The organism is Pseudomonas sp. MN1F, from assembly GCF_009391885.1.
In the GTDB taxonomy this organism is placed as follows: Bacteria; Pseudomonadota; Gammaproteobacteria; order Pseudomonadales; family Pseudomonadaceae; genus Aquipseudomonas.
In genome coordinates this window covers 1-55499 of record NZ_VZII01000034.1, presented here as the reverse complement: position 1 = coordinate 55499, position 55499 = coordinate 1, and the positions used below count along the sequence as shown (strand labels likewise).

Genomic DNA, 55499 nt, shown 5'->3' with positions numbered 1-55499 from the left:
TGTTGGCCGTGGTGGCCGCGCGCACCGATTGCTTGTTATCCAGCTTGCTGATTTCCTCGGTGAGCCGGCTGTCGACATATTCGCGCGTTGCCAGCACCACCGACGGGTCAATTTTCAGCTGCACGTTACTGGCATTGCTGATGACCAGATTGAGGCGCACCACCTGGGTGCGACCAGAGCCCTGACTGAGCAGCGGCTTGAAGGTCGGCGGGCAGTTGGCCACCGCCACCAGGTCGCCAGCGGCATCATACAAGCCGATTTCACGAATCCACTTGCCACCCACGTCGGCCGGGATGATCTGCTCGGCGATGATGATCGCCGCATTGCTCGGGTCGACCTTCAACTGGTTGAGCGGTGCACGGCGCCACTCGTTGAGCAGCGCGGTTTGCGTGGCCACCGGCATCGGGTGCGGTGGATTCTCCAGGCCGGCCGGATTGCCATCGCCGACCGCCATCTGACTAAAGGTCCAGGGAACGCCCAGCGCATCCGCGTTAGCCTGCTTGGCGGCCCCGACATTGGTCAAGATCGCGTAAAACTGTGAAGTCTGGTCAACCATAGTTAACGTCCAGATAGTCAATAGTGTGGTCGCGGCCGCCACCGCCAATCTCGCCGGTGACCTCCAGGTCAACCGCTTGCGGCGGGTACACGGTGAGTTCGTCGCCGTCGTACACCGACGGGGCGAGATACAGGCGGCCGGTGGTTTCCAGGCTGATGGCCAAGCCGGTCATGTGCCGGCTGACCGGGCGGGCGTCATCAATCAGCCACGTCAGCTCCTGATAGGTCTCTTCACTGATGCCCTCCTCGGCCACGCCGACCTTGAGCGCGAAGGTGCCCGGCACGCCCTGGGGCACGGTCTGCCACCACTCGGTGACCTCGATCAGGTAGCCGAACGGCTCGACCACCCGGCGCAGCGCGCCGATGGTGCCCTTGTGCGCATGGATGTAGAACGACGAGCGAATCACCGAGCGCTTGACCGCCTCTGACCACCGGTCGTCCCAACGGTCGACCGACCACGCCCAGGCCAGCAGAAACAGCAGCTCGGTCGGGCAGGTGTCGGGGTTGTAGAGGCGGCGCAGCATGATCGCCAGGTCTTCGTCGGCAGCGCCCTCCAGGGCGCTCTCCAGCGGCGTGCGGTTGATCGGTAACAAGCTACTCATCAATCACCCCGCACGACCGTAAACCCCTCGCACCAAGCCGCTTGCGACTTGCTCGGGCGGATATCAGACCACCCGGCCAACTCCACGCGACTGACCCCGTCGATATGCAACTGGGCGTCGACCGCCGAACGGGCGACCTCCACCCCCAGCCGACGGCGCGGGTTGATCCATTCGGCTAGGCGCGCGTTGCACAGGGCCAGCACACCCTCGCTTTCCGGCCCAGTGCTCGCCATGTACAGCTTGGCGTTGATCTGATACGGCAGAATCTCGGCGCTCTGCACCACCACCCGGTCCGCCACCGGCCGCACATCGTCGTCGTTCAGATAGTCGCCCACCGTGGCCAGCAGCTCGGCCGAGGCCGTGCCGTTACCCTCCAAGGCCAGTACCGTGACATGCACCACGGCCGGCGTCGGGCTTTCGGCGGTGGCGTCGGCCACCAGGCCCGAGGCGTTGCGCGCATGCAGGATGTAGCTGTTACGCGGGCCGGCCGTGGTCAGCCCCTCATACACCAGCTGCACCCGCTCACGTAGGGCGTCGTCGACTTCCATCACCTTGGCCACCGGTGGCACCGCCGCCAGGTCCTCGGCCTGAACCACCAGGCGAGACAAGCTGACGTTGGCGGCCAGCTGGTCGAGGTCGGAGCCCTTGGCGTAGGCCAGCATCAGCGCCTTGGCGGCATCGTTGATCCGCGAGCGGTTGAGCAGCTTGCGGTAGGCCCCGACCTCCAGCAGCTTGGTGACCGGGTCGCTCTCAAGGTTCGCGCTCCAGTTGTCGCCCATCAGGGCACGGAACGCGGTCAGGTCGTCCTGATACAGCTGCTCATAATCCAAGTCTTCCAGCACCTGCGGCGCCGGCAGCTGGGACAGGTCAATGGTACTCATGCGCTTACCTCGATCACCACGCTGTCACCCACATAGGTGCCGGTCAGCGACAGGGTGACCTGCCCGCCCAGCACCGCCACCACGCGCACGCGCTCCAGCTGCAAACGCGGCTCCCAGCGCCCCAGGGCGCGCGCCACCTCGGCCTGTACCGCGCTTTTCCAGCCTTCGTTAACGGGCAGGTCGATGTAGCGCCGCAGGCTGCTGCCGTACTCCGGGCGCATGCGCCGACTTCCGACGGGCGTGGTCAAAATGTCCTCAATGGACTGTTTCAGGTGGGCGACGCCGGAAAGCGGCTGCCCGGTGCGGCGATCCAGTCCGATCATTGGCTATCCCTGCTGCTCGAAGTCAGGACGCTTGCGGAGGTAAGCGATAGCCGCCGAGTCATCACCCATCACCACCACCCGAGCACCCGTGACGCGCAATTCTCGGAAGCTCGGCATGAGCAGTACGCGTTCCGTGTACTCCTTGTCCCGGAAAGTGATCGGCTTAGCCGGTTCCGGTGCTGCGACGATCACCTGCCCCTCCACCTCAGCGGTCACCTCTTTTTCTGCTTTGGCCATGCTTCCTCCAGATACGAAAAAGCCCGCGTTTGCGGGCTCGATTCAGTGTTTGTGGTTGGCCGTGTTGCCGGCCGTATCAATGATCCGGCCGCCACCGTTGATGTCGCCTGTGACCTGCAGAGGCCCCACAATCTTTACGTTACCGGTCAAGGTGATGCTCGCTGACTCGGCCGTGATGGCGTCGTCGGTGAGGACCGCCTTGGTGCTCCCAACTTCAATGGTCACCGTGCCGGACGGCACCTTGATGGTGTAACTGCTGGCCGCCCAGTCGTAGACCAGGGAGCCACCATCATCGAAACGCCAGACTTCGACATGGTCGCGGTTGTCCGGCTGGTCACCGGCGTTGCCGTACAAGCCCGGAACGAAGGTGCCCTGCGCCGGCTCGCCGCTCGGGCTGACCAGCACGCCTTGCTCTCCCAGACTGGGCGACCGCCAGTGACGGGCCTTGCCAGCGGCCTGGGCGTGCCAGCGAACCCAGGCGCTCGTCCAGTTGCCGCCATCCGTAACGCGTACACGCGCCGCCGCGAGATCTACGCCGACCACTGTGCAGGGGATCAGCATGCTGGCCAACATGCGGTCATGCTGAGCTGAGACGTAACTCATGCCAAATCCTCCGGCGCTTGGTACTGATGTTCGCTGCCGGGACCAGTATCCGGGCTGAAGCCAAACACCAGGCTGCCGGACGGCTGGTTAGGCCAAGGCCACTCCTCGAAGCCCAGGTAGATGACCTGCGTCCACTCCACGACCCACACCGCGCAGTTGTCCAGCTCGGGCCGCGACCAGTCACGCTCGGCGCGCATGAACTGGGCGAACTCCACCGGCAATCCCCAGGACTGCATACGCAGCAAAACCGTCAGTTGAGCTGCGACGAAAGCGGCGATATGCAGGCAGTTAGGCTCTTCCTGGCCCACAATCACCCGTGCTTCAAAGCGAGCATCCACGGCAACCTCACCCGTGCCAGGATCCTTTTCAGCATCCTCGAAGCCCGCCAGCTCAAGCACGACAGCAGGCAGGTCGACCTGCTGAACCCCTTCGGGCATGGTACCGACGTAACACAAGGCGGGAACGGTCTGCCGGATGTGCTCCTCCATCGCCGTGTACACCCGGCCAAGGGGAATCGGATCGTCATCCATTGCCTGTTCTCCGCAAATGCTTTTGCAGTTCAAAGTTCAGTTCCTGGGCCATCACCACCAGCAAGCGCTCGTGGGCTCGATTGGTCCAAGACTCGAAATGCGGTCGGACTTCCTCCAGCGAGATCTTCGCTTTGGCCAGCGGAAAGCGACTGTCGTTCTCCCCGATCCAACCGGAGCGGCGACCACCCCGACCAGACACCTCGCTGTCGGGGTAATCGCTCGCGTCGAAGTGCTTGCTCGCCGTGCGAATCCAGATGTCCGGGTTGCTACCGTAAACGCGCTTAAAAAACGCGCCTTGATAGCGGCGACCGGCCACGGATACTCCAGAGCGTCCCTGCCGAGGTCGGCCTGCCCGGCTGGCCTCAATCGGGTTGATACCGAACCACAATCGACCCTGGCCATTGCTCGACACCGGAAAGATTTTGAGCCGTTGCCTGACCGCTGCAATGGCGATCCGCTCCTGGCGGCCCACATCCCGCGAGATGTGGGTGCGGAGCCACCTGAGCGTCTTGCTGATAGCCCGACGCTGAGCTGCGGCAATGGCCTTGGGCACCAGGCTGGCGAACTTCTCGAAACCCCGCACGTCGTGCGGATCGGCCTGTAGCGTGATCAACCCGCTGCTGGCCGATGGCTTGTGGTAGCTGCCAACACTCATGCCCGCACCTCCCTCAACGTCAAATTGATCCAGCCCGTACCATCGGGCTTGCGGCTAGCGATGACATACCGGCCGCCGCCATCCTCGGGCGCCAGCTTCACCACCAGGTGCAAGCCCTCCTTGATGCCATTCGCGTGCATGATCCGCACAGCGAATACGGGCTCCCGCAGCCCAGTATTGATCTGGCCGAGCTTGGGCTGCAGCCAGGGCGCCGAGAAAAATCCCGGTACCGGGTCTGCTATGCCCTCGATCTCGGCCTCGTCGCCCAGGACGTCCAACAGCGCCCCATCCATGAACGCTGTTTGTTCACGGAAGGCCATGATCAATCTCCGCTGTCATCATCATCGTCGCCATCGTCATCGTCGCTCCCGTCAGGATCGGCGATCAACGGGGTTGGTTGACCTGTAGGCGGTGCAGTGCCTGGAGCGTTCGACGCTGGAGCGCGGTTGGCACGGCCGGTGTTGATCTTTCCGCGCGCAACGATTTTGCCCTCGGCCAGCAGAAGCTCCCTGATTTCCGCAGAAGGCGGCACGTAGACCTCATTCTTGCGAATGATCTTGGAGCCGCACTGTATGCAGCCATCAACGACCACGTACTCGATTTTCGCCATGTCACACCACCTTGCCGTAGAGGAAGGCGTTGGGCTCCAGCATGCCTGCCAGCACAGCCGATTGGACTTTGAGCCAGCGTACGCTCGGCTCCTGAGTGACCCAGGTTTTAGGGAAGCGGGCCGCTTCTACCAGGCCGCTCTCGATGGCCTCAAGGTCCTGAATCGCGGCGTACAACATGGCGTTGCGTGTCGAAGTGGCCCCCATGATGACGCCGCCAGCAGGGATAACCGGTTGCTCGTCGCCTTCGTCGTCCAGGTACCACTCGTCGTAGGCGTAAATGTCGATGCCTGGGTCGTTGAGGTAACCGAGGTAGGTCACCCCATCGGGCAGTTCCTCAGGCTTGATGAGGCCCATGTCTACGCGCCGGCTATTGAGTTGCTTGAGCACAGCTTCGTTGCCCTGGAAGGCGTCCTGCGCTTCGCCGCTGAAGACGGCCACGTTGGCGGAGCGGCCAGAGTCCTTGGCGATCAAGCGGCGCCACTGCCGAAGGTTGGCGATAGGGTCAGATTCGCTGGTGTTCCAGCGACCGGTGGTGAGGGTGACCTTATGGGTGTCTTCCATCAGAAAGTCGATGGTGTCGTCCACACCATCACCCACAACCCGAACTCGGCCGGTGGTCAGGGCCTGGGCGCACATCCATTCCTCACGACGGATGATCTGCTCATCCAGGTCCAGCAGGTCTCTACCCAACTGCTCGCCAGCTCGTTCGAGCGGGGTACGGGTCGAGTAAGGCGTTTCACCGGGGCTTCGCTTCAAGATCAGATCAGCAGTGGTGGCAAGCTTTGGCTGGATGTATGGAGGCTCGTAGGTGGACTTTTGGAAGCCGGTGCGCGACGAGACACTGCCAGGCAATGTGGGATGGACGAACGGGGCCATTTTGCGTTGGCCCTTGTAAATGTCGATATCCACCGTCTTGGTGCCGAACGTCACAGGGCGCCCGCCATTGAAGAAGGTGTTCATCAGGAAGCGTCGAGGCGTCGCCATCTGCTCAACGGCTTCCAGCATGGTCAGGGTGTCAAAGATATCCATAGGGGCTCCGTTAGCGGATGAAGATGCAGAGAGGGCGCAGTGCTGCTTTCGCAGCCGCGAGGGTCAGGCCATCGCCGAGGGTGAGCTGGCTACCGAGCACTTGACCGGTCAGACGAATCGGCGCGTTCTGGGCGCTTTCGGTGGTGTTAACGTCCTTGTCGAGGATCGCCACCGGAGTTTGCGACCCGTCCGCGGCATCAGCCTTGCACAGGAGGTACTCGCCGGATGCAGTCACCTGGCCCAGCACCGCGCCACGCGACAGTTGCTGACCGGCTGCAATGACGCCGGACTCCATGACGACGGGGAAATCACCCGCCGAAAGCTGGCTGGGGATGTAGGAACTACGTTCTGGGTTTGCCATGGTTGCCTCCTATTAACGGCGCGATGCGCCTGCAACGATTGCGCTGACAGCGGCTTTGCGCTCGCCTTCCTTGCCGCCTGCGGGTGGGGTGACGCCGCTCACGCCCTGAGCATCGCTTTTGATGCCGGCCAGCGAGATGCCACGATCTTGGGAAGCCTTGAACAACACCAGGGCGGTCGCTTCAACGGAGGTGCCGTCATCGATGGCGGCACCGATTTCCTTCTCGAAGCCCTTGGCGGCGAGTTCATTGATGCCCTTGATCCGCGCGCGCTCGGCAGCCGTGGCCTCAGCGCGGATCGCGGAGGTATCAGGCGCATCGGCCTGGGCGATTTCAATGGTGTTCGGGTCGGTACCAGCCGCGATTGCTGTCCGCAGTTCAGCCGTGGTTTTGACGGTAGTCATGGTGTGTATCCTTGGAGAGTTGATGGCCGGCTTGGCCAGTTCGGTGATCAGGGATTCCAGCGAGCCCACGCGATTGGCCAGGCCGTGCTTGACGGCGTCGGCGCCGACGCGGATGCCGCCGTGGTCGCCCATCGCGGGCACCTTTTCGGCAGACACTCCGAGGTTGCGAGCAACCTTGCTCACGAAAACGTCGGCCATGGCGTCGATGGTTTCGCCCATCTTGGCGCGGCCCTCCTCGGTACCGAGGTCAGGCCGTTTGTTCGGCGCATTGCGGCTGACAATCTGGTAACGGGTGCGACCGGTCTTCTTTTCGTCCTCGACCACCGCCTCGACAACGACGCCGATGCTGCCGGCCAAACTGGCCTCATCGATGACGATCTCGCCCGCCGCCGAGGCGATCCAGTAGGCCGCGCTGGCTCCGATGCCGCCTATATAGGCGACGATCTTCTTGCGTGACCGGCCCGCGTAAATCATCTCGGCCAGCTCGTTGATGCCTGACGCGACACCACCTGGGCTGTCGATGTTGAGCACGATGGATTTGACCTTGGGGTCGTCCAGTGCGCGCTGTATGTCAGTCGCCAAGACCTGGGTGCTGGTAGCACCGCTGATCTCGGTGAAGAGGTTGGCGTAACGGAAGATCGGACCAACGACCGGGATCACCGCCACGTTGCCGCGCATGGTGACTCGTCGGGTATCTTCCAACCGCTCGCCGCGCTTGGTCGCCAGCGCCACCGGATCGCCCATGCGGTCGGAGATGGTCAGCAGGTTGTCCAGGGCGTCGGGCAGCATCAGCCAGGGCTGCGAGGCAGCCAGCTCAAGTGCGCGAGGCATGGTTATTCCTCTTGGGGATTAGGTTCAGGCGGGGTTTCCAGCCCGCTCTTGGGCAGGGGCTGCATGCTGTTGGCTCGACGGAACTCGACCTCTCGGACGCGCTGTCGAATGACCTGTTGCCAGGGCTCACCCGTCATGGATGCGGTCTCAAGCGTTTCGTTGCTCACCCCAATGTCGATGCGCTCGCGGGCGGCCTTCGCTTCCTTGAGTTCATCAATGGCACCACGCGCAGGACCGATCCAGATGGCCTGGCAGTAAGCCTTTCGTTTGGCCGGCTCGCTGTAACCGGGCAGATTGATCAATCCTCTGGCCACCGCCTCGTCGATGATCAGCTCGCGGCTGGGCTGGCAAAAATCGCAGGCCAGCCACCACCGCCGCAGACTGTAGAAGCGCCAAGCTTGGAGCATGGCAGCACGTGCAGCGCTGTAGCTGCTGCTGTAGTGCAATAGCAGCTCGTCCAGCGGCAGTTCCAACGCAGCACCGATCTCCTTGACGACCGCAGTGAAGAACGGGTCGAACTGGGCGTTGGGCCGGCTAGGGTTCGCCACCATTGGCTCTTCCCCTGGACCAAGGTCCACGATAGCTCCCTCGCCCAGCGAGATGGCACCGTCCGAAGTGTCGTCGCCTTCCGGTCGCTCATCAGCCAGCGCCGACATCGGCAGGTTGCCACGGTCGAACTCGCTGCCCTTCTTGATAAACACGGTGAACATCGCCGAGATCACGGCGGCCATCAGTTCGGCGCTGCTGTAGCGCTCAAGCTTCTGCAGTGGCTCCAGCACTGGCGAAAGGTACGGCGCGCCACGCTTCTGGCCTGGCCGCTCCTTGTCAGCCATTACATGCAAGACCCGGCGGCGGCCTGTTTCAGCACCGAATACGCTCAAGCGCTCCCAGGTCAGCGCCTTGCCCGCCAGGTGCTCGCCGGGGTAGCCAGCGCACACGTGGTATGCGACCGGCGCTCCCACCGCATCGAATTCAACCCCCTCGACCATATCAACGCGGTCCATGCCGCTGTTCGGGTTGCCGACACGGTCGGACTCGATCAGTTGCAATCGCGTGCTGAAGATGCAGCCGGGGCGCTCTTGATCGGGACTGGCCACGAACACATCACCGGCGACGAGGGAGGAAACGAGCACCAGGGCTTGCAGTTGGTAGTGGTTGAGCGTCGCTTCGGCGTCGCATTCGCGGGGGTCGTCAGCGTACATCGACCACAAACGGTCCAGCTGGGCGTTGAGCTGTTCGGCCTCATCTTCGGTGATACCCACTGCCTCGAAGTCGACCTGGGCGCGACAGACCAGGCCGGTGCCCACAACGTTGGTACGCAGCCGCATGATCGCCGCACGTGCGATCAGGTGATTGCGCATGGCGTCGCGGGAGCGCGCCACCAGCATACGGCGCTCGCTCTTGTTGAAGTCGCGCCGAGGACTGCCCAAGCCCGGAATCCAGCTGGCCATGCTGCGGAGCACCCGCGAGGCACCGCGCCAGCGAGTTTCAACACCGCCACCTCCACCCTGCGCGACGATTTTCCGGTCATCTGCTGTAGCCCTGGCTACCCGGATCGCTTCGGCCATCAACTGTTCGGCCGCAGCTTCCTGTTTACGAAAGGGCCACATGCTCAAAGCCCCACATAAGAAATGCGGTTGCGGCCACGCCCTTTGGTGGCGGCTTGTTCAGCCGCTACCTGGTCGGCGTACTGTTTCTCCAACAGCCGCAGGCTATTGAGTTCGGCCAGTTGCAGCTCGCGATCCGAACGGCGCAAGCGCTGGCCGTTCTTCAGGACGGCCGATATCGCCGCCCTCACTTCCGCAAGGCGTTGCTGTGCTTCTGTCATGGTGAACCTCGGTTAGCCGACGCGGCTCCGGGTGCCACGGCCGCGTGACACCACGCGACGAGGCATCGGCGCCACCGCCTGCTCAGTAGTGAAGAGAGTGGGCTGCAGCAGCTGCTGCTCCAGCTGGTCCCATTCGTGATCGCGCAGCAGGTGGGTCTTGAGGCTGCGGGCTGCATGCAAGGCGTACACCTCACAGTCCAGCGCCTCGTTGCGCCGGCCCGCTTTCTTTTGCCAAACCATCTTGCTGGGGTTGCGCGGGTGCGGCGCCAGCACCTCGTTGGTCACCTGCTCGTAATAGTCCGAGCGAATTTCGCTGTACCAGTGCATGCGGCCCGGCCCTGCGCCCTTGAGCTTCATCCGGCCATCGATCAGCGTTTTGGCCTTGTGGGTGCCGACGATGAATACGCGCAGGCCATACTTGGCTGCCTTTGTGTTGTCCTGGCTGGTGTCCGCCGACAGCGCCGGCTTGGTGAAGATTTCCCGATCCCGGCTGTCGATGGACGCGCCCTTGATCGCCATGATGTTGAAGCGCTGGCGATCTCGAACGTAGGTGTACACCGCATCGCTGGTGTTACCGTCAGAGCTGTCGATGCTAACTGCCGACACGGCGAGTTGCGCACCGCTTTCGGTGGGTATCGGCGTTGCGATGATCTTGTCCAACGCAGTCCATACGGGGTCGTGTGGATCGATGGGATTGCCTGGCAACTCGCCCCAGTACAGCCTCCAAGACTCCTCGCCTCTTCCCCAGCCAACAATGATAAGGGCGAGGCGGTCGCCCTGAACGTCGACGCCGACCGTAACCAGCAACGTGCCTTTAGGGGCAGTCAGCTCGGCATAGGGCTCGGCGCGCTTCTCCAGTTCGTCCGTCTTTGGCGCATCGCTTTTGTACTCGTAGCTCTCACCCATCGAGCTGTTGGTAAAGGCAATCATCGGCCCGATGTTGCCCAGCCGCATGGCGTGTTCCGCCTGCAGCTTCTTTTCCATCAGCACCTCGAAGCGAGAGCCGTGGAAGGTCGCATACAATTCGTTGAGGATGTATCCGGCGATGCCCCGAAACTCGGCAGTAGCCTCCCAGCGCCCGTGCTTGAGGTTGGCGTTCTTCTGGTGGTCGTCCCAGATTTCACCGCAGTGCGGACAGGCGTAATACGCGGTTTCTGGACGCCGCTTGCCATACACCTCATGGTAGTAGTGCGGGTCTTCGTCGCAGTGCAGATGCTCGAAGCTCAAAGCATGCGATTCCCCGCAGCCGTGGCAAGGCACCAAGCCCACGCGCTTGTCCGACAGTTCCAGCTCGGCATCGATAGCCGACAGTCCCTTAATGGTGGGGGTGCCGCCGATGATGATCTTCGAGCGCCGAAACGTCTTAAGACGCTCTTTGGCCAGCTTGATACTGTCCCCCTGCCCCCGCAGGTTGAGGTTGCAGTCATCGGGTTCTTCGATGGCCACCTTTGGAACCGGCGTGGACTTCACGCTGGCCGGGCTGTTGGAGCCCACCATTTTCAGGAAGCCGCCAGGGAACCGTTTGAAGTCCTGCCGTTGCTGCAGCTTGCGGCTGCGAAGGTCCACTTTCTTCCGCAGCCGCTTGGTGGCCTCGATCATCGGCTCCAGCTTTTCCGCGACGTACTGTTTCGCCGCTTCGGCCTTGGGGAACAAAATCAAGATGGGGGATGGCTCAAGGTCGATCCACTTGCCGATGGCATTGCCCAGCACACCCGACGTCCAGGCCACCTGTGCCGACTTTCGCCCGACGATCTCGGAGACGTTCGGATCATCCAATGCTTCAAGCGGACCACCCGGCCAGATCAAGTGCGGGGTAATATCGAAGCGATACTTACCTGGTGCAGCCGACTCTTCCGGCGCAAGCCAGCGAAATCTGTCGGCCCACTCGATGATGGTCATTTTAGGCGGGGGCGCCCATTTGCGGCAGACCCGGCTCATCGCTTTACTCGCCGACTTCTTCAGAGCCCTCCTCGTCGTCCGACTCGTCAGGATCCCCAGCGAGATCGTCGTCCTCGTCATACGCGGACAACCTCCTCAGTATTGATTCGATGGGCTCGCGGATTAGCTGGTCATCGACCTGCACTCCGTACTTCGCCGACAAGGTCGCCGCCAGCTCATCTGGGAAGGTGTTGAGCAATTCGATTTTCGCGGCAGTGATCACGGCCTCGAAGCGCTCGACCATTTCGGCCTCAATCACCACCTCGCCCAGCTCACGGGCCAACGCGATTTCCTCGCGATCACCGCGCAGACGGTCGAGGCGATCTCGCGTCGATTCCTTCTTGCCGTTCAAGGCGGCTTGGCGCATCAACCATTCGATCACCACCTGAGTGTCGTACTGGTTTTCGTTGCCACGGCCCACGCCAAACTCGATCACGGGCATGCCGTCCTTCTGCCAACGGCTTAGGGTCCGCTCATCACGACCGATGATCTCGCCCAGCTCGCCCTTGCTGACTGTCTTACCCATCACTAAGTCCTTGAAAAGACGGACATCCCTGCAGGAATTTCAGCTGCAGAGAAACCGCGAGTCTGCGTACCCGTGTAGGGGGCGGCCCGGGGGGAGGACCCAAAAATCGGCAAATGCCTACAGCCCCCCACCCCCACCCCCGGGGCGGTCACTGCCCCGCCTCGCCACTGGCCGGCGGCACCTGCTCGACGCCCAGCCGCTTGGCGGCCCAGCGCTCGTACAGGCCAATCGCAACATCAGCACCGGCAGTTGCAGTCAAGCAACCAAAGGCAGCGGCAGCCCAGATCGACGCCCCGGCCGAGTAAAGCAGCATGATGGTTGCCATACCGCAAACCACACATGCGCCGGACCGTAGAGCAATCCGCCGGACCAACGCCCAGCCGCGAGCACCCGCTCGATCCGCACGCCACATTTCACCCGACACCCCGCCGACCAGGGATAGCACGATCACCATCCAGATCGGCATCTCGACTAACGCTTGTTGCTCGCTGTTCATGTAAGCCTCATTGGCAAAGCACGGCACCGGAAAAAGAAAACCCCGCCGGTTGGCAGGGTTCTCGATGCACCGACAGGTCGGGGCGGGTTGCACAGCACAGTGCTTGTTGGGTCAGCGCCTAAGCGCACTTTTCACATCGTGGTGACTTTTTACAGGTCACCGGAAAAACCGAAAAGGGGGTGTTTTCGGTTATCCGCTTCGGCGCTACTTCGGCGCACCTTCAGCGCACGCTCGGCGCATAGTGACCCGACGAACGGTTTGCTGCCGGACGCGACCAGCGCGGGCCGCAAGAATGGCAAACACCTGCAGATGCAGGGCTTTTACCCAGTTGCGATAGGTGCGATCTGCATCTTCCGCCAGCCCAACTACCCTCATTTGCTCCCGAATAGTGAAGCCCAGTACGTAGCGCATCTCTGCCAGCTTGGCCAAAGTTTCCCCCCGCTTGTCCCGCCGTTCCAGCTGGATGACAGCAGCATCTACTTCTGCCGATGAGTGATCCATACCAGCACCGGCAACCAGAATGCGATGACCCGATACGCCACCGCGCGGTGCAGCCCCCTTCCATTCCATGATCGTCCCCATCTGGCTACCCAGACTCGCCTTAAGCCCAACCAAGCGGCGCTGCTCCCCCCAGTGGCGCATCAGTTCGCCCACCAGCCGCAGGCGCTCGGCGGGATCGATAAGCTCTGCCGTATCGACCTGGTGCTGCGTGACGCGCAGTAGGAGACCCACTTCCTGATCCATACTCATCGCCATTCCCCCCAAACCAGCACCCAACACACATTTCCACAACCCGACACAAACCCAACACAAGCGAAACCCAATAAAATCAATTGATTAGCTGAATGTGTGTTGAGTGTGTTGGGTTTGTTGGGTTTATTGGTTCTCGCATAGAGTTTTTTTTCTTCGGTGATGGCATTCCAAAAAAATACGCGCACGCGCGCGTGCGTGGACAAACCCAACACACCCAACACACCACCCGTGCAAGCCAATGATTTCGGGCAATCCGAATGTGTTGGGTAGACCAATCCAACCCGACACAAACCCAACACACCCAACACACAAATAGAGGTAGTCATGCCGCAAGCACCCTCTTCACGTGGTCCCAGCCATCAACGTTCCAGCCAGCCAACTTCGCCCTGGCGCGCCACTCGACGACGTTCTTGCCCAGCTCGGCCGACTTCATGGATGGGGGCAGGGAAGGATCACCATCGTCAGGAAAGAAGAACGCGGCAAATCGCCGGTTATTGCCATCGGTCCAGGGGATCGCGCGGGTCTTCTCAACCTTCGCGCTGAGCATCAACGAGAACTTCGTCTGGCTCATCACGCCTTCCCGGTTGTGCGAGCACCACTCGGCGAACATGGCGTACACATCGCTTGTCAGCGCACAGCCCCACAGGCCGCGCCCCAGCTCACCGGCACGCCAGAGATAGAAGAAGGTCTGCCAAGCAGTGCGGCTCAACTCAACCAAGCGCTGGCGAGCCTCGGTTTTGGGCGGCCGCGTGCGCTGGTTGAATTCCCCCAGCTCGACATCAAGCAGCCAGCCGTACAAGGCAGCCACTCCACCGTTCGCTAGCTCCCGGCTGATCGCCTTCTGGCGCTCTGGTGGCAGCGTCTCAAGAGGCCACATCACCAGCATCCGTCGGTCATCTTCGCTGATTGGCCACGGCATGATCTCGTTGCTGAGGAACGCCGAGTTCATATGGTTGGCCTCTTCCCAGCCGTTGATGAACTTCGACTCCATGCGCACCGTCTTGCCAGTGATCATGTGTTTGATCTTGCCTACCTGGTTGTAACGCTGGTCGCGGCTAACAACCTCTTCAAACACCGCCCACAGCTTGCGGCTCTGCCAGGCGTTGAAACTGCCTTCCAACTGGGTCTGCCCGACCGTCGCGCCATACTGGCCATATAGCTCGCCCATAACGTCTGCGAACATGAGGCTTTTGCCTGAGCCCTCCATGGTGGAGTGGAACAGGATTGCCGTGTCCATCTTCGCGCCCATGTGCTGCAGCGGGTAAGCCAGCCACTTGACGAGCCATTCCAGCGCCTCCTCGTCGTGGTTGCACAGGAAAGAGATCAGCCAGCGCAGGTTCTCGCAGGCCGCGTCATCACGCACGGGCTCGAGCGGCAAACCCTCGAAGGTGTTGATGTAGATAGCCGGATCTTTGGTCATGGTCGGGTCGAACACAATGTGATCCACGTCGACGACACGGCGGTCCGGGCTGTTCAGCCACCACTTGTATTCATCACCCAAAGCCATCTTGACCGCGCCTTCAGGGATACGGCGCTTCTTCTCCCGGTCCCAGACATCCTTGGTGCCGTCGATGTAGACGTACCGCTCAATGGGATCCAGCTTCAGGGCTCCGCCCTTCTTAGCCGCCAACCTTTTAACCTGCTCCAGCTCCTTCACTTGGTCGAGCGACATCAGCTTTTTATCTGTCCGCTCCATCCACTGCTTGGCGAGCGGCTTGCCTACCAGCGCCTCGAACCCGACACGCTTCATCGACTGACCTTTGTCTAGATCCCATACGTTAGTGGAGCCCTCAACCAGGGCGAATCGGCGCATAGCGCTCTTCAGCACCAGACCATCCGCCCCCTCCCCCCCGGAGGCCGAGGAGGCGGCCGAGCTGGGCGCTTCAACGTCCGATGGGGCGCGGGGAAGCTGCTCGGTATCGCTGTTGGCGAGCGGAGGAAGCTCGACCTGCTCGACAACCGATGGGGCATGGGGAAGCTCACCTACTGGTGGCGGCGCAGGCGGACGGGACTTCGCGTCAATACCGAGGATCCGAGCAGCCGCTCTTGTTGCAGCCCTCTGGTCGCCGCCGTGATCTAGGATGCAGAACACATCGAATGCATCGTTTTTGTGCCCATTGGCCAGAGGATCGGAGCTGTGGTGGGAGAACAACTTGTCGTCAATAATGCTGACACCTGCCAGACCACTGCTGCTTTGTGGGCAAAGCCATTTGTCACCACGACGTTCGTAGCCATGAGCCTCAATGAGCGTGGCGATATCGTGGGCCTGGTTGAATAGCGCAATCACTGCAGGAAGATCGCGCCCATTGCGCATTGGTGCGGGACGAGGTTGCGCAGGCGCAGTCCACTCAGCAGGCACCTTTTTGGGTAGCCACGGGCAGACCGCTTCAGCTCTGGGCTTAAACTCGTCCCAACCTTGCCAGATCGCAAGCAACTGAGGGGGTAGCTCAGGCAGCCCCTGCGCAGATGGCGGTGTGCGCCACGTGTAAGGCTGGCCAGTGCCAGGGTGGATGGAAGGCGGCAGCACGTCTTGCACTAAGCCGGCACGCAGCTCGAAGACAGGAATTTTCTTGAATGGTTCTGCTGCTATTTTTAGGGCCGCTTCTCTTTCAGCGTCGCCAACATCCCTAGCGGCCTTGGCCTGCGTCATGAGCGCTTTATGAATCGACCCATCCGGATCCGCCTTGCTTGGCCAGGTCAAGGGATGCCAGCTGAGTTCAACGCCGTCGGGGACACGGAACATAATGCGAAAACGCGCCGGGTTGCCCACCGACGTCGGGTAAGAATCCGCCAGTGCGTCCACATCTATGCCGAGCAACTCGCTCAGGATCTGCCGAGTGCATTGCACCTCATCAACGTCCAGCGAACAGACACGACTCGGCCCGAGCACAACACCGAGGTTGTGATTCGGGCTTACAGTCCAAAACGCTTCAGCCTTCGAGGCGTCCGTGAAATAGCCACCTGGCTTGTTCCAGCCGGCACCCTTCGGCCCCTTCTCACCTGGTTCAATCGGAACCAAGGCGAGATCGAAGGCTTCAATGTACCGCCGCGCCCAATCAGCTGTGGTAGAGGTTGGGCGCTCGCTCATCTGCGGCGCTCCCGCAGTTCCTGGCAGCTGATGCAAGTTTCGCACCCCGCCACCAGTTGCTGCCGCACCTCCGGGATTGGTTCATCGCAGTCTTCGCAGAACTGCGCGCTCGGCTTAGTCGCTGGGCGAACGCGGCGCTGAAGCGCCACCTGCAGGTGGTAGTCGGCCTGGTCATTGGCCACATCGATCACATCAGCCATGAGCTTCGTCCTCCATGGCCTGACGAGCACCCGCCATGATGGCCAACACCTGGCGGATCACATCCATGCCGCGCTGCTCAAGGTCGAGCACTTCGGCAGCCGTCCACACGTTGTCAGCGGCGCCGTCGTGCAAGGTACCGACAAACTCGCTGGACTCCTCAAGCAGCTTCGCTACCGCCTGCAGCGCTTCATTGGTTGCTGGGACTGGCTCCGGCCGGTACCAGACGGCACCTGCAGGGCGCACGAGCGCATCAAGCAGCCGTGGATCAGCGGTCCAGCGGACGATCTCTTCAATCTCGTCCGGGCTGGGCCAGCGCCGCTCTTCGGTGGGGTGAAGTTTCTTCTGCAGGGCATCCACATCCATGACCATATCGAAGGCCAGCTTCGTGATGCCACCGTGATAGTCGCGACCAGCGCGATAGAGCGCCTGCCGCAATGCGAGGACCGGACCGGCGTCCGGCAATAGATCAACGCGACTCATAACCGTAAATCCTCGGTTTACGGTGTAGTCACAGGGCTTTCAACGTCCTATCCTGTGAATACGACCGGTGTGTTGTGCTTTGCGTGCTGTGCGGGCATTTCACGCGGTTCTAGTCATCCGGCGATTCTTGTGGTGAGAGGCAACCGGATGGCGGGTACAACGGCGCTTTTGCGCCGCGCTCGCTGAGCTGAGGGATCTTGTGGTGAGAGGCCTCAGCTCAGCAGTCCTTACTTTTGCTGCTTTTCAGCAACCTTTTTTTGCTCTTCATAGAACAGCTCAATAGCCTTACCCACCTCATAGCGGACGGCTGCGCCTTTTGTGGCTCGATAGATAGTTGGCTGCGTAACGCCAACCCGATCTGCGATCGCACGTTGCGAAAACCCCAGATCAATCAGCTTTTGAAGCATCTCTTGAATGGTCATTGCACCCACCGATGCGTTATCGAATTGGAATGATAATACCCAAACGAATTAAACAGAGCAATACAATTCCGATACGTAAACGAATCAGAGCAAAGGCCGTGATAGGAAAGCGCGTAGCACAGCGAATGCATGAACTGGAGTGGTCCGAAGGGGAATTAGGAAGACGCTCAGGGGTACCGCAGCCGACTATCCACCGCATCCTCACCGGGACTTCGGCAAGCCCACGCCAGGCAAACGTAGAGAAGCTGGCGAAAGCCCTGGGTGTGACCAGCGAGTGGCTTTGGAAAGGCGGAGAAGCGCCTGACATCGTGACCGGCCCGAACTCCAACATCGAACCAGGTCCACGTATTCGCGGATTCGTCCCGCTGATTTCTTGGGTGCAGGCGGGAACGTGGTGTGAAATGCAAGATGTGCTCGAACTGCAGGACGTAGAAAACTGGCTACCTTGCGCGGTATCACACAGCAGCGCGACCTTTGCGCTGAGGGTACGAGGCCTATCGATGTACAACCCCCATGAGAGGCGCTCTTTCCTTGATGGCGACATCATTTTTGTCGATCCGAACAAGGACTACGAGAACGGATCGCTGGTTATTGCCAAGCTTGCCGACAGCAAGGAAGCGACCTTTAAACAACTGGTTCTAGAGGGGTCGCGGAGGTTTTTGAAGCCGCTGAACCCATCTTGGCCTGATCCGATTATCGAGCTACCCGAAGATGCATCGATCTGCGGAGTCGTGGTCTCCAAGCTGGAAATCTTCTAACCACACCGCTCATACGATCAATACGAATAGGTATTGACCGTCTAAATTCGTTTGAGTATTGTCTGGACCTCCATCCTCTCACCACCGAGGTCCAGAAATGCCAACTGCACAGCCAAGCAGTGGGTGTAAGGTCTACCTGCACCCAACCACCTGCAACCGCCCCTCCACCGTCGAAGCCTTTCAACGCTCTACCGGGCTTCGCTTGGTCGTCTCCCCTGCCGGTCATGTCCGCGCCATCCCCAATGGGGGTGAGGCATGAACGAATTCACCATCAATCTGCGTCGAGTGATGCTTCTGGAAGGGACGTTGGAGCACGGCGGCAGCGCCACCTGCCCGCTGCGACGCCCTGAAACCATCGTTGATGCTCACATCCAGGTGGAGAACGACGAGCGCGATCATCACCTGCAGGTCCGCTTCGGTCCGTTCACGGGTTCGATCACGCTGCGCCGCGGCGACTCGACCAAGTACATGTCCCTGCGCGACTTTCTGCAGGACGTGGCCAATGGCCGGACTGAGTCAGGACAACAGATCCAGCGCGCTATCGCACTGATGGAAGCGCTGGACTGTGTGAGCCAGGTATTACCAGACGGCTTGCATGCCTACATCACTCCCACAACCGACGAGCACCGCCCCTTCGGCACCGTTGTGACCAACGATCAGGGAGAGGTCTACGCGACTGCATACGGCAGCTGCAAGACCGCGCTGGCCGAAGAAGTGCGCATGAAGCTCGGCCAAATCCCCGTGGGGCGTGGGGAGCAACCATGACCGATACGCTTGGGCAGCTACGCAAGCAGTGGACAACTCCCTGCCCGACATTGACTGCGGTGCGTGAGCACTACTTCCCCCACATCAAGACAGACCGCCGGTTCAGGGAGTTGATCAACGCCGGAAAGATTGGGCTGAAGCCTACAAAGCTGCACCACTCAGCCCGAGCGCAGTACGTGATTTACCTGCACGACCTTGCCGACTACTTCGACACCCAAGCGAAGCAGACGGCATAGCAGAGGCGGCCCCGGCCATCAGGGGCATCGCATCCAGCACCAGGCCATCACCACAACACCGGCCGGTGCTGGGCACTTTGGAGCACAGCACATGCAACCACATCAGTACGCACTCGCCGCTGGTATCGGCTGGATGATCACCCTGATCATCCTTCCTTTCCTGATCGCCAAAGCACGCCGACTTGCTTATGCCCGAGGCTTCGAGGCCGGTAAAACCTTCCACGACCAGACCTTGAGCCTGCAACTCAAGGAAGCCAAACAGGCCTTGGACGATCTCCGCGCAGAGCTGCTGCGCACTCAGCAAACCGGAAATGTGGAGCTTGCCGCGCGCCGAGCCAGCATCACCGCGCTCAAGGCAAGCATCAGGGAGCTTGAAGCCCGAATCATGTCGTACACAGGGCTCGCGGTGACCAAGGCGGACTACGAGAAGCTGGTCAGCGCTTCGTCCACGATGCGTCTGGCTCAGCGCACTTTCAAAGCCTTGAAGACCGATGCCGAGGCAACGCGAGCAGGCGCCCAGGCTGACGTAATTGACGACTTGGCCAAGCGGATCCACGCCCAACTGCGCAGCACCCCAGCCAACGGCGCCAACGCGGGAGCTGCAGCATGACTACTAAGCCCCCTCGCAGCTGCCTCGTTCACGGTCCCGCCGGATGCGGCAAGACCACCAACGCCCCAGCCATCGCAAAAGCGCTCGGCCTTAGCCAGATCCTCGACAACTGGGACGCTGGCGCCCCTGTACCGCTGCTGGACACCCTGGTGCTGACCAACGCTGACAATCCCGCTTGGTACTTCGATGGCCGCGTGATGACCTTCGACCAGGCAATGCAGATCACCCGTCAACAGGAGATGACAGCATGACCGCCGCCCTGCAGATCGCCATCCAGACTGCGCAGCAGCAAGCCCTGCCCTTCCAGCGCGAGCTGTACGTGGACCTGTTCGCCGGTGCTGGCGGGGCCAGCAGCGGCGGCGCACGCGCTTACCGCGACCCTGACATCGCCATCAACCACAATCCCATCGCCATCGCGGTGCACCGCGCGAACCACCGCAACACGCGTCACTACATCAGCGACATCTACGAGGTCGACCCGCTGCAGGCCACCGGCGGTCAGCCCGTGGGCATCTTGTGGGCATCCCCTGACTGCCGCCACTTCTCCAAGGCCAAGGGCGGCGCTCCACGCAGCAAGGCTGTGCGCTCGCTGCCATGGGTCGTGGTTCGCTGGGTCTTCGCCACCCGCCCACGCCTGCTGCTGATGGAGAACGTTGAAGAGTTCCAGGCTTGGGGCCCACTGGACGACGAAGGCAAGCCGATCAAGTCGGAAATGGGGCGCACATTCCAGGCATTCGTCGCCTGCCTCACCACTGGCCTGGCTGCCGATCATCCTGACATGGGCGAGATCATGGACTGCATTGGCCAGTGGGTACCGATGGACGCACTGGTGCGCGGCCTGGGTTGCAATGTGGAGTGGCGTGAGCGCCGCGCCTCGAACGCAGGCTCTCCGACTATCCGCAAGCGCCTGTTCCTCATCGGCCGCACGGATGGCCGGCCCATCGTCTGGACGAAGCCGAAGCGGCACGAGAAGCCGAAACCAGGCCAATTGCCTTGGCGCACTGCCGCCGAGTGCATCGACTTTTCCGACCTGGGCAAGAGCCTGTTCGCACGCAAACGCCCACTGGTGGACAACACCTGCCGGCGCGTGGCCAAGGGTTTCTGGCGCCACACCGTCATGGCCGAGCAGCCTTTCGTGCTCCAGCTGGACGAGCAGCAGCTGGCCGCCGCAAGCCTCACCGAGTTCGCCAACGCGAGCACGCAGCGCACGTTCAGCGCCGGCGAGCCGCTTCGCACTCAGGTGGCCCAGATCAAGGGTGGCCATTTCGCCCTGGCCGCAGCCCACCTGACCCACCTCACACATCATGGGGACCGTTCGGGCTACCCCGTTTACGAGCCTACCCGGACGATCACCGGGGCGAACCGAGGCGAGCAAGCACTGGTCACCGCGTCGATGATCACCCTGCGCAAAGGCTCCACCGGTAGCGGAATGGACCACCCTGTAAACGCCCTGACCACCGGCAGCGGCCACCACGCGGTCGCTGCATGCCACTTCGAGCAGGCCAACGGCGGTTTCTACAAAGGCGACGGGCGAGCAGCCAAGGTGCCACTGAGCACGATTCTCGGGCGCGGTACCAATCAGCGTCTGGCCAGTGCGTACCTGGTGAAGTACTACGGCACCGGCGGGCAGTGGCAGGACATGGGCGAACCGATGCACACCCTGCCAACCAAGGAACGCATGGCGCTGGTAACCGTTGTCCAGGTACCCGCCGCGATCCTGCCGCCCGAACTGCTGGCAAAGGCCCGCAAGTGCGCTCACTTCCTGCACAAGTACCTGCCGGAGCACTTCCCCGAGCTGGTCGACCTGGTGCTACTCGGCGAGCATGCCTTGGTCGATTTCACCCTGCGCATGCTCAAGGCCCCAGAACTGAAACTCGCCCAAGGCTTCAGCCCCGACTACATCCTTGATCGCGGCCTGTTCGAGAACAAAGAAACCGGCCTGCTGGAATGGCGCCCGATCAAGAACACCGACCAGATCCGCCTGATCGGCAACAGCGTCTGCCCTGACGAAGCGGAAGACTTGATCGCCGCCAACGCGAAAGACCTGATCGACCTGTACCAGCAGGAGGCCGCATGAGCACGCACCGCCATGATTGGTACATGAGCGAGGCCGACGACGGCGGCCTGTATCACTGCAGGAAGTGCAGGCGCACCCACGAAGGCACGGTCCCTGAAGCCGACGGTTGCCTAGTGTCCAACGCCGAACACAATGCAGTCGCGTGGCTCGGCCAGGCCGGGCTGTACCGCACTCGTTTTGACGCCGTGCGCAATTGCGAGCAGTCCCTCACCCCGGTTTCTGCCGGGGAGCTGTTCGAGCTTGCAAGCAAGCAGGTGCTCAGCCAGCTCAACGAGGGTCGCCGTCGTGCTTAACCCAACACGCACCTGGCAGCTGATCAGCCTTGCGCTCGCTGTAGCACTGATCGCCACCCTGGTCGAGCTGCATCGCAGCAGCACCGCCTACCGCCCTGCGACAGCCACGTTACCGACAGTTAGCAGCGCCGCGAACTTTGAGCACCTGGCCCTGAGCCCAAACGCTCGCCGAGTCCATGAGAGGTATTCGCTGTGATCGACACATCGACCTACACCCCAACCACCCGTATGCGCAAGGGCATGCAGCCCATGCTTCGTCCCGCCATGTCGTTCATCTGCGACATCTGCGGCAAGGCTCGCGTGAAGGGCAATCACGACCAGTGCTCCAAGGCCCGTCAGGCCGCTGGCTTCATCATCATGCGAGGGCGCAAATCATGAACACTGATCCGAGAGACGTGTTCGTCAGCCTCAACCCCCTTGGCCTGGGCGAGCGCGAACTGGAGAAGGACAGCACCGGCTTCGCTGACATGCGCACGCATAGCGACTACCTGGTGTTCCTGGCTGGCTACAAAGCAGGCACGGTAGACGGCGAGGAACGCGAGTGCCTGCGCCACCATCCAATGAACGCCGAGGGCTGCGAGCCCGACGTCAACATCCAGGCCTCCAGCAAGCCCTGCGCGCTCTCAGCCGCCTGCCGCAGCCTCGACAAGGCGGAGGGTGGCACACCCGACCTCAACATCCATCCCGTTGAATCTGCCTCTCCGACTACCACTAGCAAGATCGCGACAGCCGAAAACGAACTGACGATGGCCCAAGTCGGCCTGCTCGCGGCGGTCAGGGCAGCCTACCCAGTCGGCAGCCGCCTACGAGTCCGAGTTGGACACAATACCACCGAGGTAGTTGTTAAAGGTCACATCGCCGCGTGGTGGTCACACCCTGGCTACATAGAAGCGACCAACCCGAAGACAGGAAAATCTCGCACCTTTCACCACGGCGCAGTTATCGAGGCACTGCCATGAGCACACCACGCTGGGTACTAATCAACCGGGCCGCTGAGCTGACCGGCTACTCCGAAGACGCCATTCGCCACAAGGTGAAGAACGGGACCTGGGCACAGGGCCGGATCTGGCGAAAAGCCCCAGACGGCCGCATCACCATCAATATCGCAGAGTATGACAAGTGGGCCGAGAGCGCATCACAGGTGGCCTAGAGGCCGAGCTGGCAAAGCACACGGGCATCGAGATTCACGGCGCCAACTTGCGGATCGTCTTCATGTGGCGCCGTATCCGCTGCCGTGAATCACTCGGGCTGCCGGTGACCAAAGCCAACATCAAACACGCCGCCCAGCTCCGGGCGGCGATTCTTCACGAAATCAAAGTGGGCACCTTCGAGTACGGGCGGCACTTCCCGAACTCGAAGCATGCCGGGAACTACAGCAGCGCGAGGGACGAGCGCCTGGAAGCCTTGGCAGAGCGCTACAAGCCGCTTAAGGCGGTCGACATAACCCCCATGACCGAGGAGAAGTACGCCTATGCCATCGATATTTGCGTCGAACTGGTTGGCAAGGATCGACTGGCAGGCATCCTGCTACCCGAGGACATCCACTTACTCCGGGCGCGACTGATCGAGACACGCGCCCCATCGACCGCCAACCATTACTTGGCCACCTTCGCCGGCTTCCTCAACTGGTGCGAGAGTAACAAGTACTGCGTGGCTGGGCTCGCGGCTGCGTGCACACGATTCGCAATGAGCGAGAAAGAGCCGGATCCACTGACGCATGAAGAGTTCGACCTGGTAGTTACAAAAGGCTGCCTACACCCTCAAGATGTGGCGGCGACCACGCTTGCCGTCTACACCGGCCTGCGTCCTGGTGAACTCTGCGCGCTGGCCGTGGAAGACATTGACCTAGAGGCAGGGAAGATCGAAGTAACCAGGGCGATAACTGCCGACGGCACATTCAAACTTCCCAAGACAGGTAAGCCCCGCACAGTGCTGCTAATGAAGCCCGCAATCGAGGCCTGCAGAACCCTGATAGCCATCGTGAGCAAGCACCCCAAGCGGGACATCCGCGTTTACCACAACCGACACGAATGGCGAGATGAGTCGGTCACACCGCTCCTGTCGCCAAGCACCCAGGCACGAAAAAAGGTCATCAACGAGTGGTTCGTTTCAACTGCCTGGAATACGAAATGGGCGGGGATTCAGCGCCGCGCCGGTATCCGACCAAGGCGCCCGTACCAGACGCGACACACCTACGCCTGCTGGTGCCTAACCGCCCGAGGGAACCTTGCGTTCATCGCGAAGCAGATGGGGCATAAAGATTTCACAATGTTAGTTGAGGTGTATGCAAAGTGGATGGATGACGAATCACCCACCGAACTTTCCAGAATCTGGGATGGCATAAAGACTGCGCAGAGCCAAGCTAACCGTTATCGGAGCTCGCCTGGATAACCTTGAGAGCATCGATCATCTGTTTTGTTTCTTGTAATTCTAAACGCACCTCATCTAAGTGACGCTCTACTAGGGCGTTATCGAGGTGCGAAAACTCTTCACTCGGATCACCAATCAAACGCTGCGCTGTCTCAGCCTCGAGTTGTACCACACGCCATTGCAAGGCTTCCAGCCTATGGCTAAGCGAAGTTATACTGGACGACAAACTATCCCCATGCAACGTTGAAATGTGGGGCATTGCTACTTGGGTAGTTTTGAGGCCAAGAGCGGACGAAAGTTTTCTACTTTGATTGAACCAGGTAGCAAACAACTTGGAGTCAGCCTTGGACTCAGTAGCCAAAACCACTTCCTCTTCCCCAACTCGCCTCGCCTCTTCCATCGCCTGGGTGGACACTTCTTTACGGAGGAAGCTGCCCGCCTGCTGAAGGAATCCATCCGGTGAATACATGTAAAATCGTCGAGTCGTGAGCCCAACAAACTCTTCTATCAAAGCCGGCTGGGGGCCAATCGTACGACCACTTTGATGAAGCCACCAATCTTCCTTGTTATCACCAGTGACAAAAATGACATTACAATTATCACTGAGAGCCTTATCCAACAATTGTCTCCAGCCGATGTAATCACCATACGGCGATAACCGCTCTTCCAACGACTGGCCGCCCTTCTTATCTGCATCCTTATATCCAGGCGGAATCTTGTTAAGATATCTTTCCGCGCCAGACACAATTAGCTTTTCAAGCTCTTCATCTTGATAGGGCTTTCCGACCTTGCCGTCAAATATTTGAGCTACGGCCTCCTTGACATCATCATCATTGATCTTCTTGTCGTGATGACCTTTATTTGCGCGCAGCTCACCAATAATCAAGTCAAAAGATCGAGTACAGTCCCCCAACACTTCAGGACTAACAAAGGGATGCTGCTTAGGATCTTCAAACTTTTCCCTGAGCTCTAATAAACCTTTAATAGCGGCATCATAAGTTTTAGCTTGATCGCTAATTACCTTCAGCCTATTTTTTAAATACTCTTTAGCTACCTGATGCGAGATCCACAAGCGATCCTTTAGCTTTTCAAACACCCCTAGGAACTCTCGCCTAGTGCCTTCGGAATAGCGATACATATTGAGAAGAACATTCGCATCCAGCGCAATCACGCTGTCTTCCCACAAACGTTTCAGATCATCGGGCTCATTCGCAAAATGCCCTGGGAAGCTTTTCTTCATCGCTGCGGCCTTTAGAAAAGTTCGAAAATGGATTTAGAAGTCCATTGGATGAATGGCTAAAGAGCCGTTCGTGTTACCTACAACGCGAACAATAGCCCTCAAAGTCAGGCGACATGTTTAAAGGCTTGAGGGATTTTCAGCGAATATCTATATAGCCTGGAAAAAAGCTGGAGGAGACTCAAGCCAGACTCAAGCAGCTACAGAGGAAAGCAACTCCTCGAACTCCTCAAGCCGCTTTTGACAGCGCGCAAAATGATCACGCGCCCGGAGAACTGTGATGGTCTCAGCCATATCGTAATCTGCATCACAGCGCCCCTGATGCAGTTGTTTAAGCTGATAACCAAGTCGACGCAGTCTCATGCGTAGCTGCTTATCAGCATTCATACTATCTTCGAAGAACTTCGACAGTTTCCGATGAGTAGGGCCTGAAAAATCGCTAACCGGAGGCACACTCACAGTATCGCCGTACGCCAGCGCCGCATGATAAACAGCATAATAGGAGCGGGACATTGAATTACGATGGCTAAACTCACAACCTTCAGCCTCAATTGCCGAGGTCGCATAGCTCATAAAGTCCTTGTAACAAATAGCCATATTCGCGGGCCTTTCCTTAAGCTACTTCGCTCTCTGCAGGGGCAACATGATCACACACGGTGAAGACTAGTCGATTCCATGCTTCTATGTCTTCAGAGCTCGCCATCGCGTCAGCGATCTCTTCATTAAGATCAAAAAGAATGTCACTAGACGACGTCTTGACGCGGAGAACAACATCAACGTGAGGCACTTCATCAAAAGTACCTGAACTGAAGGTCATGGTTTCAATACCATTAACCAAGCCTTTCCGCGACAACACTGCTCTAACTAGCGCCATGCTGAGCTTGAAATCCTCAATAGAAACCTTCGCTCTAGCAAAACGCTCTACGGCAGTCGCAATATAACGAACCGACCGCACGGAATTCGCTTGCCTGCCAGGATTAGCTTTATCAAAGCGCTGAATTACACGCTCGAACTCAACAAAATCACCAGAATAAATCATGGCTTGCGCTACCTCTTCTAAAACCTGATCCGTGGGTGCTTGCTCAAATGCACGAAGAAGTAACTCTAACGCCTCAAGTCCAGCACCAAGGCGTTTCAAGGAAAAAGCGTAATTCTCAAGAAAAATAATCTCCGAATTCAGTCGCAACGACCGCTCGTGATTACTTCTCGACTCAGCCTCATCCCCCACCACCGAATAAAACATACCAAGGAGCATATAATACTGAGCAGCGTCAGCGTTCTTTACCTTCTCAATCTCTCTTTTGACGCGTGCCAACTCCATTTCAGATGGCTTCTCGCGGCCTGCAAGAATATTGATCTGATCGGTTATGTCGTGGGCAATCGTGAGCTGAACAGGCATGAATCCTCCTGGCGCTGATCGTCCTGATCAGCGGGTCACACATCACCTAGCTAGCACTGCTTAAGGTGAAGTGTAAACGAAATCTGAAAATACGCTGGGGTGTTACGAGCCTCAGGCCCACCCATCAGCGGCTTTGTAAAGCCGCTGATGGGTGGGCCTGAGGCGAGAGCAATGTGGAGAGAGGCATGTCGGGCATTAAGCCAGCAGTCAAGCCCAACGTCAAACAGAAAACTCTGCATCACTCCACCGCCCATCGAGTCATTACCACTCACAGTCCGACTACCACGTGTTACCCTGTGCAGCTTTGGACCACCGCTGGACTGGCTTAGCGGCCAAGGGCAGACAGATGGTAGTGAATGCCCCAAATTTGCCCCAGCGCTTGACCTTCAGAACGCCTAAGCCATTGATGAACAAAGCAATCTCCGATTTTTCCGCACACACACCAATGATGCAGCAGTACTGGAAGCTGAAAAACCAGCACCCGGACCAGCTGATGTTCTACCGCATGGGCGACTTCTACGAGATCTTCTACGAAGATGCGAAGAAAGCCGCGAAACTGCTGGACATCACCCTGACCGCGCGCGGTCAGTCGGCCGGCCAGTCGATCCCCATGTGCGGCATTCCATTCCATTCGCTGGAGGGCTACCTGGCCAAGCTGGTCAAGCTTGGCGAGTCGGTGGTGATCTGCGAGCAGATCGGCGACCCGGCCACCAGCAAGGGCCCGGTGGAACGCCAGGTTGTGCGCATCATCACCCCCGGCACGGTCAGTGACGAGGCCCTGCTCGACGAGCGCCGCGACAACCTGATCGCCGCCCTGCTCGGCGACGAACGCCTGTTCGGCCTGGCGGTGCTGGACATCACCAGCGGCAACTTCAGCGTGCAGGAGATCAAAGGCTGGGAAAACCTGCTGGCCGAACTCGAGCGCCTGAACCCGGTAGAGCTGCTGATCCCCGACGACTGGCCGCGCGACCTCCCCGCCGAGAAGCGCCCGGGTGCCCGGCGCCGCGCGCCGTGGGACTTCGACCGCGATTCGGCACGCAAGGCCCTGTGCCAGCAGTTCGCGACCAAGGACCTCAAGGGCTTTGGCTGTGACAAGCTGACCCTGGCCATCGGCGCCGCCGGCTGCCTGCTGACCTATGCCAAGGAAACCCAGCGCACGGCCCTGCCGCACCTGCGCAGCCTGCGCCACGAACGCCTGGACGACACGGTGATCCTCGACGGCGCCAGCCGCCGTAACCTGGAACTGGACGTCAACCTGGCCGGTGGCCGCGACAACACCCTGCAATCGGTGATCGACCGCTGCCAGACGGCCATGGCCAGCCGCCTGCTGACCCGCTGGCTGAACCGCCCGCTGCGCGACCTCAAGGTGCTGCAGGCACGCCAGGACTCGATCCGCTGCCTGCTTGACGGCTACCGCTTCGAAAAGCTGCAGCCGCAACTCAAGGAAATCGGCGATATCGAGCGCATCCTCGCCCGTATCGGCCTGCGCAATGCGCGCCCGCGTGACCTGGCGCGCCTGCGCGATGCCCTCGGCGCCCTGCCCGAGCTGCAGAACGCCATGAGCGAGCTGGAAGCACCGCACCTGGCACGCCTGGCCGCCATTACCGGTACCTACCCGGAGCTGGCCAGCCTGCTGGAGCGCGCAATCATCGACAACCCGCCAGCGGTCATCCGCGACGGCGGCGTGCTCAAGGCCGGCTACGACAGCGAGCTGGACGAGCTGCTGGCGATCAGCGAGAACGCCGGCCAGTTCCTCATCGACCTCGAAACCCGCGAGAAGGCCCGCACCGGCCTGGCCAACCTCAAGGTCGGCTACAACCGTGTGCACGGCTACTTCATCGAGCTGCCGACCAAGCAGGCCGAGCAGGCGCCGGGCGACTATATCCGCCGCCAGACCCTCAAGGGCGCCGAGCGTTTCATCACGCCCGAGCTCAAGGCCTTCGAGGACAAGGCGCTGTCGGCCAAGAGCCGCGCCCTGGCGCGCGAGAAGATGCTCTACGACGCGCTGCTGGAAACCCTGATCAGCCACCTGGCTCCGCTGCAGGACAGCGCCGCCGCGCTGGCCGAGATCGACGTGCTGAGCAACCTCGCCGAGCGTGCGCTGACCCTCGACCTGAACTGCCCGCGCTTCACCGACGAGCCGTGCCTGCGCATCGAGCAGGGCCGCCACCCGGTAGTCGAGCAGGTGCTGACCACACCGTTCGTGGCCAACGACCTGGGCCTGGACAACAACACGCGCATGCTGATCATCACCGGCCCGAACATGGGCGGTAAGTCCACCTACATGCGCCAGACCGCCCTGATCGTGCTGATGGCGCACATCGGCAGCTTCGTCCCGGCCGCCAGCTGCGAGCTGTCGCTGGTCGACCGCATCTTCACCCGTATCGGCTCCAGCGACGACCTGGCCGGCGGGCGTTCGACCTTCATGGTCGAGATGAGCGAAACCGCCAATATCCTGCACAACGCCACCGACCGCAGCCTGGTGCTGATGGACGAAGTCGGCCGCGGCACCAGTACCTTCGACGGCCTGTCGCTGGCCTGGGCCGCAGCCGAGCGCCTGGCCCAGCTGCGTGCCTACACCTTGTTCGCCACCCACTACTTCGAGCTGACCGTGCTGCCGGAGAGTGAACCGCTGGTGGCCAACGTGCACCTGAATGCCACCGAGCACAACGAACGTATCGTCTTCCTGCACCACGTGCTGCCTGGCCCGGCCAGCCAGAGCTACGGCCTGGCCGTGGCGCAGCTGGCGGGCGTGCCGGCGCCAGTGATCCTGCGCGCACGCGAGCACCTGGGCCGGCTGGAAACCACCAGCCTGCCCCATGAAGCACCGGTAACGAAAAAGGCCAAGGACGAGCCGCAAGTCCCGCACCAGAGCGACCTGTTCGCCAGCCTGCCACACCCGGCCATCGAGAAGCTGGGCAAGCTGGACCTGGATGACATGACCCCGCGTCAAGCTATCGAAATGCTATATCAACTAAAGAACCTGTTATAACGGCGCCCACTACAAGCTGGTAGAATCCGCCGCGGTTTGCTGGTGCTGCAGGTTATTAGCCTGGCCTGCAGCCACATGCCCGTAAACCGCGCGGCCCCGAGAGGAAGGGCCGCCGCCGTCGCCTGAGGAGAGAACTAGAAATGACCTTCGTCGTCACCGACAACTGCATCAAATGCAAATACACCGACTGCGTGGAAGTCTGTCCGGTGGACTGCTTCTACGAAGGCCCGAACTTCCTGGTGATTCACCCGGACGAGTGCATCGACTGTGCACTGTGCGAGCCTGAGTGCCCGGCCCAGGCGATCTTCTCGGAAGACGAGGTCCCCGCAGGCATGGAAAACTTCATCGAGCTCAACGCCGAGCTGGCAGAAGTCTGGCCAAACATCACCGAGCGTAAGGACGCCCTGCCCGACGCTGAAGAGTGGGACGGCAAGACCGGCAAGATCGCCGACCTGGAGCGCTAAGCGCCCGGACACGAAAAAGGCCCGCAACGGGCCTTTTTTCATTTTCTGCGGGCAAAAAAAGGGGCGGTTTGACCCGCCCACATTTTTTCCGTAGTCCCTGCTTGTCCCAAACATCGTCCTGATGAAATCGCTTCTTGCGACGTCCTTGGCTTTCTCCCTGAAAGCCTGTGCATGTCCGTGTGCACAGTTCGAATACTAGCGAGTTCCTTGAGGCAGGCAACTGCGAGATCTCTCGGGATGTTACTGGGGACACATTTCCACACAGCCAAAAAATATCTATATTTCAGTTGGTTAGGAAAAAACCAGATCTGAAAGCGACGTTGATTTACGGGTAGTTACACAGATGGCTTACAAAAAGAGTAAGCAAAGGCTTACACGCCATGCATCAGGGGTAGCGCCGTACACATTGCTCAGCCCCGGATTGCTAACCGCCTTACCCAGAAAGCACAAACAAAAACGCCCCGAGGTCATCGGGGCGCTTCAGATAGCGTGAAGCCTGGCTTACTGGAACAGCGACTCGCTGGAAAGCCCGTTCTTCTCGAGGATCTCGCGCAGGCGCTTGAGCCCCTCCACCTGGATCTGCCGCACCCGTTCGCGGGTCAAGCCGATTTCCAGGCCAACGTCTTCCAGGGTGCTGCTCTCATGCCCACGCAGGCCGAAGCGGCGTACCACAACCTCCCGCTGCTTGTCGGTCAGCTCACCCAGCCACTGATCGATGCTCTGCGACAGGTCATCGTCCTGCAGCAGTTCGCACGGATCGGTCGGGCGGTCGTCGGTCAGGGTGTCGAGCAGGGTCTTGTCAGAGTCCGGGCCGAGCGACACGTCCACCGAAGACACGCGCTCGTTCAGGCCCAGCATGCGCTTGACCTCGGCGACAGGTTTCTCCAGCAGGGTGGCGATTTCTTCAGGCGAAGGCTCGTGATCGAGCTTCTGGGTCAGTTCCCGCGCGGCACGCAGGTAGACGTTGAGCTCCTTGACCACGTGAATCGGCAGGCGAATCGTGCGGGTCTGGTTCATGATCGCCCGCTCGATGGTCTGGCGGATCCACCAGGTCGCGTAGGTCGAGAAGCGGAAACCGCGCTCCGGGTCGAACTTCTCCACCGCACGGATCAACCCCAGGTTGCCCTCCTCGATCAGGTCGAGCAGTGACAGGCCACGGTTGACGTAACGACGGGCGATTTTCACCACCAGGCGCAGGTTGCTTTCGATCATGCGTTTGCGGCCGGCAGGATCACCCTTTTGCGACAGGCGCGCAAAGTGAACTTCCTCTTCCGGCGAAAGCAGAGGCGAGAACCCGATCTCGTTGAGATACAGCTGGGTGGCATCGAGCGCCCGACTGTAATCGATGTACTTGTGTTGCTTGAGCGAAGAGCCCGACTTCGCCCTGGTCCGAACCGAAGGTACAGCAGGTTCGTCTGACACCACATCCGTTTCCAAAACGATGCCCGTCTCCATGAGGAGGACGTCATCGTCGATGTCAAACTCCGGCGCTTCTTTACTGAGAGCCATTGTTATAGTCCTTTGCTGAGTTCGAACTCAGACTCTTGCGGCGCCTGTCTCCCTGGCAGCGCAGGAGCCTGTCCCCTCTACATCCAAGGAACAGGCCGGGGTACAACGATCAACGGCGTGGCAGGAACTGGAGCGGATCGACGGGTTTGCCCTGGCGGCGAATCTCGAAATGCAGCTTCACCCGATCTGTGCCCGTGGACCCCATTTCAGCAATCGACTGCCCTGCCTTGACCTGCTGCCCCTCCCGAACCAACAGCCTGCGGTTGTGACCGTAGGCACTGACGTAGGTGTCGCTGTGCTTGATGATGATCAGCTCGCCGTAGCCCCTCAAACCACTCCCGGCGTAGACCACCGCACCATCAGACGCAGCAAAAACAGGCTGTCCCAAATCACCGGCGATATCAATGCCTTTATTCAAACTACCGTTTGAAGCAAATTTTCCAATCAGCACGCCATTGGCCGGCCATGTCCAGTTCCCCACCGCACGCTCTGCGGCGGGCACCGTGGTAACGACCGGAGCAGGCGTGGCGGGGGTTGTTGGCGTCGACTTTCCGCCGTTTTCAGAAGGGCTGATAGGTGTTCCGGCAGGGCGACGAATGACCGTTGTCCTGCTCGATGAGGACGGGCTGGAGACCACGGTGCTGCTACCGCTGGAGCCGCTGCTGAAACGGATAGCCTGGCCCGGGCGGATGGTGTACGGCGCAGCAATGCCGTTACGCGCTGCCAGCTCCTTGTAGTCCCAACCATAGCGGAAGGCGATGGAGAACAGCGTATCGCCAGGCTTGACGATGTACTGCCCCGAAGTCACTGCCGGTCGCTTGGGCGCAGCCGTGTTTCGATCGACCACGCGCGCACCGCTGGAGCTCGTGCTGGTGCTGGAGCAACCTGTCAGCAAGGTGCCCATGGTCAGTGCAATCAGCAGAAGCTTGAAAGCCGACCGATCCTTGCGCTGCCGAATGACTGTGTGCCCCACCCGCGCTCCCCTCATGGTGCCGAAAATCGATAAGTCGATAAGAAATGCAATATTGTTGCAATTATAACCAAGCCACGCGGCATTGGCAGGGCCCAGGCCCCGCCAGATAGACAGGGCCGCGCCGCAAGAATTCGTTGCTGCTGCAAATATTCCTGGCGGTTCAGGCCAGCGGGCCGTTGAGCAGCGGCACGAAACGCACCGCGCCCAGTACGCGACGGGAGAAACCGTGCTCTTCGCGCACGATCAGCATCAGCTGCTGCACCTCACCCGCCTGGCCTACCGGAATCACCATGCGCCCTCCCGGTGCCAGCTGATCGAGCAGCGCCTGCGGCACTTCCGCTGCCACCGCGGTGACGATGATGCCATTGTAGGGCGCCAGCGCCTGCCAGCCATCACAGCCGTCGCCCCAGCGGAACACCACATTGCGCAGGTTGAGCTCGACCAGGCGCTCCTTGGCCCGATCCTGCAGCACCTTGATCCGCTCCACCGAGAATACCCGCTCGACCAGCTGCGCCAGGATCGCGGTCTGGTAGCCGGAACCGGTACCGATCTCCAGCACCTTGTCCAACGGCCCGGCTTCCAGCAACAGTTCGCTCATGTGCGCCACCATGAACGGTTGGGAGATGGTCTGGTTGTGCCCGATCGGCAGCGCCGTGTCTTCGTATGCCCGGTGCGCCAGCGCCTCGTCGACGAACAGGTGGCGCGGTGTACGGCGAATCACGTCGAGCACCTTGGGGTTCGTCACGCCTTCCTCGTAGAGGCGCTGGATCAGCCGCTCGCGGGTGCGCTGCGAGGTCATGCCGATACCGCCACGGCGCTGCAGATCGTCCTGTTCACGCATCAGAGCAGGCCCTCCAGCCAGCCGTCGAGCTGTTCAAAGGCATCGTTGAACGTGCGGTCCAGCTGCAACGGGGTAATCGATACGTAGCCTTGCATGACGGCATGGAAATCGGTGCCCGGCCCGCCATCCTCGGCATCCCCGGCCACGGCGATCCAGTAGCCTTCCTTGCCGCGTGGGTTGACCACCTTGGTCGGCGCCGCCGCCCGCGCCCGATGACCGAGGCGGGTGAGCTGGATGCCCCGGATGTGCTCCAGCGGCAGGTTGGGGATATTGACGTTGAGCACGGTGCGCGGCGGCAGCTGCAGGCGCGGCAGCGCTTCGACCAGGCGCCGGGCGATGTGAGCAGCCGTCGGCAGGTTGTCGGGCTGGCGCGACAACAGCGAGAACGCCAGCGAGGTGCCGCCCAGGAAGCGGCCCTCCAGCGCGGCGGCCACCGTGCCGGAATAGATCACGTCATCACCCAGGTTGGCCCCCAGGTTGATGCCCGAAACCACCAGATCCACCGCCTCCGGCAACAGCCCATTGAGCCCCAGGTGCACGCAGTCGATCGGCGTGCCGTTGAGGCTGATGAAGCCGTTGGCCAGGGTCTGCGGGTGCAGCGGCCGGTCCAGCGTCAGCGAACTGCCGGCGCCGCTCTTGTCTTGATCCGGGGCGATCACCACACACTCGGCATAATCCGCCAGCGCACCGTGGAGCGCGGCGAGGCCAGGTGCCGTAACACCGTCATCATTCGAAATCAGAATACGCATGGGCTGTCCGTCTGCCCTGCCGGCACCAGATCGACGAGTTCGCGCACCACCACGGTGGCGAAGCATCCGGCCGGAAGGACGAATTCCAGTTGCAGGATATCAGGCTCGGGATAATGCCACGTCAGGCCGCCAATAGGGAGCCGCAGGATGCGCCGTTCGTGACTCATGCCCGCATACGCGAGCCATTGGCAAAGTGCCGGGTGCCGCTCGCTGATCGCCGTCTCCAGCTCGGAGGTCGCGCCAGCCGCAGGCGAAGGGCCTTCACCCCACATAGGGCCAGTGGGATGCAGGTCAAGAATCCCTAGCCGAGGGTCGGAACATTCCTGCTCACCCGCCGGAAAGAAACTACGGCTATCGGTGAACGCCAACAGATCCCCGACCTGGGCGCGCTGCCAGCTGCCATCGGCGACACGCGCCGCCAGCACCTGGTTGAACACATAGCTGCGCGCCGCCGAAAGCAGGCGCGAACGCACGTTGCGCTGCTCCGGCAGGGCCTTGCGCGATGCCCAGTCCCGGGCATCGTGGACGTTGCCACCGCCGTGACCGAAACGCTGGCTGCCGAAGTAGTTCGGCACGCCCTGCTGCTTGAGCTGCTCCAGGCGTGCGTCGAGGGCCTGGCGGTCAGCTGCCAGGGCGGTCAGGCGCAGGGTGAAGCCGTTTGCCGAGTGGGCACCGCGCTGCAACTTGCGCTGGTGACGCACTTGCTTGAGCACACGCAGGGTGTCGTCTTCGGCACGCGACAGGTCCGGGTCGGCCTTGCCCGGCAGGTGCAGGCTGAACCATTGGCGGGTCAGGGCCTGGCGGTCCTTGAGGCCGGCATAGCTGATGGCGCGCACCGGTACGCCGGCGGCACGGGCCAGACGGCGGGCGGCTTCTTCGGTGTTGAGGTCTCGCTTCTCGACCCACAGCCACAGGTGCTCGCCCTGGCCGGACAGCGGAATGTCCAGCACCTCGTCGACCTGGAAGTCTTCGGCCACGGCCTTGAGCACTGCGCTCCCCAACGATTCACCCGACGCGCGCGGGCCCAGCAGGTCCAGTTCGGTCATGCTGGCAGCAGCAGGGCGACCGCATGCACGGCGATGCCCTCCTCGCGGCCGGTGAAGCCGAGCTTCTCGGTGGTGGTGGCCTTGACATTGACCTGGTCGAGTTCGACCTGCAGGTCTTCGGCAATGAGTTGGCGCATGGTTTCGATATGCGGGGCCATTTTCGGTGCCTGGGCAACGATAGTGGTGTCGACGTTGCCGACCTGCCAGCCCTTGGCCTTGACGATAGCGACCACATGACGCAGCAGCACGCGGCTGTCGGCGCCCTTGAACTGCGGGTCGGTATCGGGGAAGTGCTTGCCGATGTCGCCCAGAGCCGCAGCGCCGAGCAAGGCATCGCTCAGGGCGTGCAGCAGCACGTCACCGTCGGAATGGGCCAGGAGGCCGTATTTGTGGGGAATACGCACCCCACCCAGGGTAATGAAATCACCGTCGCAGAAACGGTGCACATCGTAGCCGTGGCCAATACGCATAGAAAAACGCCCTGATTGAGTCAGGGCGTGATTCTACCTGCTTTGCAGGTGGTTGGGCGGCTTTTGGACCGGGCTGTTACACCCGCCCCAACGCCATCGCATGATGGCGCAGGTGCTCATCGATGAAGCTGGCGATGAAGTAGTAGCTGTGGTCATAGCCAGGCTGCAGGCGCAGGGTCAGCGCATGACCCCCTTTGCGGGCGGCCTGCTCAAGCGCTTCAGGCTTGAGCTGCTTCTCGAGGAAGTCATCACGGTCGCCCTGGTCCACCAGCAATGGCGGGCACTCGCCTGCAGGCGTTTCCGCCAGCAGCACACTGGCATCCCACTCGCGCCAGCGCGCACGGTCTTCGCCCAGGTAGCGGCTGAAGGCCTTCTCGCCCCACGGGCAATCCATCGGGTTGCTGATCGGCGAGAACGCCGACACCGAGCGATAGCGCCCCGGGTTGCGCAAGGCGCACACCAGCGCGCCATGGCCCCCCATGGAGTGGCCACTGATGCTGCGCTGGCCAGAGGCCGGGAAGTGCGCCTCGATCAGTGCTGGCAGCTCCTGCACCACATAGTCGTGCATGCGGTAATGCTGCGCCCAAGGCTGCTGGGTGGCATTGAGGTAGAACCCAGCGCCGAGGCCGAAGTCCCAGGCGCCGTCAGGGTCGCCTGGCACCTGCTCGCCACGCGGGCTGGTGTCGGGGGCGACGATGATCAGCCCGAGCTCGGCGGCCAGGCGCTGGGCGCCGGCCTTCTGCATGAAGTTTTCGTCGGTGCAGGTGAGGCCGCTGAGCCAGTACAGCACCGGCAGCTTCTCGCCCTGCTCGGCCTGCGGTGGCAGGTAGACGGCGAACACCATGTCGCAGCCCAGCACCCTGGAGTGATGCCGGTAACGCTTGTGCCAGCCGCCGAAGCTCTTCTGGCAGGAGATGTTATCCAGGCTCATGGCTGACCTCAGAAGTGGATCACGCTGCGGATGCTCTTGCCTTCATGCATCAGGTCGAAGGCCTTGTTGATGTCTTCCAGGCCCATGGTGTGGGTGATGAAAGTATCCAGCGGGATCTCGCCCTTCTCGGCCATGTCCACGTAGCTTGGCAGCTCGCTGCGGCCGCGTACGCCGCCGAATGCCGAACCGCGCCAGACACGGCCGGTTACCAGCTGGAACGGACGGGTGGCGATTTCCTGGCCGGCACCGGCCACACCGATGATCACCGACTCGCCCCAGCCCTTGTGGCAGCATTCCAGGGCCGCGCGCATCAGTTGCACGTTACCGATGCACTCGAAGGAGAAGTCCACGCCACCGTCGGTGAGGTCGACGATCACTTCCTGGATCGGGCGGTCGTAGTCTTTCGGGTTGATGCAGTCGGTAGCGCCCAACTGACGGGCGATCTCGAACTTGGCCGGGTTGATGTCGATGGCGATGATGCGCGAGGCTTTGGCCTTGACTGCACCGATCACAGCCGACAGGCCGATGCCGCCGAGGCCGAAGATGGCCACGGTGTCACCTGGCTTGACCTTGGCGGTGTTGAGCACCGCGCCGATACCGGTGGTGACACCGCAACCGAGCAGGCAGACCTTCTCCAGCGGCGCTTCCTTCTGGATCTTGGCCACGGAAATTTCCGGCAGCACGGTGTACTCGGAGAAAGTCGAGGTGCCCATGTAGTGGAACAGCTGCTGGCCCTTGTACGAGAAGCGGGTGGTACCGTCCGGCATCAGGCCCTTGCCCTGGGTGGCGCGGATGGCCTGGCACAGGTTGGTCTTGCCCGAGAGGCAGAACTTGCACTTGCCGCATTCGGGGGTATACAGCGGGATCACGTGATCGCCCACCGCCACCGAGGTCACGCCCTCGCCAATCGCTTCGACGATCGCACCGCCTTCATGGCCGAGGATCGACGGGAAGATGCCTTCCGGGTCGGCGCCGGACAGGGTGTAGGCGTCGGTGTGGCAGACACCGCTGGCGACCACGCGCAGCAGCACTTCGCCGGCCTTGGGCATGGCTACGTCGACTTCGACGATTTCCAGGGGTTTCTTGGCCTCGAAGGCAACGGCAGCACGGGACTTGATCATCACAGGGTCTCCAGACAGAGGTCGGTTCAGTCCAGCAGTGTAATCCAGGCGCTTTTGATGAATAATCCAGGCAAAGCCAAAACATTATTGCCATACAGGGATAATTGATGAGCAGCCGCTGGGAAGGCATCGACGAATTCGTCGCCGTGGCCGAGTCTGGCCAGTTCACGGCAGCAGCCGAGCGCCTGGGCGTGTCGTCGTCGCACATCAGCCGGCAGATCGCCCGCCTGGAAGAACGCCTGCAGACCCGTTTGCTGTACCGCAGTACCCGCCGGGTGGCCTTGAGTGAAGCCGGGCAAACCTTTCTGCAGCATTGCCAGCGCCTGCAGGACGGCCGCGAGGAAGCGCTGCGCGCCATGGGCGACCTGGCCAGCGAACCCAAGGGCCTGCTGCGCATGACCTGCGCGGTGGCCTATGGGGAGCGCTTCATCGTGCCGCTGGTAACGCGTTTCATGGCGCTGTATCCGCAACTGCGGGTCGAAGTGGAACTGAGCAACCGCACCCTCGACCTGCTGCACGAAGGCATGGACCTGGCGATCCGCCTGGGCCGCTTGGCAGACTCACGGCTGGTAGCCACGCGCCTTGCGCCGCGGCGCATGTACCTGTGCGCGTCACCAGCGTACCTGGAGCGGTACGGGCGGCCGCACAGCCTGTCGGAACTGGCCCGGCACAATTGCCTGATCGGCAGCTCCGACCTCTGGGCCTTGCAGCAGGATGGCCGCGAGATCAGCCAGCGGGTACAGGGCAACTGGCGTTGCAACAGTGGCCAGGCGGTGCTGGATGCGGCGCTGCTGGGGATGGGGTTATGCCAGTTGCCGGACTATTACGTGCTCGAGCATCTGAACAGTGGGGCGCTGGTATCACTGCTGGAGGGGCATCAGCCGCCGAATACGGCGGTGTGGGCGCTGTATCCGCAGCAGCGGCATCTGTCGCCGAAGGTCAGGCGACTGGTGGATTATCTGAAGGAAGGGCTGGCGGGATTGCCGGAGTATCGGGTGACCTGACAGGACGCTGGGACCGCACAGCGGCCCCGGCCATTTCAGCGCCGTCCAGCCCAGCGCTGGCGCAACCACTCGAGGTCTTCCGGCCGGGTGACCTTGATGTTGTCGCTGCGCCCTTCGACCAGCCGCGGCGCCTGCCCCGACCATTCGATGGCCGACGCTTCATCGGTCACCACCACATCGGAAACCAGGCTCTCGGCCAAGGCCCGATGCAGCGCACCCAGGCGGAACATCTGCGGCGTATAGGCCTGCCAGATGGTGCTGCGATCCACCGTCGCGGCTACCCGCCCATTGCCATCGGCGCGCTTGAGGGTATCGCGTGCTGGCACCGCCAGCAGCCCGCCTACCGGGTCGTCGGCCAGTTCCGACAGCAGCTTGTCGAGGTCGCTGCGCGCCAGGTTCGGCCGCGCCGCATCGTGCACCAGCACCCAGTCGTCGTCCGACGCCCCTTGGGCATGCAACAGCAACAAGGCATTGAGCACCGAATCGGCGCGTTCGTCCCCCCCGGCGGCGCGCTGGATGCGCGGGTCGCTGGCGCAACGCAGGCCAGGCCAGTACGGGTCGTGTTCGGCAATGCTGACCACCACGCCTTTGAGCGAGGGGTGGCCAAGAAAACAGTCGAGGCTGTGCTCGAGGAGGGTCTGCCCGGCCAGCTCCAGGTATTGCTTGGGGCGGTCGGCAGCCATGCGGGCACCGACGCCCGCAGCAGGAATCACGGCCCAGAAGGCCGGTAGTGGTTCGATCATTTTTGCGGCAGCTGGAAGAGGGTTTCGCCCTCTTTGACCATTCCCAGTTCATGACGAGCCCGTTCTTCGACGGTCTCCATACCTTTCTTCAACTCCAGCACCTCGGCATCGAGCACACGGTTACGCTCCAGCAGCCGTTCGTTCTCGGCGTGCTGTTCGTCGATCTGCTGCTTGAGCTCGGCCACTTGCGCCAGGCTGCCGTTACCCACCCAAAGGCGGTACTGCAGGCCACCGAGCAGCAGGAGCAGGACAAGGAACAACCAATAGGGACTGCGCATCAAGGTATCCAGGTTAAAGACCGCCGCACACGGGCGTCATATAGCACGAAGCCTGGCCGAGGCCAGGCTTCGTCGACAGAAACCCGCATGAAGCGTCAGAAATTTCAGTATGAAACTTCCGACAGCCTCGGCTGCTGTCTTTTTACCATCTCTTGCTTAGCCGCGAAACTCGGCACGACCACGGTAAACCGCTTTAGCGCCCAGTTGCTCTTCGATGCGCAGCAGCTGGTTGTACTTCGAGACGCGGTCGGAGCGGCACAGCGAGCCCGTCTTGATCTGGCCAGCAGCGGTACCCACGGCCAGGTCGGCAATGGTCGAGTCTTCGGTTTCACCGGAGCGGTGCGAGATCACCGCGGTGTAGCCGGCAGCCTTGGCCATCTGGATGGCTTCCAGGGTTTCGGTCAGCGAGCCGATCTGGTTGAACTTGATCAGGATCGAGTTACCGATGCCCTTCTCGATGCCTTCCTTGAGGATCTTGGTGTTGGTCACGAACAGGTCGTCACCGACCAGCTGCACCTTTTCACCGATCTTGTCGGTGAGGATCTTCCAGCCAGCCCAATCGGACTCGTCCAGGCCGTCTTCGATCGAGATGATCGGGAAGCGCTCGGTCAGGCCTTTCAGGTAGTCGGCAAAACCTTCGGCGTCGAACGACTTGCCTTCACCGGACAGGTTGTACTTGCCGTCTTCGTAGAATTCGGAAGCCGCGCAGTCCAGGGCCAGGGTCACATCGGTGCCCAGCTTGTAGCCGGCTTTCTCGACCGCTTCGGCGATGGCACCCAGCGCGTCTTCGTTGGAAGCCAGGTTCGGGGCGAAACCACCTTCGTCACCCACAGCGGTGTTCAGGCCACGGGCCTTCAGCACAGCTTTGAGGTGGTGGAAGATTTCGGTGCCCATGCGCAGGCCGTCGGAGAAGGTCTTGGCGCCAACCGGCTGCACCATGAACTCCTGGATGTCGACGTTGTTGTCGGCGTGCTCGCCGCCGTTGATGATGTTCATCATCGGCACCGGCATCGAGTACTGGCCCGGGGTGCCGTTCAGGTTGGCAATGTGCGCGTACAGCGGCAGGTCCTGATCCTGTGCAGCGGCCTTGGCAGCAGCCAGGGACACGGCCAGGATGGCGTTGGCGCCCAGCTTGGCCTTGTTCTCGGTACCGTCCAGTTCGATCATGGCGCGGTCCAGGGCCTTCTGGTCGGAAGGATCCTTGCCCAGCAGCAGGTCACGGATCGGGCCGTTGATGTTGGCGACGGCCTTCAGCACGCCCTTGCCCAGGTAACGGCTCTTGTCGCCATCACGCAGCTCGAGCGCTTCGCGCGAGCCGGTGGAAGCACCGGACGGCGCGCAAGCGCTGCCGATGATGCCGTTGTCGAGCAGTACATCGGCTTCTACGGTGGGGTTGCCACGCGAATCGAGAACTTCACGACCTTTGATGTCGACGATTTTTGCCATTGTTGTAAGCACTCCAGAATTGACGAAAACAACGCAACTTTAGGGAATTCTTGCCTTGCACCAGGCGGGGACGCAGCAGGCAGGCCTGGCAGAAGCAACCCCTGACCGAACGGTCAGGGGTAGATCGGGGCGTACTTTACCCGAGAAATGAGCCTTGCGCGGCTTTAACCGTCGGAAAACTCATCAAAGACCTGAAAAAATCAGGCCTTGTTCTTCTGGGCCAGGGCCGCCTTGACGAAGCCGCTGAACAGCGGGTGACCGTCACGCGGGGTGGAGGTGAACTCCGGGTGGAACTGGCAGGCAACGAACCATGGGTGGTCCTTGGCCTCGACCACTTCGACCAGCGCGCCGTCTTCGGAACGACCGGAAACCACCAGGCCACCCTCGACCAGCTGAGGCAGCAGGTTGTTGTTGACCTCGTAGCGGTGACGGTGACGCTCGGTGATGATGTCCTTGCCGTAGCAGTCGTGCACCTTGGAACCGGCAGCCAGCTGGCAGTCCTGTGCGCCCAGGCGCATGGTGCCGCCCAGGTCGGAGGCTTCGGTACGGGTCTCGACGGCACCGGTGGCATCGGCCCACTCGGTGATCAGGCCGACCACCGGGTGGCCGCTGTTGCGGTCGAACTCGGTGGAGTTGGCGTCTTTCCAGCCCATCACGTTACGGGCGAACTCGATCACCGCCACTTGCATGCCCAGGCAGATACCCAGGTACGGGACCTTGTTCTCACGGGCATACTGCACCGCGGTGATCTTGCCTTCCACGCCACGCAGGCCGAAACCGCCCGGCACCAGGATCGCGTCGGCGCCTTCGAGCAGGCTGGTGCCCTGGTTCTCGATGTCTTCGGAATCGATGTAACGCAGGTTGACCTTGGTGCGGTTGGTGATACCGGCGTGGCTCATCGCTTCGATCAGCGACTTGTACGCGTCCAGCAGCTCCATGTACTTGCCGACCATGGCGATGGTGACTTCGTGCTCAGGGTTGAGCTTGGCATCGACCACCTTGTCCCACTCGGACAGGTCGGCGCTGTTGCACTGCAGGCCGAAGCGCTCGACGACGAAGTCGTCCAGGCCCTGGGCGTGCAGCACACCTGGGATCTTGTAGATGGTGTCGACGTCTTCCAGCGAAATCACCGCACGCTCTTCGACGTTGGTGAACAGCGCGATCTTGCGACGCGACGAGGCGTCGACCGGGTGGTCGGAACGGCAGATCAGCACGTCAGGCTGCAGGCCGATGGAGCGCAGTTCCTTGACCGAGTGCTGGGTCGGCTTGGTCTTGGTCTCGCCAGCGGTGGCGATGTACGGGACCAAGGTCAGGTGCATCAGCATGGCGCGCTTGGAGCCCACTTCGACGCGCAGCTGGCGGATCGCCTCGAGGAACGGCTGCGACTCGATGTCACCCACGGTACCGCCGATTTCCACCAGGGCCACGTCGGCATCGCCAGCGCCCTTGATGATGCGACGCTTGATCTCGTCGGTGATGTGCGGGATGACCTGGATGGTCGCGCCCAGGTAGTCACCACGACGCTCTTTACGCAGCACGTGCTCGTAGATACGGCCGGTGGTGAAGTTGTTGTTCTGGGTCATGGTCGTGCGGATGAACCGCTCGTAGTGGCCCAGGTCGAGGTCGGTTTCGGCGCCATCGTGGGTGACGAACACTTCACCATGCTGGAACGGGCTCATGGTGCCCGGATCGACGTTGATGTACGGATCCAGCTTGAGCATGGTGACCTTCAGGCCCCGCGCTTCCAGGATGGCCGCCAGGGAAGCCGAGGCAATGCCTTTCCCCAATGAAGAAACAACACCGCCCGTGACGAATATGTAGCGCGTCATGAAAAACCCTAGAAGTCTGCGTTAAGGCGGCCAGCGCCGCCGGAGAAAGCGAAGGAAGGCCGAAGCCCCCGATCACCTGCGTCAATCACAGTGCATCTCGAAAAACTGCCGCGTCTGTACAGACCAGGGGTATCCCCGGCATGGAGCTCGCTCGTCATTTCCAGAATCAGCCCAGCAAAAAACTGCTTGGTAATCGGCAACTGCTGTGTTTCCGGGGAAGCCACAGAAGTTGTATCAAGAAGGGAGGGTAGTCTACCGGAATGTACCCTTCAGCTCAAACCTTGCGCGTTCGTCGGCGGCTGCCAGTGAAGCTGGCAATCTGCCTGCGCCAGCGAAGGCAGATTGGCCACCGCCAGCAGGCGCTCGCCGCAATACAGCAACGGCAGGCGCGGACGCACAAAGTGCGGGACCTGCAGCTCGTTGAGCAGGCGTTTGAGGTCGCGCCGGCCACGGCCGGGGATGTCCAGCACCTCGCCGCCCTGGCGGTAGGCGACATGCAGTTCGCCCAGCGGCGCGGCGACATCAAGTCGCACACTGCCATTGCCCGGCAATTCCAGGACCGCCCCAGGGTCGGCCCAGGCGTACTCGCCCGTGGGTTGCTGCAGCCAGTCACCACTCAACCACCAGATACGGCCATGACTGCGCAGCAACCGACCGTCGGCTAGCTGCCAGGCCGGCTGTGCATCTGCCGCAGCATCGCGCAGGTCCGCCCAGCCGGCCCAATGACGGGTATCGGGCAAGCGGGTTCGCTGGCTCAGCCAGTGCTGCAGGGCATTGCGCTGCCGTGCGGGAGACAAGCGGGTGAGCGCCGCCAGTTCGAGCGACTGCAAGGCCGCCCAGGCTGGCGCGGCGCCCTCCCCGGCCTTGGCCAGATCGCCTTGCGCCAGTTCATCGAGCAGCCCCAGCGCCTCACTCAGATGCTCTGCACAACGGGCGAAGTTCTGGCTGGCCTGCGGCCAACGCTGGTGCAAATGCGGGAACACCGCTGCGCGCAGATAGTTGCGGTCGAAGGCAGTATCAACATTCGTCGGGTCTTCGATCCACACCAGCTCATTGGCCTGGGCGTAGTCATGCAACTGCTGGCGCGAGGTGCTCAGCAATGGCCGGGCCAGGCGGCCCTGCCCTAGCGGGCGCTGTCCGGGCATCGCCGCCAGGCCGCGCAGGCCAGCACCGCGCAGCAGGCGGAAGAGCAAGGTTTCAGCCTGATCGTCCCGGTGCTGGGCGGTGAACAGGATGTCGCCGGGCCCGAGGACTTTGGCCAAGGCGGCATAGCGGGCGTCGCGGGCGGCCTGTTCGAGGCTGGCACCGGGGGCGACCTGGACGTGGATGACCTGAAGTTCGATGCCGAGCTTGTCGCAGATGGCTTGGCAGTGAGCGGGCCAGGCGGCGGCGGCATATTGCAGCCCGTGGTGGACATGCAGGGCGCGCAGCGGGGGTATCTGCTGATTGCGGGCGTGGCTGGCCAGCAAGTGCAGGAGGACGGTGGAATCGAGGCCGCCAGAGAAGGCGATGTACCAGGCGGGGGCTTTCAGCCAGGGAGTGAGGTTGATCATTGGGGCCTCACTCGGCTTGAGATTGCCGGGGCCGCTCTGCGGCCCCGGCGCTCTATCAGAGGCCGTAGCTCATCAGGCGGTCGTAACGACGGGCCAGCAGCGCGTCGTTGTCGAGCTTGCCGAGCATGTCCAGCTGCTGCACCAGGTCGGCGCGGATGCTTTCGGACATCTTGGCCGGGTCACGGTGGGCGCCGCCCAGCGGCTCCGGGATGACCTTGTCGACGATGTTCAGGCTCTTCAGGCGCTCGGCGGTGATGCCCATGGCTTCAGCGGCGTCGGCAGCCTTGTCGGCAGTCTTCCACAGGATCGAGGCGCAGCCTTCCGGCGAGATCACCGAGTAGGTGGAGTACTGCAGCATGTTCAGCTGGTCGCACACGCCGATGGCCAGTGCACCGCCGGAACCACCCTCACCGATCACGGTGGCGATGATCGGGGTCTTCAGGCGGGCCATGACACGCAGGTTCCAGGCAATGGCCTCGCTCTGGTTGCGCTCTTCGGCGTCGATGCCCGGGTAGGCGCCCGGGGTGTCGATGAAGGTCAGGATCGGCATCTTGAAGCGCTCGGCCATTTCCATCAGGCGGCAGGCCTTGCGGTAGCCTTCAGGGCGCGGCATGCCGAAGTTGCGGCGCACCTTCTCGCGCACTTCGCGGCCCTTCTGGTGGCCGATGACCATGACCGGCTTGCCGTCCAGGCGCGCAGTACCACCAACGATGGCGGCGTCGTCGGAGAAGTGGCGGTCACCGTGCAGTTCTTCGAACTCGGTGAAGATGTGATCCAGGTAGTCCAGGGTGTATGGACGACGTGGATGACGGGCCAGGCGGGCGATCTGCCAGCTGGTCAGGTTGCCGAAGATGCTTTCGGTCAGGGTGTTGCTCTTGTCTTGCAGACGGGCAATTTCATCGCTGATGTTCAGCGAGTTGTCGTTACCTACCAGGCGCAGGCCTTCGATCTTGGCTTGCAGGTCGGCAATCGGCTGTTCGAAATCGAGAAAATTCGGGTTCATAGTCATCCGTCTTGGGTCTACGGCCAGGCGGCCGGCCGGTTGATCCGTTTGGCGCCCTACCTTAAGGGATCAGGCGCATATAGGTCGAGATTAAATTTCGTCGATTCAACGATATTGCAGGAAGACGTTCTCACGCCCGAACTGGTCACGCAGCGCCTGAATCAAGCCATCGGCCGGGTCGATCTTCCACTGCTCACCGAACTGCAACATGGCCTTGGCATCGCTGCCGGTGTACTCCAGCGTGATCGGGCAAGCCCCGCGATGGCGGGTGATCAGTTCGCCCAGCCACTTCAGGCGATCGCCCTTGAGGGCCTCGTGTGCCACCTTCAGGCGCAGGCTCTCGGCCAGCTTGGTGCGCGCGTCCTCCATGGTCATCACCTGCTTCACCCGCAGGCGCAGGCCGCCAGAGAAGTCGTCGTTGCTGACCTCGCCTTCGACCACCACCATGGCATCGTTCTGCAGCAAGGACTGTGCCGCGATGTAGGCATCGGCAAACAGCGAGGCCTCGATGCGCCCGGAACGGTCATCCAGGGTGACGAAGCCCATCTTGTCGCCCTTCTTGTTCTTCATTACCCGCAAGGCAATGATCATCCCGGCAATGGTCTGGGTCTCGCGCGACGGCTTGAGGTCGATGATGCGCTGGCGGGCAAAACGGCGAATCTCGGTCTCGTATTCATCGATCGGATGGCCGGTGAGATACAGCCCCAGGGTGTCCTTCTCGCCTTTCAGGCGCTCCTTGAGGGTCAGTTCGCGCACCTTTCGGTGGTTGGCGTAGACGTCGACATCTGCCTCGTCGAACATGCCGCCGAACAGGTCGACGTGGCCACTGTCTGCGGTATGGGCCGCCTGCTCGGCGGCCTTGATGGCTTCGCCCAGGGCAGACAGCAAGGTCGCACGGTTGAGGTCGATATTGGCCTGATAGGCCTTGATCTCATCATGGAAATGCGGGCCCAGGCGATCCAGCGCACCGCTGCGGATCAACGCATCGAGGGTACGCTTGTTAACCCGTTTGAGGTCGATGCGCTCACAGAAGTCGAACAGGTCCTTGAACGGGCCACCCTGGGCACGCGCCTCGACAATGGCTTCCACCGGGCCTTCGCCGACGCCCTTGATCGCACCCAGGCCGTAGACGATGCGGCCGTCGTTGTTGACGGTGAACTTGAAGTCGGAGAAGTTCACGTCCGGCGCATCGAGGCGCAGCTTCATGCTGCGCACTTCCTCGACCAGTACCACCACCTTGTCGGTGTTGTGCATGTCCGCCGACAGTACCGCGGCCATGAACGGCCCCGGGTGATGGGTCTTCAGCCAGGCAGTCTGGTACGACACCAGGCCATAGGCAGCGGAGTGGGATTTGTTGAAGCCGTAGCCGGCGAACTTTTCTACCAGGTCGAAGATGTTACCGGCCAAGTCCGCATCGATATTGTTGGCCACACAACCTTCGATGAAACCACCGCGCTGCTTGGCCATTTCCTCAGGCTTTTTCTTACCCATCGCCCGGCGCAGCATGTCGGCGCCGCCGAGGGTATAGCCCGCCATCACCTGGGCGATCTGCATCACCTGTTCCTGGTACAGGATGATGCCGTAGGTCGGTGCCAGCACCGGTTTCAGGCCTTCGTACTGGTAGTCCGCGTGCGGGTAGGCCAGCTCGGCACGACCGTGCTTGCGGTTGATGAAGTCGTCCACCATGCCCGACTGCAGCGGGCCCGGGCGGAACAGTGCGACCAGTGCGATGAGGTCTTCCAGGCAGTCGGGCTTGAGCTTCTTGATCAGCTCCTTCATGCCCCGCGATTCGAGCTGGAACACCGCTGTGGTCTCGGCCTTCTGCAGCAGCTCGTAGGTCTTGCGGTCGTCCAGCGGGATGAAGTCGATATTGAGGGCGGGCAGGTCCTTCTTGGCCTGCTCGCGGTTGATGATCTCCATCGCCCACTTGATGATGGTCAGGGTACGCAGGCCGAGGAAGTCGAACTTCACCAGGCCGGCAGCCTCGACGTCATCCTTGTCGAACTGGGTCACCAGGCCGCCGCCCTCTTCGTCGCAGGCAATCGGCGAGAAGTCGGTGAGCTTGGTCGGGGCGATGACCACGCCACCGGCGTGCTTGCCGGTACCACGGGTGACACCCTCGAGCTTGAGCGCCATGTCCCAGATCTCACGGGCATCCTCGTCGCCCTTGAGGAAGTCACGCAGGATCTCTTCCTGCTCGTAGGCCTTCTCAAGGGTCATGCCCACTTCGAACGGGATCATCTTCGACAGGCGGTCGGCAAGGCCATAGGACTTGCCCTGCACCCGCGCCACGTCGCGCACCACCGCCTTGGCGGCCATGGTGCCGAAGGTGATGATCTGGCTCACGGCGTTGCGGCCGTAGGCTTCGGCCACGTAGTCGATCACCCGGTCACGGCCGTCCATGCAGAAGTCGACGTCGAAGTCGGGCATGGAAACACGTTCAGGGTTGAGGAAACGCTCGAACAGCAGGTCGTAGGCCAGCGGGTCGAGGTCGGTGATCTTCAGCACGTAGGCCACCAGCGAGCCCGCACCCGAACCCCGCCCCGGGCCAACCGGCACGTCGTTGTTCTTGGCCCACTTGATGAAGTCCATAACGATCAGGAAGTAACCGGGGAAGCCCATCTGGATGATGATGTCCAGTTCGAACTTCAGGCGGTCCAGATAGACCTGGCGCTTCTCTTCGTAATTCGGGGTGGTCTCTTTCGGCCAGAGCACCGCCAGGCGCTCCTCCAGGCCTTCGTGGGAGACGTGGCGCAGGTAGTCATCGATGCCCATGCCGTTGGGCGTCGGGAAATCAGGCAGGAAGTATTTGCCCAGCTGCACCTGGATGTTGCAGCGCTTGGCAATCTCGACGGTGTTGGCAATGGCATCGGGCAGGTCGCTGAACAGCTCGGCCATTTCCTCGGCCGACTTCAGGTACTGCTGGTCGCTGTAGCCACGCGGGCGTCGCGGATCGTCGAGGGTCCAGCCCTCGCCGATGCAAACGCGGGTTTCGTGGGCGTCGAAGTCGGACTGCTTGATGAAGCGCACGTCGTTGGTGGCGACCAGTGGCGCGCCGAGCTGGTCGGCCAGGGCCACGGCGGCGTGAACGTATTCTTCGTCGCCGGCGCGGTTGGTGCGCTGCACTTCGACGTAGAAGCGCTCCGGGAACATGCCCATCCACTCGCGCAGCAGGGCTTCGGCTTCATCCTGGCGACCATTCATCAGGGCCATGCCGATATCGCCTTCCTTGCCGGCGGACAGGGCGATCAGCCCTTCGCTGGCGGGGGCGATCCACTCACGCTGGAGGATCACCAGGCCGTTGCGCTGGCCGTCGGTCCAGCCACGGGAGATCAACTCGGTGAGGTTGCGATAGCCCTTGGGGTCCATGGCCAGGAAACAGATGCGCGACAGCGGTGCATCCGGGTCGGCGCCGGCCAGCCACAGGTCGGCACCGCAGATCGGCTTGATCCCGGCGCCCATGGCGGTCTTGTAGAACTTGACCAGCGAGCACATGTTGCTCTGGTCGGTGATCGCCACCGCCGGCATGTTCATCCCCGCCAGCGCCTTGGCCAGCGGCTTGATCCGCACCAGGCCGTCGACCAACGAGAATTCGGAGTGGACGCGCAGGTGAACGAAGGGAACCGACATGGAAAGTCCTGTAGCAGTGCTGAACGACAAGGGCGGGATTGTAGCGTAATTGCTTAAAACATTTGGGGCCGCATAGCGGCCCCAGTTCATCAGATCAACGCGTTGGTGATGCCTTCACGGGCTTCCCAGGCGGCCCGCACCGGGCCGAACGAGCGCCGATGAATGGGCGTGGGGCCGAGGCGCGCGAGGGCTTCGAGGTGCACAGGCGTCGGATAGCCTTTATGCCCACCCATCCCGTAACCCGGATAGATCAGCTCGAACGCGCTCATCTCCCGATCACGGGTCACCTTGGCCAGGATCGAGGCGGCAGCGATTGCCGGTACCTGGCTATCGCCCTTGACCACCGGTGCAGCCGGCACTGCCAGCTTCGGGCAACGGTTACCGTCGATCAGTGCCAGCTTCGGCGTCACGTGCAGCCCTTCCACCGCTCGCTGCATGGCCAGCATGGTCGCCTGCAGGATGTTCAGCCGGTCGATTTCCTCGACTTCGGCGCGGGCGATGCAGAAGCTCAGGGCTTTTTCGCAGATCTCGTCGAACAGCGCCTCGCGCTTGGCTTCGGTGAGTTTCTTCGAATCGTTCAGGCCGAGAATCGGCCGAGCCGGGTCAAGGATCACCGCCGCCGTGACCACTGCACCGCACAGCGGGCCGCGGCCGACTTCGTCGACGCCGGCGACCAGGTCTTCGACCAGGTTGAAGTCCAGTCCAATCTGCATGTCAGCGGTCCTTGAGCAAAGCGAGCACCGCGTCGGCCGCCTGGTTGGAGGCGTCGCGGCGCAGGGTGCGGTGAATCTCGTCGAAGCGTTCGGTCTGCCGGGCACCGTCGGTGACCAGCGGCGCCAGGGTCTGTGCCAGCGCTTCGCTGGTCGCGGCATCCTGCAGCAACTCCGGCACCAGCTCACGCTGGGCCAGCAGGTTGGGCAGCGACACGTAGGGGCTTTTCACCAGGCGTTTGAGAATCCAGTAGGTCAACGGTGCCAGGCGATAGGCCACGACCATCGGGCGCTTGTACAGCAGCGCCTCCAGCGTGGCGGTACCCGAAGCGATCAGCACCGCGTCGCAGGCGGCCAGGGCCTGGTGCGACTGGCCATCAAGGAGGGTCAACGGCAGATCGCGGCCTTCGAGCATCTGCTCGACCTGGGCACGCCGCGCTGCGTTGGCACACGGCAACACGAAACGCACACCAGGCACCAGCTCGCGCAGGCGCTGGGCGGCGTTGAGGAACAGTGCCCCCAGGCGCCCGACCTCACCACCACGGCTACCCGGCATCAACGCCACCACCGGCCCATCAGTCAGGCCCAGTTCGTTACGCGCAGCCTGACGGTCCGCCGTCAACGCAATGGTATCGGCTAACGGGTGGCCGACAAATCGCACCGGCACACCCTGCTCTTCGTAAAAACGTGCTTCGAAGGGCAGCAGCGTGAGCATCAGGTCGCAACCTTCGCGGATCTTCAGCACACGTTTCTGCCGCCACGCCCAGACTGACGGGCTGACGTAATGCACAGTCTTGATCCCGGCCTGACGCAGTTTCAGTTCGATATTGAGGGTGAAATCGGGGGCATCGATGCCGATGAACACATCGGGCTTTTCGTCGATCAGGGTCTGGATCAGCAGCTTGCGCCGCTTGAGCAGCTCACGCAGGCGACCCAGCACTTCGACCAGGCCCATGACTGCGAGGCGCTCCATGGGGAAGTATGACTGAAGGCCTTCGGCCTCCATCAACGGGCCACCCACACCAATAAAGCGAACATCGGGATGGCGCGCCTTGAGGGCGCGCATCAGACCGGAACCGAGAATATCGCCGCTGGCCTCACCCGCGACCAGGGCTACGCAAAGCTGCGCCATGTCAGCGGGTGATGCCGCGGGCGGAGTTCACGATCGACTGGCGGAACAGCTCGACCTGCTCGTGCTTGGCGGCCAGCTCGTCCAGCTCCTTGATCGCCTCTTCCACGGTCAGCCCCTGGCGATAGACGATCTTGTAGGAACGGCGCAGGGCATGGATGACCTCATCGCTGAAACCACGGCGGCGCATGCCTTCGAAGTTCATGCTGCGGGCCTCGGCAGGGCTGCCGAATACCGTGACGAAGGCCGGCACGTCCTTGCCGATCGCCGTGCCCATGCCGGAAAACGCATGGGCGCCGATGTGGCAATACTGATGCACCAGGGTGAAACCGGACAGGATCGCCCAGTCACCCACGTGCACATGCCCGGCCAACGCGGTGTTGTTGACCAGGATGCAGTGGTTGCCGATGACACTGTCGTGGCCGATGTGGGCATAGGCCATGATCAGGTTGTGATCACCCAAGGTGGTTTCCGCACGGTCCTGGACCGTACCACGGTGAATGGTCACACCTTCGCGGATCACGTTGTGATCACCGATCACCAGGCGCGTCGGTTCACCCTTGTATTTGAGATCAGGGGTGTCTTCACCAATCGAGGAAAACTGGTAGATACGGTTGTGCTTGCCAATCCGGGTAGGCCCCTTGAGCACTACATGGGGGCCAACGACGGTGCCCTCGCCGATTTCGACGTCGGGGCCGACGATCGACCACGGGCCAACCTCGACGCCATCGGCCAGCTTGGCCGACGGATCGATGATCGCCCGCGGATCAATCGAACTCATAGGGAGCGTTCCGCACAGGTGATCTCAGCCGAGCACACCGGCTTGCCGTCGACCAGGGCGCGGCACTCGAACTTCCAGATCATGCTCTTGCGGCTGAGGAACTTGGCTTCCAGCACCAGCTGGTCGCCCGGCAGTACCGGCTGACGGAAGCGCAATTTGTCGGAACCGACGAAGTAGTACAGGGTGCCATCGGCCGGCTTGGCATCGAGCATCTTGAAACCAAGGATGCCGGCCGCCTGGGCCATGGCTTCGATGATCAGGACGCCCGGCATGATCGGGTGTGCCGGGAAATGGCCATTGAAGAACGGCTCGTTGATGCTGACATTCTTGTAGGCACGAATGCTCTGGGCCTCGAAGTCCAGATCCGTCACGCGATCTACCAGCAGGAACGGGTAGCGGTGAGGCAGGTATTCGCGAATCTCGTTGATGTCCATCATTTCGGGGGGAAGCCTGTAATAAGAATAGGGAGCGCAGGTGCTGACCACACGCTCCTTTTGCAGTCCAAAGAGGAGCCAGCTAGCGACTGTTCACTCTTGCTCAGGAAATGGTATCAGCCTTCTGATGTCGGCTGGCCACCTGAGGTCACGGTATCGACACGTTTTTCCAGCTGCTGGAGCCGCTTGGCCATGTCATCGAGCTGGCGAATTCGCGCCGCGCTCTTGCGCCAGTCAGCCAGGGGCTGCATGGCCGTGCCGGATGAATAGGACCCTGGTTCGGTGATCGAACGGGTGACCATGGTCATCCCGGAGACGAATACGTTATCGCAGATATCGATATGCCCCACCAGGCCCACGCCACCCGCCAGCATGCAATGCTTGCCGATGCGCGTACTGCCGGAGATCCCGACACAGGCAGCCATGGCCGTGTGATCACCGATCTGCACGTTGTGGGCGATCTGGATCTGGTTGTCGAGCTTGACCCCATCACCAATCCGGGTGTCGGACAGCGCGCCACGGTCAACGGCAGTATTGACGCCGATTTCCACGTCATCGCCAATGGTGACGCCGCCAATCTGGGCGATCTTGCGCCAGATGCCTTTCTCGTTGGCGAAGCCGAAGCCCTCGCCGCCGATCACGGCACCCGACTGAATGACCACACGCTTGCCGATGGTCACGTCGTGATACAGCGTGACCCGCGGTGCCAGCCAGCCGCCTTCACCGACCACGCAACGGGCACCGACGAAGCAATGTGCGCCGATGCTGACGTTGGCGCCGATACGCGCACCGCTTTCGATGACCGCGAACGGGCCGACACTGGCACTGGCATCCACCTGGGCATCCTCCGCCACCACGGCGCTGGGATGAATACCCGCCACAGCCTTGGGTTTGGGGTCGAACAGGTGGGAAATGCGCGCATAAGCCAGGTACGGGTCAGCCACGATCAGGGCATTGCCGGCAAAGCCTTCGGCGTCCGCAGCCTTGAGCAGCACCGCAGCGGCCTGGCAGTTGTCCAGGTATTTGCGGTACTGCGGATTGGCGAGGAAGCTCAATTGACCGGGGCCGGCCTCCTGCAAGGTGGCCAGCCCGGTAATCTGCAGCGCCTCAGGGCCTTTGAGTGTGGCCCCGAGGGCCTCGGCCAGCTGGCCGAGCGTCATGGTCACGGTCATATCAACGCGCTTGGTTCATGCGCTCGATGACTTGGCGGGTGATGTCGTACTGAGGCTTGACATCGATGACCGCGCCGCGCTCGAGAACCAGGTCGTAACCGCCCTTCTTGATCACTTCCTCGACGGCGCCGTCCAGCTTCGGCTTGAGCTGCTTGAGCATGTCGCGATCAGCAACGGCCTTGGCCTCGTTCAGCTCCTTGGACTGGAACTGGAAGTCACGGGCTTTCTGCTTGAATTCGAGCTCCAGGCGCTCACGCTCCTGCTGCTGCATCTTGTCGCCGCCTTTGATCAGACGGTCCTGGATGCCCTTGGCGCTGCTTTCCAGGCTTTTCAGCTTGGTCAGTTGCGGGCCGAACTTCTTCTCGGCATCGACCGCGTACTTCTTGGCGGCATCGGATTCGAGCAGGGCCATCTGATAGTTCAGCACGGCGACCTTCATTTCGGCGAAAGCCGGGGTGGCGACCAGCGCCGCGGCCACTACGGCCAGTTGAGCCAATTTACGCACGATGCACTCCTGGAAAAACCGTTGTCGTTAAGCAAGGGCCGACCTTAGAAGGTCTGGCCCAGAGAGAATTGGAACACCTGGGTATCGGCATCGCTCGGCTTCTTCACCGGCATCGCCAGGCTGAAGCTCAACGGGCCCAGAGCAGTAATCCAGGTCACACCCAGACCGACCGAACTGGCCATGCCCGAGAAACCGACCTTTTCGCAATCCGGCTTGCTGCCGCAATTGGTATCGAACACGTTACCCACGTCCCAGAACACGGAGGTGCGCAGGGAGCGCTGGTCCTTGATGAACGGCAGCGGGAACAGCAATTCGGCACCACCTTGCACCAGCACGTTACCACCGAACGGCAGCGGATCCTGATCCGGGTCGGCGATGGTGCCAGGGTTCTTGCCGGTACTAGGCGTACTGCGCGGGCCCAGGGTGCTGTCTTTGAAACCACGCACGGAGTTGAAGCCACCCGCGTAGTAGTTTTCATAGAACGGCAGGCCCGAAGTGCTGCCGTAGCCATCACCATAGCCCAGTTCGGTATGCAGGCGCAGGGTGTAGTCATTGGTAATCGGCTTGAACAGCTGGCCGCGGTAGTCGAGCTTGTAGAACGACAGGTCGCTGCCCGGAATGGTGCTCTCAAGCGTCAGGCTCTGGGAGTGACCACGGGTCGCCAGCACACCTTTGTTCAAGGTCGACTCGGACCAGCCGATCGAGGCCTTGAAGTTGGTGAAGTTTTCGCCTTCCTGCTTGAGGAAGTCGAAGATCTCGTCAACGGTGTACTTACCGGTCTTGATCTTGTCCTGCTGAACGCTCAGGCCGTAGGTCAGGCGCGAGGTTTCGCTGATCGGGTAGCCAAGGCTGACACCGGCACCCACGCTGTCCACCGCATAGCTGGCCACGTCGACGTCAAGGTCGCTGTAGTCGGTGCTGCGGTAGAAGGCGTTGTAGCCCAGGCTCACGCCGTCGGCAGTGAAGTAGGGGTCAACGAAGCCGAAGTTGTAACGGGTCTGGTATTGCGAACGGGTCAGGCCGATGGACACCTTGTTACCGGTACCGAGGAAGTTGCTCTGGCTGATCGAACCACCGAGGATCAGGCCG

Annotated in this window: 63 protein-coding genes (1 of these 63 running past the window's edge); 14 read left to right on the top strand and 49 right to left on the bottom strand. The window is 61.6% G+C overall.

All coding sequences use genetic code 11. The annotated features are described in order from the left end of the window. From F6X59_RS17315 to F6X59_RS17200, 24 genes are all read right to left on the bottom strand, one after another. Window positions 1-556: the 5' portion of a phage tail protein gene (locus tag F6X59_RS17315; protein WP_152957277.1), read on the bottom strand. The gene continues 1817 nt to the left of window position 1, outside the view; only the first 556 of its 2373 coding nucleotides appear in the window; it begins with the start codon at window positions 554-556; its stop codon lies beyond the left edge, outside the window. Further along, window positions 549-1157, bottom strand: a complete 609-nt coding sequence (locus F6X59_RS17310) for a phage tail protein I (RefSeq protein WP_152957276.1) — start codon at window positions 1155-1157, stop codon at window positions 549-551. The genes F6X59_RS17315 and F6X59_RS17310 overlap by 8 nt, the downstream gene beginning before the upstream one ends. Next, entirely contained in the window at window positions 1157-2038 is an 882-nt protein-coding gene (locus F6X59_RS17305; RefSeq protein ID WP_152957275.1) for a baseplate J/gp47 family protein, read from the bottom strand. The genes F6X59_RS17310 and F6X59_RS17305 overlap by 1 nt, the downstream gene beginning before the upstream one ends. After that, window positions 2035-2361: a GPW/gp25 family protein gene (locus tag F6X59_RS17300; RefSeq protein WP_152957274.1), complete on the bottom strand. Its 327-nt coding sequence runs from the start codon at window positions 2359-2361 to the stop codon at window positions 2035-2037. Before F6X59_RS17300 ends, F6X59_RS17305 begins: the two co-directional genes overlap by 4 nt. A gap of 3 nt (window positions 2362-2364) precedes the next feature. Beyond that, window positions 2365-2598, bottom strand: coding sequence for a hypothetical protein (locus tag F6X59_RS17295; RefSeq protein ID WP_152957273.1), 234 nt, complete (start codon window positions 2596-2598; stop codon window positions 2365-2367). Between the two features lie 42 nt (window positions 2599-2640). Continuing rightward, window positions 2641-3201: a phage baseplate assembly protein V gene (locus F6X59_RS17290; RefSeq protein WP_152957272.1), complete on the bottom strand. Its 561-nt coding sequence runs from the start codon at window positions 3199-3201 to the stop codon at window positions 2641-2643. Then, a complete protein-coding gene (locus tag F6X59_RS17285; RefSeq protein ID WP_152957271.1) occupies window positions 3198-3731 on the bottom strand; it encodes a hypothetical protein in 534 nt (177 codons plus the stop codon). The genes F6X59_RS17290 and F6X59_RS17285 overlap by 4 nt, the downstream gene beginning before the upstream one ends. Next, complete coding sequence (locus F6X59_RS17280) at window positions 3724-4386, bottom strand: hypothetical protein (protein WP_152957270.1); 663 nt, start codon at window positions 4384-4386, stop codon at window positions 3724-3726. Before F6X59_RS17280 ends, F6X59_RS17285 begins: the two co-directional genes overlap by 8 nt. Next, window positions 4383-4706, bottom strand: a complete 324-nt coding sequence (locus tag F6X59_RS17275; protein WP_152957269.1) for a hypothetical protein — start codon at window positions 4704-4706, stop codon at window positions 4383-4385. Before F6X59_RS17275 ends, F6X59_RS17280 begins: the two co-directional genes overlap by 4 nt. A 2-nt stretch (window positions 4707-4708) precedes the next feature. After that, the gene (locus F6X59_RS17270) at window positions 4709-4996 is read right to left on the bottom strand and encodes a hypothetical protein (RefSeq protein ID WP_152957268.1); all 288 of its coding nucleotides are present in this window, start codon (window positions 4994-4996) and stop codon (window positions 4709-4711) included. Window position 4997: 1 nt separating this feature from the next. Beyond that, window positions 4998-6026, bottom strand: a complete 1029-nt coding sequence (locus F6X59_RS17265) for a major capsid protein (RefSeq protein ID WP_152957267.1) — start codon at window positions 6024-6026, stop codon at window positions 4998-5000. A 10-nt stretch (window positions 6027-6036) separates the two neighbouring features. Continuing rightward, window positions 6037-6387, bottom strand: coding sequence for a head decoration protein (locus F6X59_RS17260; RefSeq protein WP_152957266.1), 351 nt, complete (start codon window positions 6385-6387; stop codon window positions 6037-6039). Window positions 6388-6399: 12 nt separating this feature from the next. Beyond that, window positions 6400-7620, bottom strand: a complete 1221-nt coding sequence (locus tag F6X59_RS17255) for a S49 family peptidase (RefSeq protein WP_152957265.1) — start codon at window positions 7618-7620, stop codon at window positions 6400-6402. A 2-nt stretch (window positions 7621-7622) separates the two neighbouring features. After that, on the bottom strand, window positions 7623-9230 hold the full coding sequence (locus F6X59_RS17250) for a phage portal protein (RefSeq protein WP_152957264.1): 1608 nt from the start codon (window positions 9228-9230) through the stop codon (window positions 7623-7625). A gap of 2 nt (window positions 9231-9232) precedes the next feature. Further along, window positions 9233-9448 (bottom strand): hypothetical protein, encoded by a 216-nt coding sequence (locus F6X59_RS17245; protein ID WP_152957263.1) that lies wholly within the window; start codon window positions 9446-9448, stop codon window positions 9233-9235. 12 nt (window positions 9449-9460) lie between these two features. After that, window positions 9461-11347: a phage terminase large subunit family protein gene (locus F6X59_RS17240; protein WP_178120102.1), complete on the bottom strand. Its 1887-nt coding sequence runs from the start codon at window positions 11345-11347 to the stop codon at window positions 9461-9463. Window positions 11348-11390: 43 nt separating this feature from the next. Continuing rightward, complete coding sequence (locus F6X59_RS17235) at window positions 11391-11912, bottom strand: terminase small subunit (protein ID WP_152957261.1); 522 nt, start codon at window positions 11910-11912, stop codon at window positions 11391-11393. A gap of 148 nt (window positions 11913-12060) precedes the next feature. After that, the gene (locus F6X59_RS17230) at window positions 12061-12408 is read right to left on the bottom strand and encodes a phage holin family protein (RefSeq protein WP_152957260.1); all 348 of its coding nucleotides are present in this window, start codon (window positions 12406-12408) and stop codon (window positions 12061-12063) included. A 204-nt stretch (window positions 12409-12612) separates the two neighbouring features. After that, a complete protein-coding gene (locus tag F6X59_RS17225; RefSeq protein WP_152957259.1) occupies window positions 12613-13152 on the bottom strand; it encodes a hypothetical protein in 540 nt (179 codons plus the stop codon). Between the two features lie 2 nt (window positions 13153-13154). Then, window positions 13155-13487: a hypothetical protein gene (locus tag F6X59_RS17220; protein WP_152957258.1), complete on the bottom strand. Its 333-nt coding sequence runs from the start codon at window positions 13485-13487 to the stop codon at window positions 13155-13157. After that, window positions 13484-16249, bottom strand: a complete 2766-nt coding sequence (locus F6X59_RS17215; RefSeq protein ID WP_152957257.1) for a bifunctional DNA primase/polymerase — start codon at window positions 16247-16249, stop codon at window positions 13484-13486. Before F6X59_RS17215 ends, F6X59_RS17220 begins: the two co-directional genes overlap by 4 nt. Next, a complete protein-coding gene (locus F6X59_RS17210; RefSeq protein ID WP_132846510.1) occupies window positions 16246-16449 on the bottom strand; it encodes a TraR/DksA C4-type zinc finger protein in 204 nt (67 codons plus the stop codon). Before F6X59_RS17210 ends, F6X59_RS17215 begins: the two co-directional genes overlap by 4 nt. Continuing rightward, window positions 16442-16930 carry a phage regulatory CII family protein gene (locus F6X59_RS17205; RefSeq protein ID WP_110631375.1) on the bottom strand — a complete coding sequence of 163 codons (489 nt, stop codon included), beginning with the start codon at window positions 16928-16930 and terminating at the stop codon, window positions 16442-16444. The genes F6X59_RS17210 and F6X59_RS17205 overlap by 8 nt, the downstream gene beginning before the upstream one ends. A 227-nt stretch (window positions 16931-17157) precedes the next feature. Further along, window positions 17158-17352, bottom strand: coding sequence for a helix-turn-helix domain-containing protein (locus tag F6X59_RS17200; protein ID WP_132846508.1), 195 nt, complete (start codon window positions 17350-17352; stop codon window positions 17158-17160). Window positions 17353-17450: 98 nt separating this feature from the next. Between F6X59_RS17200 and F6X59_RS17195 the strand changes: the two genes are divergently transcribed. The 11 genes from F6X59_RS17195 (at window position 17451) to F6X59_RS17145 (ending at window position 24482) form a co-directional block, all read left to right on the top strand. Beyond that, window positions 17451-18110, top strand: a complete 660-nt coding sequence (locus F6X59_RS17195) for a LexA family protein (protein WP_372240427.1) — start codon at window positions 17451-17453, stop codon at window positions 18108-18110. Between the two features lie 255 nt (window positions 18111-18365). After that, window positions 18366-18875: a hypothetical protein gene (locus F6X59_RS17190; protein WP_152957255.1), complete on the top strand. Its 510-nt coding sequence runs from the start codon at window positions 18366-18368 to the stop codon at window positions 18873-18875. Then, window positions 18872-19111: a pyocin activator PrtN family protein gene (locus F6X59_RS17185; RefSeq protein WP_152957254.1), complete on the top strand. Its 240-nt coding sequence runs from the start codon at window positions 18872-18874 to the stop codon at window positions 19109-19111. The genes F6X59_RS17190 and F6X59_RS17185 overlap by 4 nt, the downstream gene beginning before the upstream one ends. Window positions 19112-19202: 91 nt before the next feature. Beyond that, window positions 19203-19721 carry a hypothetical protein gene (locus F6X59_RS17180; RefSeq protein WP_152957253.1) on the top strand — a complete coding sequence of 173 codons (519 nt, stop codon included), beginning with the start codon at window positions 19203-19205 and terminating at the stop codon, window positions 19719-19721. After that, window positions 19718-19972, top strand: coding sequence for an AAA family ATPase (locus F6X59_RS17175; RefSeq protein ID WP_152957252.1), 255 nt, complete (start codon window positions 19718-19720; stop codon window positions 19970-19972). Before F6X59_RS17180 ends, F6X59_RS17175 begins: the two co-directional genes overlap by 4 nt. Further along, window positions 19969-21798: a DNA cytosine methyltransferase gene (locus F6X59_RS17170; RefSeq protein WP_152957251.1), complete on the top strand. Its 1830-nt coding sequence runs from the start codon at window positions 19969-19971 to the stop codon at window positions 21796-21798. Before F6X59_RS17175 ends, F6X59_RS17170 begins: the two co-directional genes overlap by 4 nt. Then, window positions 21795-22091 carry a hypothetical protein gene (locus F6X59_RS17165; protein ID WP_152957250.1) on the top strand — a complete coding sequence of 99 codons (297 nt, stop codon included), beginning with the start codon at window positions 21795-21797 and terminating at the stop codon, window positions 22089-22091. The genes F6X59_RS17170 and F6X59_RS17165 overlap by 4 nt, the downstream gene beginning before the upstream one ends. Before the next feature lie 192 nt (window positions 22092-22283). Continuing rightward, on the top strand, window positions 22284-22469 hold the full coding sequence (locus F6X59_RS17160; protein ID WP_152957249.1) for a hypothetical protein: 186 nt from the start codon (window positions 22284-22286) through the stop codon (window positions 22467-22469). After that, on the top strand, window positions 22466-23050 hold the full coding sequence (locus F6X59_RS17155; protein ID WP_152957248.1) for a hypothetical protein: 585 nt from the start codon (window positions 22466-22468) through the stop codon (window positions 23048-23050). Before F6X59_RS17160 ends, F6X59_RS17155 begins: the two co-directional genes overlap by 4 nt. After that, on the top strand, window positions 23047-23241 hold the full coding sequence (locus F6X59_RS17150) for a hypothetical protein (protein WP_060495023.1): 195 nt from the start codon (window positions 23047-23049) through the stop codon (window positions 23239-23241). The genes F6X59_RS17155 and F6X59_RS17150 overlap by 4 nt, the downstream gene beginning before the upstream one ends. After that, window positions 23211-24482, top strand: a complete 1272-nt coding sequence (locus tag F6X59_RS17145; protein WP_372240424.1) for an Arm DNA-binding domain-containing protein — start codon at window positions 23211-23213, stop codon at window positions 24480-24482. Before F6X59_RS17150 ends, F6X59_RS17145 begins: the two co-directional genes overlap by 31 nt. Here the strand turns inward: F6X59_RS17145 and F6X59_RS17140 are convergent. The 3 genes from F6X59_RS17140 to F6X59_RS17130 all read right to left on the bottom strand — a co-directional run bounded on the left by F6X59_RS17140 (window position 24454) and on the right by F6X59_RS17130 (window position 27097). Then, window positions 24454-25701 carry a PIN-like domain-containing protein gene (locus F6X59_RS17140; protein ID WP_152957247.1) on the bottom strand — a complete coding sequence of 416 codons (1248 nt, stop codon included), beginning with the start codon at window positions 25699-25701 and terminating at the stop codon, window positions 24454-24456. The two genes, F6X59_RS17145 and F6X59_RS17140, sit on opposite strands and share 29 nt — an antisense overlap. Window positions 25702-25890: 189 nt before the next feature. Further along, entirely contained in the window at window positions 25891-26271 is a 381-nt protein-coding gene (locus F6X59_RS17135) for a hypothetical protein (RefSeq protein WP_152957246.1), read from the bottom strand. Window positions 26272-26311: 40 nt separating this feature from the next. Next, window positions 26312-27097: a hypothetical protein gene (locus F6X59_RS17130; protein ID WP_152957245.1), complete on the bottom strand. Its 786-nt coding sequence runs from the start codon at window positions 27095-27097 to the stop codon at window positions 26312-26314. 418 nt (window positions 27098-27515) lie between these two features. On the opposite strand from F6X59_RS17130, the gene mutS reads away from it, so the two are divergent. Continuing rightward, the gene (mutS, locus tag F6X59_RS17125; RefSeq protein ID WP_372240426.1) at window positions 27516-30089 is read left to right on the top strand and encodes a DNA mismatch repair protein MutS; all 2574 of its coding nucleotides are present in this window, start codon (window positions 27516-27518) and stop codon (window positions 30087-30089) included. A 140-nt stretch (window positions 30090-30229) separates the two neighbouring features. Then, a complete protein-coding gene (gene fdxA / locus F6X59_RS17120) occupies window positions 30230-30553 on the top strand; it encodes a ferredoxin FdxA (protein WP_152957243.1) in 324 nt (107 codons plus the stop codon). A gap of 501 nt (window positions 30554-31054) precedes the next feature. Here the strand turns inward: fdxA and rpoS are convergent. From rpoS to F6X59_RS17080, 8 genes are all read right to left on the bottom strand, one after another. Next, on the bottom strand, window positions 31055-32062 hold the full coding sequence (gene rpoS / locus F6X59_RS17115) for an RNA polymerase sigma factor RpoS (RefSeq protein WP_016392283.1): 1008 nt from the start codon (window positions 32060-32062) through the stop codon (window positions 31055-31057). Window positions 32063-32171: 109 nt separating this feature from the next. Beyond that, complete coding sequence (locus F6X59_RS17110) at window positions 32172-33035, bottom strand: peptidoglycan DD-metalloendopeptidase family protein (protein ID WP_372240423.1); 864 nt, start codon at window positions 33033-33035, stop codon at window positions 32172-32174. A gap of 160 nt (window positions 33036-33195) precedes the next feature. Next, on the bottom strand, window positions 33196-33834 hold the full coding sequence (locus F6X59_RS17105; RefSeq protein WP_178120103.1) for a protein-L-isoaspartate(D-aspartate) O-methyltransferase: 639 nt from the start codon (window positions 33832-33834) through the stop codon (window positions 33196-33198). A gap of 41 nt (window positions 33835-33875) precedes the next feature. Further along, a complete protein-coding gene (surE, locus tag F6X59_RS17100) occupies window positions 33876-34625 on the bottom strand; it encodes a 5'/3'-nucleotidase SurE (protein WP_152957240.1) in 750 nt (249 codons plus the stop codon). Next, complete coding sequence (gene truD / locus F6X59_RS17095; RefSeq protein ID WP_152957239.1) at window positions 34613-35671, bottom strand: tRNA pseudouridine(13) synthase TruD; 1059 nt, start codon at window positions 35669-35671, stop codon at window positions 34613-34615. The genes surE and truD overlap by 13 nt, the downstream gene beginning before the upstream one ends. Further along, on the bottom strand, window positions 35668-36141 hold the full coding sequence (gene ispF, locus F6X59_RS17090) for a 2-C-methyl-D-erythritol 2,4-cyclodiphosphate synthase (protein ID WP_152957238.1): 474 nt from the start codon (window positions 36139-36141) through the stop codon (window positions 35668-35670). Before ispF ends, truD begins: the two co-directional genes overlap by 4 nt. 76 nt (window positions 36142-36217) lie before the next feature. Beyond that, a complete protein-coding gene (fghA, locus tag F6X59_RS17085) occupies window positions 36218-37072 on the bottom strand; it encodes an S-formylglutathione hydrolase (RefSeq protein WP_152957237.1) in 855 nt (284 codons plus the stop codon). A gap of 8 nt (window positions 37073-37080) precedes the next feature. After that, the gene (locus tag F6X59_RS17080; RefSeq protein WP_103445319.1) at window positions 37081-38193 is read right to left on the bottom strand and encodes an S-(hydroxymethyl)glutathione dehydrogenase/class III alcohol dehydrogenase; all 1113 of its coding nucleotides are present in this window, start codon (window positions 38191-38193) and stop codon (window positions 37081-37083) included. Window positions 38194-38300: 107 nt separating this feature from the next. Here F6X59_RS17080 and F6X59_RS17075 point away from each other — a divergent pair, with 107 nt between their 5' ends. Beyond that, a complete protein-coding gene (locus tag F6X59_RS17075; RefSeq protein WP_152957236.1) occupies window positions 38301-39197 on the top strand; it encodes a LysR substrate-binding domain-containing protein in 897 nt (298 codons plus the stop codon). A 35-nt stretch (window positions 39198-39232) separates the two neighbouring features. Here the strand turns inward: F6X59_RS17075 and ispD are convergent, their stop codons facing one another. The 14 genes from ispD to bamA form a co-directional block, all read right to left on the bottom strand. Then, complete coding sequence (gene ispD / locus F6X59_RS17070; protein ID WP_152957235.1) at window positions 39233-39940, bottom strand: 2-C-methyl-D-erythritol 4-phosphate cytidylyltransferase; 708 nt, start codon at window positions 39938-39940, stop codon at window positions 39233-39235. Then, window positions 39937-40218 carry a cell division protein FtsB gene (gene ftsB, locus F6X59_RS17065; protein WP_023534037.1) on the bottom strand — a complete coding sequence of 94 codons (282 nt, stop codon included), beginning with the start codon at window positions 40216-40218 and terminating at the stop codon, window positions 39937-39939. Before ftsB ends, ispD begins: the two co-directional genes overlap by 4 nt. Window positions 40219-40374: 156 nt before the next feature. Further along, window positions 40375-41664 (bottom strand): phosphopyruvate hydratase, encoded by a 1290-nt coding sequence (gene eno / locus F6X59_RS17060; protein WP_003252333.1) that lies wholly within the window; start codon window positions 41662-41664, stop codon window positions 40375-40377. Between the two features lie 200 nt (window positions 41665-41864). Next, the gene (locus tag F6X59_RS17055) at window positions 41865-43493 is read right to left on the bottom strand and encodes a CTP synthase (RefSeq protein WP_152957234.1); all 1629 of its coding nucleotides are present in this window, start codon (window positions 43491-43493) and stop codon (window positions 41865-41867) included. 269 nt (window positions 43494-43762) lie between these two features. After that, complete coding sequence (gene tilS / locus F6X59_RS17050) at window positions 43763-45046, bottom strand: tRNA lysidine(34) synthetase TilS (RefSeq protein WP_152957233.1); 1284 nt, start codon at window positions 45044-45046, stop codon at window positions 43763-43765. Window positions 45047-45101: 55 nt separating this feature from the next. Beyond that, a complete protein-coding gene (accA, locus tag F6X59_RS17045; protein ID WP_152957232.1) occupies window positions 45102-46049 on the bottom strand; it encodes an acetyl-CoA carboxylase carboxyl transferase subunit alpha in 948 nt (315 codons plus the stop codon). 105 nt (window positions 46050-46154) lie between these two features. Further along, window positions 46155-49679, bottom strand: a complete 3525-nt coding sequence (gene dnaE / locus F6X59_RS17040) for a DNA polymerase III subunit alpha (RefSeq protein WP_152957231.1) — start codon at window positions 49677-49679, stop codon at window positions 46155-46157. An 89-nt stretch (window positions 49680-49768) separates the two neighbouring features. Then, a complete protein-coding gene (gene rnhB, locus F6X59_RS17035; RefSeq protein WP_152957230.1) occupies window positions 49769-50392 on the bottom strand; it encodes a ribonuclease HII in 624 nt (207 codons plus the stop codon). Between the two features lies 1 nt (window position 50393). Continuing rightward, entirely contained in the window at window positions 50394-51521 is a 1128-nt protein-coding gene (gene lpxB / locus F6X59_RS17030) for a lipid-A-disaccharide synthase (RefSeq protein ID WP_152957229.1), read from the bottom strand. 1 nt (window position 51522) lies between these two features. After that, window positions 51523-52299, bottom strand: coding sequence for an acyl-ACP--UDP-N-acetylglucosamine O-acyltransferase (gene lpxA / locus F6X59_RS17025; protein ID WP_152957228.1), 777 nt, complete (start codon window positions 52297-52299; stop codon window positions 51523-51525). Beyond that, entirely contained in the window at window positions 52296-52736 is a 441-nt protein-coding gene (gene fabZ / locus F6X59_RS17020) for a 3-hydroxyacyl-ACP dehydratase FabZ (RefSeq protein ID WP_003252314.1), read from the bottom strand. Before fabZ ends, lpxA begins: the two co-directional genes overlap by 4 nt. A gap of 113 nt (window positions 52737-52849) precedes the next feature. Next, complete coding sequence (gene lpxD, locus F6X59_RS17015; protein ID WP_152957227.1) at window positions 52850-53905, bottom strand: UDP-3-O-(3-hydroxymyristoyl)glucosamine N-acyltransferase; 1056 nt, start codon at window positions 53903-53905, stop codon at window positions 52850-52852. Window position 53906: 1 nt separating this feature from the next. Beyond that, on the bottom strand, window positions 53907-54410 hold the full coding sequence (locus tag F6X59_RS17010; protein WP_003252311.1) for an OmpH family outer membrane protein: 504 nt from the start codon (window positions 54408-54410) through the stop codon (window positions 53907-53909). 44 nt (window positions 54411-54454) lie between these two features. Then, window positions 54455-55499: outer membrane protein assembly factor BamA (gene bamA, locus F6X59_RS17005; RefSeq protein WP_152957226.1), on the bottom strand; the 1045-nt coding region annotated here is incomplete at its 5' end.

Coding starts and splice junctions, on each gene's coding strand:
- ftsB (WP_023534037.1), bottom strand. CDS start 40,218: ATGCGCAGTCCCTATTGGTTGTTCCTTGTCCTGCTCCTGCTGCTCGGT.
- F6X59_RS17140 (WP_152957247.1), bottom strand. CDS start 25,701: ATGAAGAAAAGCTTCCCAGGGCATTTTGCGAATGAGCCCGATGATCTG.
- F6X59_RS17250 (WP_152957264.1), bottom strand. CDS start 9,230: ATGTGGCCCTTTCGTAAACAGGAAGCTGCGGCCGAACAGTTGATGGCC.
- F6X59_RS17180 (WP_152957253.1), top strand. CDS start 19,203: ATGCAACCACATCAGTACGCACTCGCCGCTGGTATCGGCTGGATGATC.
- ispF (WP_152957238.1), bottom strand. CDS start 36,141: ATGCGTATTGGCCACGGCTACGATGTGCACCGTTTCTGCGACGGTGAT.
- rnhB (WP_152957230.1), bottom strand. CDS start 50,392: ATGCAGATTGGACTGGACTTCAACCTGGTCGAAGACCTGGTCGCCGGC.
- F6X59_RS17170 (WP_152957251.1), top strand. CDS start 19,969: ATGACCGCCGCCCTGCAGATCGCCATCCAGACTGCGCAGCAGCAAGCC.
- eno (WP_003252333.1), bottom strand. CDS start 41,664: ATGGCAAAAATCGTCGACATCAAAGGTCGTGAAGTTCTCGATTCGCGT.
- rpoS (WP_016392283.1), bottom strand. CDS start 32,062: ATGGCTCTCAGTAAAGAAGCGCCGGAGTTTGACATCGACGATGACGTC.
- ispD (WP_152957235.1), bottom strand. CDS start 39,940: ATGATCGAACCACTACCGGCCTTCTGGGCCGTGATTCCTGCTGCGGGC.
- fdxA (WP_152957243.1), top strand. CDS start 30,230: ATGACCTTCGTCGTCACCGACAACTGCATCAAATGCAAATACACCGAC.
- F6X59_RS17080 (WP_103445319.1), bottom strand. CDS start 38,193: ATGATCAAGTCCCGTGCTGCCGTTGCCTTCGAGGCCAAGAAACCCCTG.
- F6X59_RS17190 (WP_152957255.1), top strand. CDS start 18,366: ATGAACGAATTCACCATCAATCTGCGTCGAGTGATGCTTCTGGAAGGG.
- F6X59_RS17290 (WP_152957272.1), bottom strand. CDS start 3,201: ATGAGTTACGTCTCAGCTCAGCATGACCGCATGTTGGCCAGCATGCTG.
- surE (WP_152957240.1), bottom strand. CDS start 34,625: ATGCGTATTCTGATTTCGAATGATGACGGTGTTACGGCACCTGGCCTC.
- F6X59_RS17255 (WP_152957265.1), bottom strand. CDS start 7,620: ATGCCTCGCGCACTTGAGCTGGCTGCCTCGCAGCCCTGGCTGATGCTG.
- fghA (WP_152957237.1), bottom strand. CDS start 37,072: ATGAGCCTGGATAACATCTCCTGCCAGAAGAGCTTCGGCGGCTGGCAC.
- F6X59_RS17305 (WP_152957275.1), bottom strand. CDS start 2,038: ATGAGTACCATTGACCTGTCCCAGCTGCCGGCGCCGCAGGTGCTGGAA.
- F6X59_RS17200 (WP_132846508.1), bottom strand. CDS start 17,352: ATGACCATTCAAGAGATGCTTCAAAAGCTGATTGATCTGGGGTTTTCG.
- F6X59_RS17210 (WP_132846510.1), bottom strand. CDS start 16,449: ATGGCTGATGTGATCGATGTGGCCAATGACCAGGCCGACTACCACCTG.
- tilS (WP_152957233.1), bottom strand. CDS start 45,046: ATGATCAACCTCACTCCCTGGCTGAAAGCCCCCGCCTGGTACATCGCC.
- F6X59_RS17295 (WP_152957273.1), bottom strand. CDS start 2,598: ATGGCCAAAGCAGAAAAAGAGGTGACCGCTGAGGTGGAGGGGCAGGTG.
- F6X59_RS17270 (WP_152957268.1), bottom strand. CDS start 4,996: ATGGCGAAAATCGAGTACGTGGTCGTTGATGGCTGCATACAGTGCGGC.
- F6X59_RS17135 (WP_152957246.1), bottom strand. CDS start 26,271: ATGAGCTATGCGACCTCGGCAATTGAGGCTGAAGGTTGTGAGTTTAGC.
- lpxB (WP_152957229.1), bottom strand. CDS start 51,521: ATGGCGCAGCTTTGCGTAGCCCTGGTCGCGGGTGAGGCCAGCGGCGAT.
- F6X59_RS17215 (WP_152957257.1), bottom strand. CDS start 16,249: ATGAGCGAGCGCCCAACCTCTACCACAGCTGATTGGGCGCGGCGGTAC.
- F6X59_RS17175 (WP_152957252.1), top strand. CDS start 19,718: ATGACTACTAAGCCCCCTCGCAGCTGCCTCGTTCACGGTCCCGCCGGA.
- accA (WP_152957232.1), bottom strand. CDS start 46,049: ATGAACCCGAATTTTCTCGATTTCGAACAGCCGATTGCCGACCTGCAA.
- F6X59_RS17225 (WP_152957259.1), bottom strand. CDS start 13,152: ATGGATCAGGAAGTGGGTCTCCTACTGCGCGTCACGCAGCACCAGGTC.
- F6X59_RS17155 (WP_152957248.1), top strand. CDS start 22,466: ATGAACACTGATCCGAGAGACGTGTTCGTCAGCCTCAACCCCCTTGGC.
- F6X59_RS17205 (WP_110631375.1), bottom strand. CDS start 16,930: ATGAGTCGCGTTGATCTATTGCCGGACGCCGGTCCGGTCCTCGCATTG.
- fabZ (WP_003252314.1), bottom strand. CDS start 52,736: ATGATGGACATCAACGAGATTCGCGAATACCTGCCTCACCGCTACCCG.
- F6X59_RS17285 (WP_152957271.1), bottom strand. CDS start 3,731: ATGGATGACGATCCGATTCCCCTTGGCCGGGTGTACACGGCGATGGAG.
- lpxA (WP_152957228.1), bottom strand. CDS start 52,299: ATGAGTTCGATTGATCCGCGGGCGATCATCGATCCGTCGGCCAAGCTG.
- F6X59_RS17265 (WP_152957267.1), bottom strand. CDS start 6,026: ATGGATATCTTTGACACCCTGACCATGCTGGAAGCCGTTGAGCAGATG.
- dnaE (WP_152957231.1), bottom strand. CDS start 49,679: ATGTCGGTTCCCTTCGTTCACCTGCGCGTCCACTCCGAATTCTCGTTG.
- F6X59_RS17235 (WP_152957261.1), bottom strand. CDS start 11,912: ATGGGTAAGACAGTCAGCAAGGGCGAGCTGGGCGAGATCATCGGTCGT.
- F6X59_RS17300 (WP_152957274.1), bottom strand. CDS start 2,361: ATGATCGGACTGGATCGCCGCACCGGGCAGCCGCTTTCCGGCGTCGCC.
- F6X59_RS17275 (WP_152957269.1), bottom strand. CDS start 4,706: ATGGCCTTCCGTGAACAAACAGCGTTCATGGATGGGGCGCTGTTGGAC.
- F6X59_RS17280 (WP_152957270.1), bottom strand. CDS start 4,386: ATGAGTGTTGGCAGCTACCACAAGCCATCGGCCAGCAGCGGGTTGATC.
- F6X59_RS17220 (WP_152957258.1), bottom strand. CDS start 13,487: ATGACTACCTCTATTTGTGTGTTGGGTGTGTTGGGTTTGTGTCGGGTT.
- F6X59_RS17185 (WP_152957254.1), top strand. CDS start 18,872: ATGACCGATACGCTTGGGCAGCTACGCAAGCAGTGGACAACTCCCTGC.
- F6X59_RS17055 (WP_152957234.1), bottom strand. CDS start 43,493: ATGACGCGCTACATATTCGTCACGGGCGGTGTTGTTTCTTCATTGGGG.
- F6X59_RS17130 (WP_152957245.1), bottom strand. CDS start 27,097: ATGCCTGTTCAGCTCACGATTGCCCACGACATAACCGATCAGATCAAT.
- F6X59_RS17245 (WP_152957263.1), bottom strand. CDS start 9,448: ATGACAGAAGCACAGCAACGCCTTGCGGAAGTGAGGGCGGCGATATCG.
- F6X59_RS17075 (WP_152957236.1), top strand. CDS start 38,301: ATGAGCAGCCGCTGGGAAGGCATCGACGAATTCGTCGCCGTGGCCGAG.
- truD (WP_152957239.1), bottom strand. CDS start 35,671: ATGACCGAACTGGACCTGCTGGGCCCGCGCGCGTCGGGTGAATCGTTG.
- F6X59_RS17230 (WP_152957260.1), bottom strand. CDS start 12,408: ATGAACAGCGAGCAACAAGCGTTAGTCGAGATGCCGATCTGGATGGTG.
- F6X59_RS17310 (WP_152957276.1), bottom strand. CDS start 1,157: ATGAGTAGCTTGTTACCGATCAACCGCACGCCGCTGGAGAGCGCCCTG.
- lpxD (WP_152957227.1), bottom strand. CDS start 53,905: ATGACCGTGACCATGACGCTCGGCCAGCTGGCCGAGGCCCTCGGGGCC.
- F6X59_RS17165 (WP_152957250.1), top strand. CDS start 21,795: ATGAGCACGCACCGCCATGATTGGTACATGAGCGAGGCCGACGACGGC.
- F6X59_RS17105 (WP_178120103.1), bottom strand. CDS start 33,834: ATGACCTCGCAGCGCACCCGCGAGCGGCTGATCCAGCGCCTCTACGAG.
- F6X59_RS17150 (WP_060495023.1), top strand. CDS start 23,047: ATGAGCACACCACGCTGGGTACTAATCAACCGGGCCGCTGAGCTGACC.
- F6X59_RS17260 (WP_152957266.1), bottom strand. CDS start 6,387: ATGGCAAACCCAGAACGTAGTTCCTACATCCCCAGCCAGCTTTCGGCG.
- F6X59_RS17240 (WP_178120102.1), bottom strand. CDS start 11,347: ATGACCATCATCGAGTGGGCCGACAGATTTCGCTGGCTTGCGCCGGAA.